Annotated in this window: 48 protein-coding genes, 1 tRNA gene, 2 rRNA genes, 2 pseudogenes and 1 riboswitch (2 of these 54 cut by a window edge); of the genes and pseudogenes, 41 read left to right on the top strand and 12 right to left on the bottom strand. The window is 57.4% G+C overall.

The window, feature by feature from the left end:
* The 12 genes from H1B31_RS01325 to H1B31_RS01270 form a co-directional block, all read left to right on the top strand.
* Positions 1-2,370 (top strand): 23S ribosomal RNA (locus H1B31_RS01325); it begins 566 nt to the left of the window's first position.
* Positions 2,371-2,448: 78 nt separating this feature from the next.
* Positions 2,449-2,565, top strand: a 5S ribosomal RNA gene (gene rrf / locus H1B31_RS01320).
* Positions 2,566-2,619: 54 nt separating this feature from the next.
* Positions 2,620-2,895: a hypothetical protein gene (locus tag H1B31_RS01315; protein ID WP_185980585.1), complete on the top strand. Its 276-nt coding sequence runs from the start codon at positions 2,620-2,622 to the stop codon at positions 2,893-2,895.
* Between the two features lie 136 nt (positions 2,896-3,031).
* Positions 3,032-4,372, top strand: a complete 1,341-nt coding sequence (locus tag H1B31_RS01310; protein WP_009440040.1) for an MFS transporter — start codon at positions 3,032-3,034, stop codon at positions 4,370-4,372.
* Positions 4,373-4,537: 165 nt separating this feature from the next.
* Positions 4,538-6,475, top strand: a complete 1,938-nt coding sequence (locus H1B31_RS01305; protein WP_226372119.1) for a SpoIVB peptidase S55 domain-containing protein — start codon at positions 4,538-4,540, stop codon at positions 6,473-6,475.
* A gap of 22 nt (positions 6,476-6,497) precedes the next feature.
* Positions 6,498-7,793, top strand: coding sequence for a UDP-N-acetylglucosamine 1-carboxyvinyltransferase (gene murA / locus H1B31_RS01300; protein WP_185980583.1), 1,296 nt, complete (start codon positions 6,498-6,500; stop codon positions 7,791-7,793).
* A gap of 54 nt (positions 7,794-7,847) precedes the next feature.
* The gene (gene scfA, locus H1B31_RS01295; RefSeq protein ID WP_006691237.1) at positions 7,848-7,985 is read left to right on the top strand and encodes a six-cysteine ranthipeptide SCIFF; all 138 of its coding nucleotides are present in this window, start codon (positions 7,848-7,850) and stop codon (positions 7,983-7,985) included.
* A gap of 210 nt (positions 7,986-8,195) precedes the next feature.
* Positions 8,196-9,593, top strand: a complete 1,398-nt coding sequence (gene scfB / locus H1B31_RS01290; protein ID WP_185980582.1) for a thioether cross-link-forming SCIFF peptide maturase — start codon at positions 8,196-8,198, stop codon at positions 9,591-9,593.
* Positions 9,594-9,672: 79 nt separating this feature from the next.
* Positions 9,673-9,748: transfer RNA gene (locus tag H1B31_RS01285), tRNA-Gln, on the top strand.
* 123 nt (positions 9,749-9,871) lie between these two features.
* The gene (locus tag H1B31_RS01280) at positions 9,872-10,288 is read left to right on the top strand and encodes a DUF4418 family protein (RefSeq protein ID WP_185980581.1); all 417 of its coding nucleotides are present in this window, start codon (positions 9,872-9,874) and stop codon (positions 10,286-10,288) included.
* Positions 10,285-11,490 (top strand): ABC transporter permease, encoded by a 1,206-nt coding sequence (locus tag H1B31_RS01275; protein ID WP_185980580.1) that lies wholly within the window; start codon positions 10,285-10,287, stop codon positions 11,488-11,490. The genes H1B31_RS01280 and H1B31_RS01275 overlap by 4 nt, the downstream gene beginning before the upstream one ends.
* Complete coding sequence (locus tag H1B31_RS01270) at positions 11,487-12,167, top strand: ABC transporter ATP-binding protein (RefSeq protein ID WP_185980579.1); 681 nt, start codon at positions 11,487-11,489, stop codon at positions 12,165-12,167. Before H1B31_RS01275 ends, H1B31_RS01270 begins: the two co-directional genes overlap by 4 nt.
* Before the next feature lie 59 nt (positions 12,168-12,226).
* Here the strand turns inward: H1B31_RS01270 and H1B31_RS01265 are convergent, their stop codons facing one another.
* The 4 genes from H1B31_RS01265 to moaC form a co-directional block, all read right to left on the bottom strand.
* Positions 12,227-13,273: a sulfate/molybdate ABC transporter ATP-binding protein gene (locus H1B31_RS01265; protein ID WP_185980578.1), complete on the bottom strand. Its 1,047-nt coding sequence runs from the start codon at positions 13,271-13,273 to the stop codon at positions 12,227-12,229.
* Positions 13,270-13,941, bottom strand: coding sequence for a molybdate ABC transporter permease subunit (gene modB / locus H1B31_RS01260; RefSeq protein WP_009440030.1), 672 nt, complete (start codon positions 13,939-13,941; stop codon positions 13,270-13,272). Before modB ends, H1B31_RS01265 begins: the two co-directional genes overlap by 4 nt.
* Positions 13,941-14,744 (bottom strand): molybdate ABC transporter substrate-binding protein, encoded by an 804-nt coding sequence (modA, locus tag H1B31_RS01255; protein WP_185980577.1) that lies wholly within the window; start codon positions 14,742-14,744, stop codon positions 13,941-13,943. The genes modB and modA overlap by 1 nt, the downstream gene beginning before the upstream one ends.
* A riboswitch (molybdenum cofactor riboswitch) is annotated at positions 14,738-14,874 on the bottom strand. (Overlaps the previous gene by 7 nt.)
* 19 nt (positions 14,875-14,893) lie before the next feature.
* Positions 14,894-15,376 (bottom strand): cyclic pyranopterin monophosphate synthase MoaC, encoded by a 483-nt coding sequence (moaC, locus tag H1B31_RS01250; protein ID WP_185980576.1) that lies wholly within the window; start codon positions 15,374-15,376, stop codon positions 14,894-14,896.
* A gap of 305 nt (positions 15,377-15,681) precedes the next feature.
* On the opposite strand from moaC, the gene H1B31_RS01245 reads away from it, so the two are divergent.
* From H1B31_RS01245 to H1B31_RS01200, 10 genes are all read left to right on the top strand, one after another.
* Positions 15,682-16,710, top strand: a complete 1,029-nt coding sequence (locus H1B31_RS01245) for a molybdopterin-binding protein (protein ID WP_185980575.1) — start codon at positions 15,682-15,684, stop codon at positions 16,708-16,710.
* 81 nt (positions 16,711-16,791) lie between these two features.
* The gene (locus H1B31_RS01240; protein ID WP_185980574.1) at positions 16,792-17,997 is read left to right on the top strand and encodes a molybdopterin molybdotransferase MoeA; all 1,206 of its coding nucleotides are present in this window, start codon (positions 16,792-16,794) and stop codon (positions 17,995-17,997) included.
* Positions 17,998-18,134: 137 nt separating this feature from the next.
* Positions 18,135-19,130 carry a GTP 3',8-cyclase MoaA gene (gene moaA / locus H1B31_RS01235; RefSeq protein WP_185980573.1) on the top strand — a complete coding sequence of 332 codons (996 nt, stop codon included), beginning with the start codon at positions 18,135-18,137 and terminating at the stop codon, positions 19,128-19,130.
* 1 nt (position 19,131) lies between these two features.
* A complete protein-coding gene (locus H1B31_RS01230) occupies positions 19,132-20,055 on the top strand; it encodes an MOSC domain-containing protein (RefSeq protein ID WP_185980572.1) in 924 nt (307 codons plus the stop codon).
* Complete coding sequence (gene mobB, locus H1B31_RS01225) at positions 20,052-21,185, top strand: molybdopterin-guanine dinucleotide biosynthesis protein B (protein WP_185980571.1); 1,134 nt, start codon at positions 20,052-20,054, stop codon at positions 21,183-21,185. Before H1B31_RS01230 ends, mobB begins: the two co-directional genes overlap by 4 nt.
* A gap of 24 nt (positions 21,186-21,209) precedes the next feature.
* Entirely contained in the window at positions 21,210-22,007 is a 798-nt protein-coding gene (gene fdhD / locus H1B31_RS01220) for a formate dehydrogenase accessory sulfurtransferase FdhD (protein ID WP_185980570.1), read from the top strand.
* 97 nt (positions 22,008-22,104) lie between these two features.
* Positions 22,105-25,125 (top strand): formate dehydrogenase-N subunit alpha, encoded by a 3,021-nt coding sequence (gene fdnG / locus H1B31_RS01215; protein WP_185980569.1) that lies wholly within the window; start codon positions 22,105-22,107, stop codon positions 25,123-25,125.
* Between the two features lie 86 nt (positions 25,126-25,211).
* Positions 25,212-26,084, top strand: coding sequence for a formate dehydrogenase accessory protein FdhE (locus H1B31_RS01210; RefSeq protein WP_185980568.1), 873 nt, complete (start codon positions 25,212-25,214; stop codon positions 26,082-26,084).
* A gap of 36 nt (positions 26,085-26,120) precedes the next feature.
* Complete coding sequence (locus H1B31_RS01205) at positions 26,121-26,945, top strand: 4Fe-4S dicluster domain-containing protein (protein WP_009440018.1); 825 nt, start codon at positions 26,121-26,123, stop codon at positions 26,943-26,945.
* A gap of 5 nt (positions 26,946-26,950) precedes the next feature.
* Positions 26,951-27,646 (top strand): formate dehydrogenase subunit gamma, encoded by a 696-nt coding sequence (locus H1B31_RS01200; protein ID WP_185981199.1) that lies wholly within the window; start codon positions 26,951-26,953, stop codon positions 27,644-27,646.
* Positions 27,647-27,742: 96 nt separating this feature from the next.
* Here the strand turns inward: H1B31_RS01200 and H1B31_RS01195 are convergent.
* Positions 27,743-29,145, bottom strand: a protein-coding gene (locus H1B31_RS01195; protein WP_404828666.1) for an IS3 family transposase whose coding sequence is annotated in 2 segments (ribosomal slippage) — positions 27,743-28,674 and positions 28,674-29,145 — 1,404 coding nt in all. Because the reading frame shifts where the segments join, the coding sequence is not laid out codon by codon here.
* A gap of 136 nt (positions 29,146-29,281) precedes the next feature.
* Between H1B31_RS01195 and H1B31_RS01190 the strand changes: the two genes are divergently transcribed.
* From H1B31_RS01190 to H1B31_RS01150, 9 genes are all read left to right on the top strand, one after another.
* Positions 29,282-31,279 carry a penicillin-binding protein gene (locus tag H1B31_RS01190; RefSeq protein WP_185980566.1) on the top strand — a complete coding sequence of 666 codons (1,998 nt, stop codon included), beginning with the start codon at positions 29,282-29,284 and terminating at the stop codon, positions 31,277-31,279.
* 169 nt (positions 31,280-31,448) lie between these two features.
* Positions 31,449-32,384, top strand: a complete 936-nt coding sequence (gene cysK / locus H1B31_RS01185) for a cysteine synthase A (RefSeq protein WP_009440015.1) — start codon at positions 31,449-31,451, stop codon at positions 32,382-32,384.
* 270 nt (positions 32,385-32,654) lie between these two features.
* Positions 32,655-34,787 carry an NAD-dependent epimerase/dehydratase family protein gene (locus H1B31_RS01180; protein WP_185980565.1) on the top strand — a complete coding sequence of 711 codons (2,133 nt, stop codon included), beginning with the start codon at positions 32,655-32,657 and terminating at the stop codon, positions 34,785-34,787.
* Positions 34,784-35,689 carry a hypothetical protein gene (locus H1B31_RS01175; protein WP_185980564.1) on the top strand — a complete coding sequence of 302 codons (906 nt, stop codon included), beginning with the start codon at positions 34,784-34,786 and terminating at the stop codon, positions 35,687-35,689. The genes H1B31_RS01180 and H1B31_RS01175 overlap by 4 nt, the downstream gene beginning before the upstream one ends.
* The gene (locus H1B31_RS01170) at positions 35,682-37,508 is read left to right on the top strand and encodes a DUF2194 domain-containing protein (RefSeq protein WP_185980563.1); all 1,827 of its coding nucleotides are present in this window, start codon (positions 35,682-35,684) and stop codon (positions 37,506-37,508) included. Before H1B31_RS01175 ends, H1B31_RS01170 begins: the two co-directional genes overlap by 8 nt.
* Positions 37,508-38,947, top strand: coding sequence for a GT4 family glycosyltransferase PelF (gene pelF / locus H1B31_RS01165; RefSeq protein WP_009440011.1), 1,440 nt, complete (start codon positions 37,508-37,510; stop codon positions 38,945-38,947). Before H1B31_RS01170 ends, pelF begins: the two co-directional genes overlap by 1 nt.
* A complete protein-coding gene (gene pelG, locus H1B31_RS01160; RefSeq protein ID WP_185980562.1) occupies positions 38,928-40,400 on the top strand; it encodes an exopolysaccharide Pel transporter PelG in 1,473 nt (490 codons plus the stop codon). Before pelF ends, pelG begins: the two co-directional genes overlap by 20 nt.
* A gap of 2 nt (positions 40,401-40,402) precedes the next feature.
* Positions 40,403-42,394, top strand: a complete 1,992-nt coding sequence (locus tag H1B31_RS01155) for a peroxidase (protein ID WP_226372118.1) — start codon at positions 40,403-40,405, stop codon at positions 42,392-42,394.
* Positions 42,395-42,410: 16 nt separating this feature from the next.
* Positions 42,411-43,430, top strand: a complete 1,020-nt coding sequence (locus H1B31_RS01150) for an endo alpha-1,4 polygalactosaminidase (RefSeq protein WP_185980560.1) — start codon at positions 42,411-42,413, stop codon at positions 43,428-43,430.
* Positions 43,431-43,485: 55 nt separating this feature from the next.
* On the opposite strand, the gene H1B31_RS01145 is transcribed toward H1B31_RS01150, so the two are convergent.
* Entirely contained in the window at positions 43,486-44,655 is a 1,170-nt protein-coding gene (locus tag H1B31_RS01145) for a MalY/PatB family protein (protein ID WP_185980559.1), read from the bottom strand.
* A gap of 5 nt (positions 44,656-44,660) precedes the next feature.
* Positions 44,661-45,815, bottom strand: a complete 1,155-nt coding sequence (locus H1B31_RS01140) for a trans-sulfuration enzyme family protein (protein WP_185981198.1) — start codon at positions 45,813-45,815, stop codon at positions 44,661-44,663.
* 222 nt (positions 45,816-46,037) lie between these two features.
* Between H1B31_RS01140 and H1B31_RS01135 the strand changes: the two genes are divergently transcribed.
* Genes H1B31_RS01135 through H1B31_RS01115 form a run of 5 tightly spaced genes read left to right on the top strand, consistent with a single transcriptional unit; the run spans position 46,038 to position 50,166 of the window.
* Positions 46,038-47,045, top strand: a complete 1,008-nt coding sequence (locus tag H1B31_RS01135; protein ID WP_185980558.1) for a uroporphyrinogen decarboxylase family protein — start codon at positions 46,038-46,040, stop codon at positions 47,043-47,045.
* 15 nt (positions 47,046-47,060) lie between these two features.
* The gene (locus H1B31_RS01130) at positions 47,061-47,921 is read left to right on the top strand and encodes a transporter substrate-binding domain-containing protein (protein WP_185981197.1); all 861 of its coding nucleotides are present in this window, start codon (positions 47,061-47,063) and stop codon (positions 47,919-47,921) included.
* An 18-nt stretch (positions 47,922-47,939) separates the two neighbouring features.
* On the top strand, positions 47,940-48,698 hold the full coding sequence (locus tag H1B31_RS01125) for an amino acid ABC transporter permease (protein ID WP_009440001.1): 759 nt from the start codon (positions 47,940-47,942) through the stop codon (positions 48,696-48,698).
* A complete protein-coding gene (locus tag H1B31_RS01120) occupies positions 48,682-49,389 on the top strand; it encodes an amino acid ABC transporter permease (protein WP_185980557.1) in 708 nt (235 codons plus the stop codon). Before H1B31_RS01125 ends, H1B31_RS01120 begins: the two co-directional genes overlap by 17 nt.
* 12 nt (positions 49,390-49,401) lie before the next feature.
* A complete protein-coding gene (locus H1B31_RS01115; protein ID WP_009439999.1) occupies positions 49,402-50,166 on the top strand; it encodes an amino acid ABC transporter ATP-binding protein in 765 nt (254 codons plus the stop codon).
* Positions 50,167-50,227: 61 nt separating this feature from the next.
* Here the strand turns inward: H1B31_RS01115 and H1B31_RS01110 are convergent, their stop codons facing one another.
* Positions 50,228-50,968, bottom strand: coding sequence for a hypothetical protein (locus H1B31_RS01110; protein ID WP_185980556.1), 741 nt, complete (start codon positions 50,966-50,968; stop codon positions 50,228-50,230).
* Between the two features lie 128 nt (positions 50,969-51,096).
* Here H1B31_RS01110 and H1B31_RS11325 point away from each other — a divergent pair.
* A pseudogene (locus H1B31_RS11325) lies at positions 51,097-51,204 on the top strand (secretion protein HlyD); the annotation flags it as partial.
* Between the two features lie 10 nt (positions 51,205-51,214).
* Here H1B31_RS11325 and H1B31_RS01105 read toward each other — a convergent pair.
* Both H1B31_RS01105 and H1B31_RS11320 read right to left on the bottom strand, forming a co-directional pair.
* Positions 51,215-51,568 (bottom strand): hypothetical protein, encoded by a 354-nt coding sequence (locus tag H1B31_RS01105; RefSeq protein ID WP_009439997.1) that lies wholly within the window; start codon positions 51,566-51,568, stop codon positions 51,215-51,217.
* Positions 51,569-51,756: 188 nt separating this feature from the next.
* Positions 51,757-51,881, bottom strand: a pseudogene (locus H1B31_RS11320) (secretion protein HlyD).
* Positions 51,882-51,986: 105 nt separating this feature from the next.
* On the opposite strand from H1B31_RS11320, the gene H1B31_RS01100 reads away from it, so the two are divergent.
* On the top strand, positions 51,987-53,297 hold the full coding sequence (locus tag H1B31_RS01100) for a class I SAM-dependent methyltransferase (RefSeq protein WP_226372117.1): 1,311 nt from the start codon (positions 51,987-51,989) through the stop codon (positions 53,295-53,297).
* A gap of 71 nt (positions 53,298-53,368) precedes the next feature.
* Here the strand turns inward: H1B31_RS01100 and H1B31_RS01095 are convergent, their stop codons facing one another.
* Positions 53,369-53,593 carry a hypothetical protein gene (locus tag H1B31_RS01095; protein ID WP_037345697.1) on the bottom strand — a complete coding sequence of 75 codons (225 nt, stop codon included), beginning with the start codon at positions 53,591-53,593 and terminating at the stop codon, positions 53,369-53,371.
* Between the two features lie 135 nt (positions 53,594-53,728).
* Here H1B31_RS01095 and H1B31_RS01090 point away from each other — a divergent pair, with 135 nt between their 5' ends.
* The 3 genes from H1B31_RS01090 to hutW all read left to right on the top strand — a co-directional run bounded on the left by H1B31_RS01090 (position 53,729) and on the right by hutW (position 57,013).
* Positions 53,729-54,508: a DUF134 domain-containing protein gene (locus H1B31_RS01090; RefSeq protein WP_185980555.1), complete on the top strand. Its 780-nt coding sequence runs from the start codon at positions 53,729-53,731 to the stop codon at positions 54,506-54,508.
* A 355-nt stretch (positions 54,509-54,863) separates the two neighbouring features.
* Complete coding sequence (locus H1B31_RS01085; RefSeq protein WP_009439972.1) at positions 54,864-55,364, top strand: flavodoxin family protein; 501 nt, start codon at positions 54,864-54,866, stop codon at positions 55,362-55,364.
* Positions 55,361-57,013, top strand: a complete 1,653-nt coding sequence (gene hutW, locus H1B31_RS01080) for a heme anaerobic degradation radical SAM methyltransferase ChuW/HutW (protein ID WP_185980554.1) — start codon at positions 55,361-55,363, stop codon at positions 57,011-57,013. The genes H1B31_RS01085 and hutW overlap by 4 nt, the downstream gene beginning before the upstream one ends.
* A 64-nt stretch (positions 57,014-57,077) precedes the next feature.
* Here hutW and H1B31_RS01075 read toward each other — a convergent pair whose 3' ends face one another.
* On the bottom strand, positions 57,078-57,671 hold the 3' portion of the coding sequence (locus H1B31_RS01075) for an A/G-specific adenine glycosylase (protein WP_185980553.1). 513 nt of this gene lie beyond the right edge of the window; 594 of the gene's 1,107 nt are visible here — the last part of the coding sequence; its start codon lies off the right edge, out of view; the stop codon is at positions 57,078-57,080.

Genomic DNA, 57,671 nt, shown 5'->3' with positions numbered 1-57,671 from the left:
ACTTTACATGTGCGACGGCGTGCCTATTGAAGAATGAACCGGCGAGTTAATTTATGCTGCGAGGTTAAGCGGGAGACGCGGAGCCGAAGCGAAAGCGAGTCTTAAGAGGGCGAAAAGTAGCATGGATTAGGCCCGAAACCGCAGTGATCTATACATGTCCAGGTTGAAGCTCAGGTAAAAATGAGTGGAGGACCGAACCCGTGCATGTTGAAAAATGTTGGGATGAGATGTGTATAGGGGTGAAATGCCAATCGAACGTGGAGATAGCTGGTTCTCCCCGAAATAGCTTTAGGGCTAGCCTCAGGCGAATAACCATAGAGACGGTAGAGCACTGATCGGGCAAGGGGGCGTAAAGCCTACCGACCCCAGTCAAACTACGAATGGCTCATATGGGCAGCCTGGGAGTCAGAATGCGAGTGATAAGACCCGTATTCAAGAGGGAAACAGCCCAGACCGCCGGCTAAGGTCCCAAATGCTGTGCTAAGTGGAGAAGGATGTAGGACTTCGAAAACAACCAGGATGTTGGCTCAGAAGCAGCCACCATTAAAAGAGTGCGTAATAGCTCACTGGTCGAGAGGCCCTGCGCCGAAAATATCCGGGGCTAAAGCACAGAACCGAAGCCGCGGCAGGGTGTACTAAGGTACACACTGGGTAGGGGAGCGTTCCTGTTTGGACGAAGGCAGACCGGAAGGACTGCTGGACGAGCAGGAAGTGAGAATGCCGGTATGAGTAGCGAAACGACAGGTGAGAATCCTGTCCACCGAAAGCCTAAGGTATCCCGGGCAACGCTCGTCGTCCCGGGGTTAGTCGGGACCTAAGCCGAGGCGAAAAGCATAGGCGATGGACAACTGGCGAAAATTCCAGTACCGGGCGTCTTCGTTTGAGGATGGAGTGACGCAGGAAGGAAGCTGAGCGTGCGAATGGAAGAGCACGTCGAAGGCGGTAGGCTCGTATGGAGGCAAATCCCCATACTGCAAGGCCGAGAACCGATAGATAGGAAAGACTACGGTCAATCTGAATTCAGCTGCACTACACTGCCAAGAAAAGCTTCTAACGAGAGGACGTCCGCCCGTACCAAAACCGACACAGGTAGGCGGGGAGAGAATCCTAAGGTGCGCGGGAAAACCCTCGTTAAGGAACTCGGCAAAATGCATCCGTAACTTCGGGAAAAGGATGGCCGTTGATGGTGAAGCTTTTTACAAGTGGAGCTGTTGGCGGCGGCAGAAAAGAGGCCCAAGCGACTGTTTACCACAAACACAGGTGCCTGCGAAAGCGCAAGCTGAAGTATAGGTGCTGACGCCTGCCCGGTGCAGGAAGGTTAAGGAGAGTTGTTAGCCCCTGAGGTGAAGCAGCGAACTGAAGCCCCTGTAAACGGCGGCCGTAACTATAACGGTCCTAAGGTAGCGAAATTCCTTGTCGGGTAAGTTCCGACCCGCACGAAAGGCGTAACGATTTGGGCACTGTCTCAACGAGGGACCCGGTGAAATTGAAATACCTGTGAAGATGCAGGTTACCCGCGACTGGACAGAAAGACCCCATGGAGCTTTACTGCAGCTTGGCATTGGTCTTTGGCATATAACGTACAGGATAGCCGGGAGACTGGGAAGTCATATCGCTAGATGTGATGGAGTCACCGTTGGGATACCGGCCTTTATATGCTAAGGATCTAACCGGAACATTAACCGTGTTCGGGACAGTACCAGGCGGGCAGTTTGACTGGGGCGGTCGCCTCCGAAAGAGCAACGGAGGCGTCCAAAGGTTCCCTCAGCGCGGACAGAAACCCCGCGAAGAGCATAACGGCAGAAGGGAGCTTGACTGCGAGACTGACGGGTCGAGCAGGTACGAAAGTAGGGCTTAGTGATCCGGTGGAAAGAGAGTGGAATTGCCATCGCTCAACGGATAAAAGCTACCCTGGGGATAACAGGCTAATCTCTCCCAAGAGTCCATATCGACGGGGAGGTTTGGCACCTCGATGTCGGCTCATCACATCCTGGGGCTGAAGCAGGTCCCAAGGGTTGGGCTGTTCGCCCATTAAAGTGGTACGTGAGCTGGGTTCAGAACGTCGTGAGACAGTTCGGTCCATATCCATCGCGGGCGCAAGATACATGAGGGAGGCTGCTCCTAGTACGAGAGGACCGGAGTGGACGGACCAACGGTGTACCGGTTGTCCTGCCAAGGGCACGGCCGGGTAGCTGCGTCCGGAAGGGATAAACGCTGAAAGCATCTAAGCGTGAAGCCCGTCCCGAGATGAAGTATCTCATTCCTATAAGGAAGTAAGACCCCTTGAAGAAGACAAGGTAGATAGGCTGGGTGTGGAAGCACAGCAATGTGTGCAGCTGACCAGCACTAATCGGTCGAGGGCTTGACTATATTCTAAGGTAGTTTTACCCAATACATTTGCAAGGAAGTTTCTTCTGTGAAGTTTTGAGTGGACAACACTCAAGAAGATGCGGTGATGATGCCTGAACGGTTCCACCTGTTCCCATTCCGAACACAGTAGTTAAGCGTTCAAAGGCCGAGGGTACTTCGTTGGAGACGACGTGGGAGAGTAGGTAGTTGCCGCAAAACAAAAGACTCGTGAGATTTCACGGGTCTTTTGTCATTATAGGAGGAGTGTATATGAAAAAGAAATGGATCGTTGTACTAACAGGCATTCTGTTCTTTGGAATCGGCTATCTTATGCTCACGATTTCTCCTGATCCGATGGAGGAAAACCTGGAACTTGCACGGCAAGCAGCTAATCCACAGGAGGCGGCAGCTGCAATTTCTGCAAATAACAAAAAAGATGTTTTTTCGAGTACAGCTGCGTATTTTCTGGTCGGACTTGGATTTGCGATGACGGGGTATGGTATTTTTATGAGTGAAAAGAAGGAGACATCGGAAGATAAGATGTGAGATTCTTCTTGCACTTTTACTATGCTCACACTATAATAGGAACAGTTTTGTATGGGTCGGCGGTACAGATGAGGAAGCACTGATTATTCAGCTTATGGGAGATTCCTCGACTGCACGCCATGAAGGAGGCTGTTTTATGATTTTGGATCGCTTGGAGAATTTGCCGCTTGGCAGATTTCAGTACAAGCTGCTTGCTGTGACAGGACTTGGGTGGCTGTTCGATGCGATGGATACGGGACTGATCGCGTTCGTCCTGCCTGTGCTTGCGCGAGAGTGGAGTCTCACACCTGCGCAGGTGGGATGGATCGGATCCATTGGACTGATTGGCATGGCGCTTGGTGCGGTGCTTGCAGGTACGATTGCAGATCGCATTGGACGCAAGCAGGTGTTTACGATCACGGTTCTTCTTTATAGCATATCAACAGGGCTGTGCGCGGTGGCGTGGAGCTATGAGTCGCTGCTTGTGTTCCGCTTCCTTGTAGGCTTTGGTCTTGGCGGAGAACTGCCCGTTGCGGCGACCTTGATGAGCGAGTACGCACCTGCGAAGCTGCGCGGACGATTCATTGTTCTGCTCGAGAGCTTTTGGGGACTGGGGTGGCTCGCAGCGGCGTGCATTGCCTATCTCCTGATTCCTGCGCTTGGCTGGCAGGCGGCATTTCTCATTGGTACGCTGCCCGCCCTCTATGTTTTCCTTCTGCGCCTGCACATGCCGGAGTCGATTCGCTATCTGCTCTCGAAGGGGCGTGTGGATGAGGCAAAGGCGATTATCCGCGACATTGAGCGACAGCTGAAGCTGCCGGAGCGTCCGTTCCTCGATCAGCTCGCACCGGGCAGAGTCGAGGCGGAGCGCGTGGAAACGCCGGGCTTTATGACGCTCTGGGCGAAGGGGATGCGCCGCCGTACGACGATGCTCTGGCTCGCGTGGTTCGGCATTGTGTTCAGCTACTATGGTATCTTTATGTGGCTGCCGTCGATTGTGTATGCGCAAGGCTTCGAGATTGTCAAGACGTTCGAGTATGTGCTCATCATGACGCTCGCCCAGCTGCCGGGCTACTATGCGGCGGCGTATCTGGTGGATGTGATCGGGCGCCGCTATACACTTGGCTTATTCCTCCTGCTGAGCGGTGTGTGCAGCTATTTCTTCGGAAATGCGGGCGATGTCACGGCGCTCCTCGTCTGGGGTGCGGCGATGAGTTTCTTCAACCTCGGTGCATGGGGCGTTATCTACACCTATACGCCGGAGCAGTATCCGACGTCGATGCGAGCGCTCGGCAGCGGCTGGGCGGCGGGGTTTGGCCGCATTGGCGGCATGATTGCCCCCATGCTCGTCGGTGTGATGCTTGCGAATGCCTTTCCGATGAGCGGTATCTTCATGATGTTCGCAGCGGTTTTTGCATTGATTTCAGGGGCAGTTATCATTCTCGGGCGAGAGAGCAAGCAGCAGACACTTGAAGAGCTGGAGCATTCACTGGGCTAACGGAAAAAACTAGCGAAAATTTCTTGACTGTGCTACAATAGAGCAGATAGACTCTATTGTAGCACATTTTTTTGAGGTGACATTTTGCGACATTCTTTGAAACGCCTTGTAGCGGCGTCTCTTTTTGCGTTGACAATAAATTTTTATACACCGGAAACCCATGCAATGCCTCCAATTCTCCCATACAGTGAGGTGACGGCGGGCATGCAGGGAACGGCATATACGGTGCTTGATACGTCCGGTGAGATCCGTACGTTCCCTATTGAGATCCTCGGCGTGATGGAGGGTGGAAAAGGCTCTCAGCGTATGATTATGGCGCGGACGAGCGGTGAATTTATCGAGCATGTCGGCGGTGTGCTCCAAGGGATGAGCGGAAGTCCGATCTATGTGGGCGATCGCCTGGTTGGTGCGCTCGCAGCGGGACTGAAGGATCTGAGCCCCTATACATTTTTCATCACGCCGATCGAGGATATGACACCGCTCTGGTCGATGCCGGATGTGAAGAATCAGACGAATATTGCGACCGTCGATCTTGTGAAGGAGATCGAGGAGCGCAAGAAGGCGGAGGAAAAACGCCGTCTGCGCGAGCGTGAAAAGGCATTTGAGAAGATGTCACGCGAAGAGCGCGAAGCAGAGTGGCGCGATATGATCGCGGTGCTGAAGGGGGAGAAGACGGAGGACACTGCGACGAACTCCGACAGGTCTGCGGCAGCGGAGGAGTCTTCTGCTGCCGCACATACGGACAGCGCCTCCGAGGATACGGAAGCCAAGTCTGGAAATGCGGCGGAGGAGAAGGCATATTTCTTTACGCAGGGATTTAACGCTGCGGGGCTGCGCTATTTGCAGAACAACCTTCCAATGAATGGAGCCTCCTTCCTGCCGCTCGGCGGTTTTGGCGCAAGTTCCAAGCTGCACACACGCTATGATGCGACGCTCACGGGAGGTCAGCCCGTCGGTGTGGCGCTCGTCTACGGCGATTTCAGCATCGGTGCGACGGGCACGGTGACGGCAGTCGACGGCAAGAAGATCTTGGCGTTCGGACACTCCTTTATGCACAAGGGGAATGTCAACTACTTCATGACGGATGCGGATGTCATCGGCACGATTGCAGGGCAGAGCAACGGTGTAAAGATTGCGAACATCGGCAGTGTGATCGGGCGTGTGAATCAGGATCGCGAGACGGGGATCGCAGGGGTTCTCGGGACATTCCCGACCTCGGTGCCCATGCAGATTCACGTAAAGGACAATGCGCTTGGGACGGAGGAGACGTTCGGTGCACAGATCGCCTACGACGAGGATTTCCTGCCGATTCTTTCGGGCAGTGTTGCCTACGCAGCGATGAGCCGTGTGTCGGATGCACTCGGCAGCAGCACCGCGCGCATCCGCTTTGCAATTCGTACGAACGCCTACGAGGGCGGTCTGTTCGAGCGCCGCAATATGTACTATAGTCCGGCCGATGTCGGGCAGGTTGCCGTGACGGAACTCCTGCAGGCGATGAATCTGATTGTGACGAATGCGGAGCAGGAGTCCGACCTCATCGATGTCAATGTGGATGTGGAACTGAACGGCGAGCGGCAGACGGCGCTGCTGGTCTCGGCGACGCCGGACAAGATGACGGTGAAGCCGGGGGATACGGTGACGTTCCAAACGAAGATCCGTCCCTATCGGAGGGAGGAAGAGACGCTCTCCATTCCCTACAAGGTGCCCAAGACGCAGCCGGCGGGAACGCTGAATCTGGATATTCGCGGCGGCGGTTTTGTGCCCGTGAATCCGCTGATGCTGCTCGCGCAGGCGGGGCTTGCGGTTCCCGATGACGAAGAAAAATTCAAATCGACGGGTGATCGCCTGCGTGAACTGGCGGAACAGGGACAGAACAACGAGATCATCATTGCGCCCGGCGCGGCTCCCGCACCGACCTCCGAGAAGGAGATGAAGAAGCGCATGAAGGCGGCGGCAAAGGCGTCGGCGCGCGCGGCGAAGGAAGAGCCTGAGAAGCGCGTGACGCTGCTGGCCGATCCGAAGAAGAGGGAAGAGAAGGAAAAATTCTTTGCGCCGTATGTGATTGAGAACGTGATACACGCGACGCTCAAGGTAGAGGAATAAGCCGCAAGGAGGGGAACGGCGAATGGAACAACTGGTCATTCATGGGGGCAATCCCCTGCGCGGCCGCGTGAAGATCGGCGGGGCGAAGAATGCGGTGTTGCCGATCATTGCGGCGGCACTCCTCGGCAGCCGTGGTGTGAGCGTGCTCGACGATGTGCCGGCGCTTGAGGATGTCTATACGATCTCCTCAGTGCTGCGCTCGCTTGGGGTAAAGGCGGATTACTCTGCCGCAGAGCATCGGCTGACGATCGATGCAACGCGGATTGAAACGCTCTCCGCACCCTATGAGCTCGTGCGCAAGATGCGTGCATCGTTTCTCATCATGGGACCGCTGCTCGCCCGTGAGGGGCGGGCGGAGATCTCGCTGCCCGGCGGCTGCGCGATCGGAACGCGTCCCATTGACCTGCATCTCAAGGGATTTGAGGCGCTGGGCGCGCAGATCGAGATCACGCAAGGGGCGATTCACGCCTCTGCACCGAACGGGCTCAAGGGAGCGCGCATCTATTTTGATTTCCCGAGCGTGGGTGCGACGGAGAACGTGATGATGGCGGCATCGTGTGCCGAGGGGCAGACGATCCTCGAGAATCCGGCGCTCGAGCCGGAGATTGTCGACCTCGCGAACTATCTGAACGTCATGGGTGCACACATCCGCGGCGCGGGAACGAATCAGATCAAGATCGACGGTGTGCCTGGGCTGATGGCGGCGGACTACACGATCATCCCCGACCGCATCGAGGCGGGGACGTACATGGTCGCGGCGGCAATGACGGGCGGCGATGTCTTCATCGAGAATGCGATCAGCGAGCATCTCAAGCCCGTTGTGGCAAAGCTCAAGGAGGCGGGCGCGCAGATCGAGGAGGATATTGCGGGCATCCGCGTACGCGCGGACGGGAAAATGAAGGCGATCGACCTCAAGACGCTGCCCTATCCCGGATTCCCAACGGATATGCAGGCGCAGTTCATGGCGATGCTCACTGTCGCTGAGGGGACGAGTGTCGTGACGGAGACGGTCTTCGAGAACCGCTTTATGCACGTTGAGGAGCTGCAGCGCATGGGTGCTGCGATCCGCGTGGACGGGCGGACGGCGACCGTCGAGGGCGGACGCACTCTGACGGGGGCTGCTGTGCGTGCGACGGATCTGCGCGCGGGCGCTGCGATGGTGCTTGCGGGACTCGTTGCAGACGGTGAGACGCGCGTGGGCTACATCCACCATATCGACCGCGGCTATGATGATCTCGTGGCAAAACTGGTTGCACTCGGCGCGGATATCCGCCGTACGGAGGGCATCTGGGACGAGTGTGAAAAATCACTTGCATAAATGGAATTTATGCGATAAAATCAGTGAAGAAGACCGATTGAGGAGGAATGAGTCATGAAGCACATCAAGACGGTCAACAAGCCGACGATGCAGTCCACGCTCTACACGGGTGGCTGCGGTGAGTGTCAGGCATCCTGCCAGTCCGCCTGCAAGACTTCCTGCACGGTGGGCAACCAGCCCTGCGCGAAGTAAGGCGGGGGAATCGGCTGCGGGGCTGTTGCATGAAGTCTTGTTGATTCGTGCAGCAGCCCCTTTATGCTTTTGTTCGTGATGCGCGTTCAAAGCGCCCCTTCCACCGCTTCGCGGTCTACACGTCCCGCGCACAGGCCCCTCCCCCGTCTCGCACGGGGGAGGCTTTGCGTTGCGGAATATCTGTGTATTTTATGAAATAAAGGAGTAGGAATGAAAGTCCGAACGCATAAGTTCAAGCAGAACGATATGCACATCCTCGTCGATGTGAACAGCGGCGCTGTCCATGTGATTGACGAGATGATCTACGATATGATGGATGATTTCGATGGGACAAATGACGAGGCGGTCATTGCGCGCCTTGCGGGGCGTTATCCCGAGAGTGAGCTGCGCGAGGCGTGTGGGGAACTGCACGAGCTGATGGCGGCGGGCGCACTCTTTGCGCCCGACATCAACGTGCCGCCGACGTTCAAGTCGCGCGGGCTCGTGAAGTCGCTTTGCCTGATGGTGGCGCAGGACTGCAATCTGCGCTGCAAGTACTGCTTCGGCGACGGCGGCAGCTACGGCGGGCATCGGGCGATCATGAGCCCTGAGGTCGGATGCGCGTCGGTGGACTTCATCATCAACGGATGCGGCCCGCGCAAGCACTGCGAGATCGACTTCTTCGGCGGGGAGCCGCTCATGAATCTACGCACGGTGAAGGAGGTCACGGAGTACGTCAGAAAGCGCGAGCAGGAGACGGGCAAGGAGTTCAAGCTGACGCTCACGACGAACGGGATGCTGCTTTCCGATAAGAATATTGCGTGGCTGAATGACAATAACATCTCCGTTGTCCTCTCCTCGGACGGGCGGCGCGAGGTACACGATGCGATGCGCCCCGATGTGCGCGGCAACGGCTCCTATGATGTTGTCATGAAGAACTTCAAGAAGCTCGTGGACGCGCGCAACGGCAACGACTACTATCTGCGTGGGACGTACACGCGCGAGAATCTGGACTTTACGAAGGATGTGCTCGCGATGAACGAGGCGGGCTTCGACATCCTCTCGATGGAGCCGGTTGTGCTGAAGGACAGCCCTCTCGGCTTTACGGAGGCAGATCTGCCGCGTATCTTTGCCGAATACGATCATCTGACCGAGACGTATCTGAACCGCGTGCGCGCGGGGAAGGGGTTCTTCTTCTTCCACTTCAATATGGATCTCAACCACGGCCCGTGTGTGGCGAAGCGCCTTGCGGGCTGCGGCGCGGGACATGAATACTACGCCGTGGCGGAGAACGGTGACCTCTACCCCTGTCATCAGTTTGTGGGGCGCGAGGAGTACCGCCTCGGCTCGGTCTTCACGGGCGTGGAGAACACGGAGCTGCCGACGTATTTCCGCAACTCACACGTGCTGAACAAGCCTCTCTGCCGTGACTGTTGGGCACGGTTCTATTGTAGCGGCGGCTGTCATGCGAACGCCGATCTCTTTCACGGAGACATTCGCCAGCCGTATGAGTTGGGCTGCGAGATTCAGAAGAAGCGCCTCGAGTGTGCAATCCTCGTGCAGGCGGTGCTTGCGCTCGAACAGGAGGCGGAGGAGGAGACACCGGAGGAAATGCGCAAGCGGGCGTGATTTATTTGTAAACGTTAAAAATTTCCTTGACAAGGCGGGGCATATCCGCTATAATTGCCCATGTTGCTGAGAGTGACACAGGGGTATCGCCAAGTTGGTAAGGCACGGGATTCTGAATCCCGCATGCGTTGGTTCGAGTCCAGCTACCCCTGCCATTCGTAAATTCGGAGCCGCAATTATTTGCGGCTCTTTTTGTATTTGTTGAAAAAATCATTGAAAACTATTCTTAATTTTGTTACGATGTGAAGACGATTGATCTCATCGAAGGAGTTGTTACCATGAATGAAAAGAAACGCAGGTGCGGCATTACGGACATCCTGCTGGTCGTGCTGAATCTTATCTTTTTTATCGGCATACAGACGGTATTTGCGCCCTGTGAGGCGCGTCCCGACGGCTCGTGGATGACGTGCCACTGGGCGGGGCAGGCACTGATGGGGATTGCGGCGGCACTGCTCGCAATCGCTGTCATGCACCTTGTCATTCCGCGCGCACAGGTCAAGATTGGTCTCTCACTTGCCGTGATTCCGGTGTCCGTATTGGCATTTGCTGTGCCGGAGCATCTCATTGACCTCTGCATGATGGAGACGATGCACTGCCATACGGTGATGGAGCCGGCGGTGACGGTGCTCTCTCTGCTAAACATCATGACCGCAGGGGCGGATATCTATGTGTATCGAAAGGGGGCAGAGGCGTGACGTTTTCGCGTTTTCTCGCTGTCCGCAACTGCCGGCACAGCTCTGCGCGCGCGTGCGCGCTCGGTGCGGTGGCGGCAATTCTCGCGCTCGTCCTCTTTGGCGGCTCGCTCATCTTGCTCAGTCTCCAAAACGGTCTCGTGCGTTTTCAGGAGCGGCTTGGTGCGGATGTTATTGTCCTGCCGCGTGAAGCAGAGGCGGCAGGCATGCTTGAGGGCGTACTTGTGCAGGGTGTACCCGCACATTTCTACATGGAGGAGCACTACCTTGATGAGCTGCGGGGGCTCTCGGGGGTCGCACAGGCAACGCCGCAGTTCTTCCTCGCCTCCGCGCATGCGGGCTGCTGCTCGGTGGCGGTGCAGCTGATCGGCTTTGACCCCGCGACGGATTTTACGATCCAGCCGTGGATGCGCGAGAGCTATGACGGTGTGATCGGCTTCGGAGATATCCTCGTTGGCAGCGGCATCTCCGTGCCGGCAGACCATATGCTGATGTTCTACAACACGCCCTGTCGTGTCGTCGGACGGCTCAGTCCGACGGGGACGGGGATGGACACGGCGGTCTATACGAATATGGAGACGATGCGTGCGATGATGGCGAACGCCGCTGCGGCGGGGTTCGATTATTTCCACGGGATTCCAACGGAAAACGCTATATCGGCGGTGCTTATTCGGGCGGCGGACGGCTTCGCACCCGAAGGGATTGCGGCGGCGGTCAACCAGATGTATCCGCAGCTTTCGGCACACGCGGCGCATGGGATGGTGCGCGATGTGGAGCAGGGGCTCGGCGGCATAACGGGAACGATTTCGATGCTGCTCGGAATCATCTGGCTGCTCTCCGTGCTCATCCTCGGCATTGCGTTTCGCATGGTCGTGCATGAGCGGCGACGTGAATTTGCGATGCTGCGCATCGCGGGCGCACCTCGTACACTGCTCGTGCGGACGATGCTGACGGAGGCGGGGCTGATTGCAGCGGCGGGCGCAGCCCTTGGCATCCTCGTCGGTGCTGCCGTCGTCCTGCCGTTTGCGGGGCTGATGAAGGAGAGCCTGACACGTCCCTATCTCCTGCCGGATGGCGGGGTGATTCTCGCACTTGCGTTCGGCACGTTTGCGGCGACGGTGCTCTCGGGAATGCTGTCGGCGGCGTGGACGGTGCGGTGCGTTGGCTCCGTCGAGCTCAGTGCAGTACTGCGGGAGGATGGATGATGGAACTTCGTGCGGAGAAGATCAGCCGCGATTTCCTGCGCTACAGTGCAAAGGACGGCTATTTTACGGCGGTCGCGGAGACGGATTTCACGCTTGCGGCGGGGACGCTCACGGCGGTGATGGGACACTCGGGCAGCGGCAAGAGCACGCTGCTCCATATCCTCGGTGGACTGATGAAGCCCGTGACGGGACGCGTCCTGCTCGATGAAACGGATATCTACGCACTGGGCGAGGCGGAGCGCGACGCGCTGCGCCGCTGTCACATCGGCATCGCTCCGCAGCGTCTGATGTCGCTCGCCGCGCTCACGGTGCGCGAGAACATCCTGCTGCCCGCATTGCTGACGGGGCAGCAGGAGACTGCTGCCGTGCGTGCCGATGTGCTGATGGAACGTCTCGGCATCCGTAAGCTCGCGTCGGTCGCGCCGTCGGAACTCTCGGGCGGGGAGCTCAGGCGCGTGACGATTGCGCGGGCACTCGTGACGCAATCGGGCATCCTCCTCGCGGACGAGCCGACGGGCGACCTCGATGAGGAGAATACGAGGAGCGTCCTCTCTCTTCTGCGTGAGACTGCCGACGCGGGCACTGCCGTCCTCCTCGTCACGCACGAGCGTGAGGCGGCGGCGTATGCCGACGCTGCCTATACCATGACGGCGGGGAAGTTGGACAAAATCGCATAGAAAATCCCGAACGGTGGCAAGTTTGTCATCGTTCGGGATTTTTACGTTTTAGAGTGTTCCTAGTCTCTTAGAAGCATAAGCTCCTCAACGGGGAAGTTGAAATGCAATGTATCGCCGATGCCGGCTTCGTGTGGGTGCCACGTTGCTTTGTCGATTTCCCAGCGGATGGGCATCGCTCCATCTGCAAAGCGCAGCATGACGATGTAGGTAAAGGTGCTCTCGATGACCTCGGCGATGCGTGCAGGGAGTGCATCCGCATCGCTTTCCGATGCCAGTACGAGATAGTGTGCGCGGACGGCGATGTGGCGTACGTTCGTCGTCGCGTCAGCGACGCGGAGCGTGATGCCCCAGTCGGTCGCCGTGACGTGCGTTTCGTCCACTCGGCGGGCGGCAGAGATGTTCTTGCAGCCCGTGAGTGTGGTCGCGGCACGCGTGCCGGGACTCCGGAAGAGTTCGTGCTTGTCCATCGGCGTCGTAAGCTGTCCGCGATCGACAGTTGCAATTTCCTGCGCGATGCGGAACGCCTCATCGCGGTCATGCGTGACGAGAATTGCCGAGATGTCCTGCATGGCGAGGATCTCGCGCAGGGCGATCTCGATCTGCCACTTTAGGTGCGTATCGAGCGCGGAGAGCGGCTCGTCGAGGAGTAGCACGTCCGCGCCGCGCGCGAGGATGCGCGCAAAGGCGACGCGCTGCTGCTGTCCGCCCGAGAGATTTGCGGGATAGGCATTTTCGAGCCCTTCCAGCGAGAAACGTGCGACGTTCTCTTTGAAGATACTCTCCTTTTCCTCACGCGTGCCGTCAAGCGCAAAGATGATGTTCTCGCGTACGGTCATGTTCGGAAAGAGGGCGTAGTTCTGAAAGAGGTAACCGACATTCCGCGCCTGCGGCGGGAGGTTGATTCCCATCGCGCTGTCGTAGAGTGTGCGCCCGTTCAGCACGATCTGTCCGCAGTCGGGACGCTCGAGCCCCGCAATGCACTTGAGCGTCATGCTCTTGCCGCTGCCCGATGCGCCGAGAAGTGCGAGCGTTGTGTCCGTGAGGGTAAAGTTTGCCGCAAGTGTGAAGTCGCGCAGGCGCTTTTCGATGTTGACGATGAGCTTCATTCACGCACCTCCCGTTTGAGGTACAGGTTCATCGCTCCGATAAAGAAGAGCGAGAACAGGGAGATGATGATCGCCCAGCGAAAGGCGAGGTCGTAGTCGTTCGCCTGTACCGCCGCATAGATAGCGGTGGACATGGTCTGCGTACGCCCCGGAATATTGCCCGCGAACATGATGGTCGCGCCGAACTCGCCGAGCGCACGGGCAAATGAGAGGACGAGCCCCGCGAGGATGCCGTGACGTGCATTCGGCAGAATGATACGCCAGAAGATGCGCCAGTTGCTGACGCTGAGGGTCTGTGCCGCATGGACCATATTGCGGTCGATCGCCTCGAATGTGCCGCGTGCCGTGCGGTACATGAGCGGGAGGCTCACGATGACCGCTGCGATGACCGCCGCACGCCAGGTAAAGACGAGCGGCAGGTCGATGGAGAGCAGGGCACTCCCGATGGCACTGCGCTTCCCGAGAAAGTAGAGGAGGAAGAATCCGACGACGGTCGGCGGCAGGACGAGCGGCAGGGTAATCACGGCGTCGGCGATCGTTCCCGCGAGGCGGCTGCGGATCTGCAGGACACCATAGGCAAGAGCGATGCCGACGAAGAAGGTGATGACCGTCGCAAGACCCGCAACCTCCAGTGAGATGATGAGCGGGGATAGTGTTTCGTCTGCCATTATTTCACTTTGAAGCCGTATTTCTCAAAGACTTTCTTTGCGGCATCGGTCTGAAGGAACGCGAGGAAGTCCTTTGCCTCCTTCATGTTCTTCGCATCCTTGAGGACGGCAGCGGGATAGACGATGGGCTTGTGCGTATCGGCAGGGGCAACGGCGGTGACCTTCACCTTGTCCGAGACAGCTGCGTCCGTCGCGTAGACAACGCCACAGTCCGCATCGCCCGTCTCGACCCACGCGAGCACCTGACGGACATCGGAGCCGTAGACGGCGCGTGCCTTCACATCGTCGAGGATGCCGAGCTTCGTAAAGACTTCCTCGCTGTACTGTCCGACGGGCACGCCCTTCGGCTCACCGAGTGCGATGTGTGCGACCTGCGGGTCAAGCACCGCCTTGAAGTCGGGCAGGTTCAGCTTGCTGTCCTTCGCCGTGATGAGAACCACGTCGTTGATGAGGAGATCGACGCGCGTGCCGTCCGCGAGGAGCTTCTTCTCGTCGAGCGCATTCATCTGCTTCTGTGCGGCAGAGACGAAGACATCGGCAGCTCCGCCGTTCTCAATCGCCTGCTGAAGCGCACCGCTGCTGCCGAAGTTGAAGACGAGCTTCGTATTTCCGTGCTCCTTCTCATACATGCCGCTGAGTTCCTTCATCGCGTCCGTGAGGCTCGCCGCCGCAGAGACCTGCAGTTCGACGGGACCCTCCTTCGGCGTGTTCATCTTGTTCGCACTGTCGCCGCCGCCAACGCAGCCGGCGGTAAAGAGTGCCATGGCGGTGAGACCCGCCGTAAGTAAGTTCCTGAGTTTCATGATTGTATTCTCCTTTACGAAATAGAGTAGGCACGACCGTTTCCAAGTCGTACCCCGTGACGGAATCCGTCAGGCAAGGCATCGTAGCAAATTTGCCTTAGATAATCCTTGCTCGGAGTGTGTGTTGGAAAAGCTGACCTTTCCCCGAATCAGCGGACAAATGTGCCGCTCTTGCCGCCGGACTTGCGCTCGAGATGAATGTCTCCGATCTCCATGCGCTTGTCGATTGCCTTGCACATATCGTAGATTGTGAGGAGTGCAACGCTCACAGCGTGCAGTGCCTCCATCTCGACCCCCGTCTCGCCTGTGACCTTTACAGTCGCAGTCGCACGTACGGCGCGGCGCGGAATCTCCTCAAGCGCGAAGTCGAGCGTGCATTTGGCGAGCGGCAGCGGGTGGCAGAGCGGGATGGTGTCCGACGTGCGCTTTGCCGCCATGATCCCTGCGATGCGTGCAACGCCGAGTACATCACCCTTCGCCGCAGTGCCTCCCTCGATGGCGGCATAGACCGCATCGCTCACATAGATGCGTCCGCTTGCAATCGCCTCGCGGTGCGACTTCTCCTTGCTGCTGACATCCACCATGATCGCGGCGCCGCCCTCATCGAAGTGCGTCAGTCCTGCGTTCGGCATGTGTATTCCTCCTTTCTGACCGAATGTTTTAATCATAGCGTAACTCGCATTGAAAATCAATCGTTTGCGCGCAATCTTCTGTTACAGAAAAGAGGGACAAAGGGCGCAAAAAACCTTTCTCATTTACGAAAAATCATAGAGAAAATTTATTTTATGTGTTATAATCAATAAGAAGAATATATAAATGAGAATGGTTTTTAAGTAGAGATTAGTTTGTCGCGAAGACCGTTCGAGTTTGATCACAAATGTGTATTGTATACAGTATGTTTTCGTAAATACATACCGATGGAGCGGGGAGAAAAGCGATGAGGGAGGTTCGTGTTCAGGATGCCGTGGGGATGATCCTCTGCCACGACATCACGGAGATTGTGCGCGGAGAGCGCAAGGGCGCGCGGTTTCGCAAGGGCGATGTGATTCGCGCCGAGGATGTCGAGGTGCTGCTGCGGCTCGGTAAGGAGCATATTTACGTCTGGGAAGATGACGAAAATATGCTGCACGAGAACGATGCGGCGGCGATTCTGCGAGATCTTTGCCAAAGTGAATACATGACGGCGAGCGAGCCGAAGGAAGGTAAGATTGAGCTGACATCGACGGTGGACGGCGTGTTCGAGGTGCGCGAGGATGCACTCAATGCGGTGAACGACATCACGGATGTGATGATCGCGACGATCGCGCAGCACTATCCCGTAAAGGCGGGGACGAAGCTCGCAGGGATGCGCGTGATTCCGCTCGTCATTGACAAGAGCACTATGGAAAAGGTGAGTGAGACGGCAGGTTCCGAGCCGCTGCTGCGCATTCTTCCCTATCGAAAGATGAAGGTCGGCGTTGTGACGACGGGCTCTGAGGTCTTTCACGGACGCATCAAGGACACCTTTACGCCCGTCATTGACAGCAAACTGCGCGCGTTCGGGCTGCGGGTGGATGAACACCGCCTTTCGGACGACGGGACGGAGCACACGCGCGCGGCGATTGAGGAGCTGCTTGACTGCGGCATGGATATGGTGCTCTGCACGGGCGGCATGAGCGTCGATCCTGATGATCGTACGCCCGCCGCGATTCGTGCGACGGGGGCACGCGTGGTGACGTACGGCGCACCGGTGCTGCCGGGTGCAATGTTTCTGCTTGCCTACTATGAGAAGGATGGACGGCAGGTGCCGATCATGGGGCTGCCGGGCTGCGTCATGTACTCGCCCGCAACGATCTTTGATATCATTATGCCGCGCGTGATTGCGGGCAGTGAGTGGACGAGGCGCGAAATCACGCGCCTCGGCATCGGTGGACTCTGCATGGAGTGCAAGGTGTGCCACTATCCCGTGTGTCCGTTCGGAAAGTGAAATGTAATATTTCGCACAGACATAGAGACGAATATTTTATATAAAGATATGTGTATGAACATCAGGGAGGGGACGGCTACGATGCAGGACATCGAACTCGAACAGGCAGTAGAGGTGCTGCTTGCACATGCGACACCGGTTGCGGAAACGGAACGCGTTCCCCTGCTGGATGCTGTGGGACGTGTCGCGGCGGAGGAGCTGCGTGCGGGTTTCGACAATCCGCCGTTCGACCGTTCGCCGCTCGACGGCTATACCTTTGCAGCATCGAGTACGCGCACGGCGACGGCAGAGCGTCCGGTCGCGCTGCGCGTGATCGCGGAGGAGTGCGCGGGAGATTTCTTCGCCGGCACGGTCGACGCGGGTGAATGCGTCCGCATCATGACAGGGGGTGCGATTCCGAAGGGCTGCGACTGTGTGGTGCGGCAGGAGGATGTACGTGAGGACGGGGAGCAAATTCACGTTCCGTTCACGTCTGAGCCGTACGAGAACTACTGTTATGCGGGCGAGGACATCAAGAAGGGAACTGTCCTCATTCGTCAGGGGCAGTGCATCCGCGCGGCGCATCTCGCCGTACTTGCGAGCGAGGGCTATGGCGACGTTCTTGTCCGTCGGCGCGTGCGCGTCGCTGTCGCCAGTACGGGCAATGAACTGCTCCAACCGGGCGAGTCTCTTCGTCCCGGCAAGATCTACAACAGCAACCTTTACCTGCTCGCAGGGCGCCTGAAGGAGCTCGGCGCAGAGGTGACGGTTGTCGGCTCTGTGCCGGATGATATTGACAAAGCGGCAGAGGTCATCGCTTCTTATGCGGATGTGGTGGACGTGTTCCTTACGTCGGGCGGCGTGTCCGTCGGCAAGAAGGACATCATGCACGGTGTTGTGCCTGCGCTCGGTGCGGAGCGTCTCTTCTGGCGCGTCTGCATGAAGCCGGGGGCGCCCGCGATTGCCTATACGCGCGGGAAGATGCTCGGCATCGCACTCTCGGGGAATCCGTTCGCGGCGTTTGCGACGTTCGAGCTGATGGCAAAGCCCGCGCTGCTGTACCTTGCGGGACAGACGGATGTGCTGCCCGCGCGGCAGCGCGGTGTGCTCGCGGATGCCTTCCCCAAGGCATGCCTCGGACGTCGCTTCCTGCGTGCGCGGATGGAGACAGACGGGCGCGTCTCGCTGCCCGATCAGCATGAGTCCGGGTCACTCTTTTCGGCGGCGGGCTGCGATGCGTTCGTGGATGTGCCGGCGGGGACGAAGCCGCTGGCGGCAGGGACAGAGGTAGAGGTTGTGATTCTCTGATGACTTCCCGCGCGAACGCTTAGTTACGCAAACGGTCGCACGCTTTCCTCCGTTTGCTCCACTAGGGTTCGCTTAGGGAAATTATCACACCCTCGTCACATAGTTGGATAGAGGATTATAGATAGAAGAAGGCTATTATGCAGGATCAGTTTCAGCGGAAAATTGAATATCTGCGCATTTCGGTGACGGACTGCTGCAATCTGCGGTGCCGCTACTGTATGCCCGCGCACGGCGTGAAAAAGCTGCGCCATGGGGATATCCTTTCCTATGAGGAGATTCTGCGCGATGTGCGTGCGCTCGCACAGATGGGCATTCGCAAGGTGCGCCTGACGGGCGGTGAGCCGCTTGTGCGCCGCGACATCGTACATCTCGTGCGTGGGCTGAAGGAGACACCGGGCATTGAGACGGTTGCTATTACGACGAATGGTGTGCTGCTCGGCGAGATGATGGATGAATTGCTCGATGCGGGGCTTGACGCAGTGAACCTCAGCCTCGACACGCTCGACGGCGGCAAGTTCTTCTCCATCACGCGGCGGCCAATGTTCGGTGCGGTGATGGAGGCTCTGGAGCGTCTGACGCGGGAGGCACGCATCGAGGTCAAGATGAACTGCGTGCCGATTGCGGGCATAAACGACGATGAGATCACGACACTCGCGGCGATTGCACGCGACTATCCGATTAAAATGCGCTTCATCGAGCTCATGCCGATTGGCTGTGCCCGCACGGAGGGCTATCGCGGCGTACCCATGGACGAGGTGCGGGCGCGGCTGCGGGATGCGTTCGGCGCACTGCTCCCTGTTGGGGAGGCGGCGCATGAGGGGGCTGTTCCAACAGGACCCGCCGCTTATGTAAAACCTGCGGGATTTGCGGGTGCACTCGGTTTTATCGACGCGATGGAGCACAAATTCTGTGCGTCGTGCAACCGCGTGCGTCTGACGGCAGAGGGGTTCTTGAAGCTCTGCCTTTACAGCAATGCGGGACTGGATACGCGTGCACTCCTGCGCGGTGGAGCGACGGATGCACAGCTGACGGATGCAATCGCACATGCGGTCTGGAAAAAGCCAGAGGAACACTATTTCGAGATGGACACAGAGACGCGTGATCAACGCGCCATGTATCAGGTGGGGGGTTAATATGGGAGAGATCCGAGCACTCTGCATCAGTGAGAAGCGTGGGACACAGAAGCACGCGTTGGATCGCGTTTTCTTCATGACGGAGTTCGGCATCGACGGCGATGCCCATGCGGGCGACTGGCATCGTCAGGTAAGCCTTCTCGGTCTTGGCGAGATCGACGATTTCCGTGCACGCGGCGCGGATGTGGACTTTGGTGCATTTGGAGAGAATGTCGTTGCCGAGGGATTCCGATTCAAGGAGCTGCCCGTCGGGACGCGCCTACGCGTCGGGGATGTTTTTCTCGAGATCACGCAGATCGGTAAGGAGTGTCACAGCCACTGCCAGATCTACCATCAGGTCGGCGACTGCATCATGCCGCGCGAGGGCGTTTTTGCACGCGTGCTCCACGGCGGATGGGTGACGGTCGGGGACAAAATGGAGATCACGACGGAGAAGATCCCTCTTGATGCCGCCGTCATTACGGCGAGTGATAAGGGTGCACGTGGCGAACGCGAGGATGCGAGCGGTGCGGCGATTCGGGAGATGCTGACGGAGGCGGGGTATCATGTCGCGGGCTTCAACATCGTCCCCGATGAGAAGGAGGAGCTGAAGCGCGAGATGGAGCTCTGGGCACAGCGCGGCGTGGGGCTGATCCTCACGACGGGCGGCACAGGCTTCTCCGTGCGCGATGTGACACCTGAGGCAACGCGCGAGGTCATCGAGCGCGAGACCCCGGGCATCCCCGAGGCAATGCGAGCTCTCTCCATGCAGGTGACGCCGCGCGCCATGCTCACGCGTGCAGCGGCGGGCATCAAAAAGCGCACGCTGATTGTCAACCTGCCGGGCAGTGAGAAGGCGGTGCGCGAGTGCCTGGGCTTCATCCTGCCGCAGCTGCAGCACGGCATTGAGATCCTGCGCGGCGACACGGGCGAGTGCGCACGATGAATCTTAAGGACGTTACACTCATTGTAGCGGCAGGCGGAAAGAGTACACGCATGGGGCGGGACAAGCGCTTCCTGCCGCTGGATGGTGAATCGCTGCTTGCACGCACGCTCCGCAAGGGACGCGCGGCGGGCTTCCGCTCCATCGTGCTTGCGGCCGAGGGCGAGCGCAGTGATCTCACGGCACTCGCGAAGGAATACGGGGTGCAGCTCGTCACGGATGAAATCCCCGCGCAGGGACCTGCGGCGGCGATTGCAGCAGGTCTTGGGGCTGCGAAGACGGAGTGGGCGCTCGTCCTCTCGGCAGATATGCCCTTCTACGATTTCGAACTCGTGCGGGCACTCCTGCCGCAGGCAGAGGGAGAGACGCAGGTCGTACTGCCGACCCTCCTCGGCTACTGGCAGCCGCTTGCGGCACTCTACCGACGGGATGCGGGCGCGGTATTTGCGGCAGCGATTGCACGCGGTGACCGCAAGCTCGGCATCATCCTGCGGGAACTCGTCGTGCGGGAACTTCCGCTCACGGTAGACGCAGGGCTGTTCTTCAATGTGAATACGCCCGCCGCCTATCGCCTTGCATGCGGTCGTCTCGCGAACGAGCAGCGCGCGTGTCCCATTCTCTCTATTGCCGCACCTGCTTCGGGTACGGGCAAGACTACCTTTATCGAGCGGCTGATCCCTCTCCTGCACGAGCGCGGTGTGCGCACGGCGGTTATCAAGAGCGACAGTCACGGATTTCAGCTTGACACGGCGGGTAAGGATACAGCGCGGTTCACGGCAGCGGGAGCGGAGGCGGTTGCCGTAAGTTCTCCTGACGGATATTTTATTCAGCAAAAAACGAAAACTCGGCAGGATTTTCAGAATCTTATCGCGAACATAATTCCTAATAGTGTGGATTTATATATCACGGAGAGCCGTTCACGCGGCGTGCTTCCTACGTTTATGCTCGATCGTGGATTGGGAATACCGGAGATCGATGAACGCGTTGCTGCTTGTTTTGCAAAGGGGCGCAGCATTGATACGGATGTCCTGACGTTTGACCTCGACGATATGGATACCGCCGTGCGCCTTGCGCTCTTTCTGATGGGACGGCCACTCTACGGCGCAGACGGTACAATGTTTTTGACAATGTAATGATTGGAATGGAAAGACTGGGAAATGGAAATTCAGCGCAGTGACTTTATCGATGTACCCGTAACCCGCTATGTATCGGAGAAGAATGCGTTCGTCCCCGATCATAAATATACTTCCGAGGAGGTCTACTTCGATATTGACCTCAACGGGGAGAACTTCACCACGGCGTTCTGCTCGCCCGTTGACTTCGAGGATCTTGTCATCGGGATGCTCGCCCAGATGGGGCGCATCCGCACGTATGACGACATCATAGAGCTGACGGTGGATGCAGAGCACCTCAGCGCTTCGGTCAAAACAACGGAGGACGCGCAGCGTTGGGCAGAAGAAGCCGTCAAGAATCCCCGCTACTTCTCAGCACGCAAAATTTTGAAACTGCGCCCCGAGGAGATCTTTGAGCGTCCACGTGACGTACGTTTTCATGCGTCGGATATTCTCGCGACGGCGGATGAGCTGCTCGCGCACCTCTCCAAGACGCACGACACGACGAACGGCGTACACAGCGGGGTCATTTACGATCAGGAGAACAAGAAAATCCTCGTCTTCCGTGAGGATGTCGGCCGTCACAACGTCTTTGACAAACTCTATGGCTGGGCACTCAAAAATCACGTGGAGATTACCGATAAAATCATCGTCTTCAGCGGACGCTGCTCCTCGGAGATGATGCTGAAACTCGGGCGCATGGGCATCGGGGCGGTTGCGGCGAAGTCAGTACCGACCACCCTCTCGCTCGATGTCGCACGCAAGCTCGGCATTACGCTGTGTGCGCGTATGGCACCCGGTTCGTTCTGTGTATACGCGAACCCCGAGCGCATTGTACTTTAGGTGAAAACAGGGGATTTCCCCGTTTTTCATAGATATGTTAATTAAGGTTTAGGAGAGCCTGTCGGCGGATTTCCGCCGATATGAAAGGAGAATCACGATGAACCTTAGCAGACGTGACTTTTTGAAAGCCACCGGGCTAAGCGGCGTCGGGCTGGCACTCGCGAGTCTCGGTCTGGACGTCGGCAAAGTCGAGGCGGCGGCGAAAGAGTACAAGCTGACGGGCGGTCGCGAATTTACCTCCGTCTGCCACTTCTGCGGCTGCGGCTGCGGCACGATCGGCTATGTCAAGGACGGAAAGCTGATCAACCTCGAAGGTGCGGCGGATGCCCCTGTGAATCGCGGAGGCCTCTGCCCGAAGGGAATCGGCTACGGGCACATTCCAAATGCGGAGCTCCGCCCGAAATGTCCGATGTACCGTGCGCCCGGCAGTGATCACTGGGAGGAGATCAGCTGGGAGGAGGCGATCGATCGCGCAGCACGTGCCATGAAGAAGGCGCGCGATGAGAACTGGGTCGGTCAGGATGAGGCGAACGGCTACAAGTTCATGAGCAACCGTACGGATGCCATCGGATTTGTCGGCGGCTCGCAGGTCAACAACGAGGAGTGCTACCAGCTGATCAAGATGGCGCGCGCACTCGGTGTTGTCTTCATTGACAACCAGACGCGCGTCTGCCATGCGACGACACCGCCGGCACTCAATGCGGCGTTCGGGCGCGGCGCAATGACAGGCTCGTGGTACAACCTCAAGCACGCGAAGATGATCTGGATCGAAGGCTCGAACATGGCGGAGTGTCATCCGATGGCGATGAAGAACGTCATGGAGGCAAAGGACAACGGTGCTATCATCGTTCATGTCGACGTGCGCTATACCCGCACCTCGCGTGTGGCAGATCATTTCTTCCAGCTTCGTCCAGGCACAGACATCGCATTCCTCGGAGCACTTATCAATTATATTATTCAGAACAAGAAATACGATGCCGACTATCTGCGCCGCAACACGAACGCATTCTGCCTCCTGCGCGACGACTTTGACTTCGATGCGGGCATCTTCTCCGGCTATAACGAGAAGACGCGCACCTACAACAAGGAGACGTGGGGCTACAAGCTCGACGCGAACGGCAAGCCGGTGAAAGCCCCTACGATGGCGACAAAGGGGACGGTCATGGATCACCTTGCGCGTCATTTCTCACGCTACACGTTCGAGAAGGCATCGGCGATTACGGGGATGCCTGTGGCGGATATCAAGAAGGCAGCGGAGCTCTTCTCGACGATCACGCCGACCGTCATGATGTATGCACTCGGTATGACGCAGCACACGATCGGCGTGGAGAATATCCGCTGCTTTACGATCATCCAGCTGCTGATGGGCAACATCGGTGTCTCGGGCGGCGGCATTGACGCAATGCGCGGACAGCCGAACGTGCAGTCCTCGACGGACTACGGCATTATGTTCCAGTATTATCCCGCATACCTCTCCTATCCGACGCATGTGGATGATACGCTTGCGAAGTGGACGCATCACAACGGTACGTTCCGCGCGAAGTTCCTCAAGAACCTGCTCAAGGCATGGTTCGGTGATGCCGCAAATGCCTCGAACGATTACATGTTTAATGCGCTGCCGATCCGCAACGGTACGCACAACGATTCCATGTATATTATGTTTGAAAAGGCGATGGCGGGCATCGTCAAGTGCATCTACGTCTGCGGACAGAACCCGCAGATGACGAACGCGAACCTCACAATCGTCAACAAGGGGCTCAAGAACCTCGACACACTCATCGTGCAGGATGTCTTCGTCAACGAGACGGCGGCGTTCTGGGAGCGTCCGGGCGACAATCCGGCGGACATCAAGACCGAGGTCATCTTCCTGCCGGCGGGTTCCTACCTCGAACGCTGCGGCTCGATGACGAACTCTATGCGCATGCTTCAGTGGCGCATGAAGGGGCCTGATCCGACGAACGACTCGCGTCCCGACTACTGGATCTGCGACAAGCTCTGGAAGCGCATCGTCTCGCTCTACAAGGACTCCACGGATCCGAAGGACAACACGATCAAGCTTCTCACATGGAACTACGGCGATCCCGAGGCAAATGGAGAGGCATACGTCGAGAACATCATGAAAGAGTGCAACGGCTACGATCTGAAGGACGGGCATCTCTTGCGCGGCATCCGCGAGATCCGCGACGACGGCACGACGATGGCTGGCATGTGGATCTTTACGGGCGTGTTCGGTGACGGTGTCAATATGACCAAGCGACGCGGCCAGGAGGATCGCGGCGGCATGGGCATCTATCCGAACTACGCGTGGGTCTGGCCCGACAACATTCATATGCTTTACAACCGTGCCTCCTGCGACGAGAACGGCAAGCCCGTACGTCCCGGACAGAAGATCGTCTGGTGGGACGAGGAGAAGGGCATGTGGGACGGCTACGACGTTCCCGACGTTGCCGACCGCACGCAGGGCCCGAATACGCCCGGCGGACAGAAGCCGTTCCGCATGAACGCCGAGGGCTTTGCGCGTCTCTTTGCCGCCGAGCACAGCGATGTGGAGAACGGCGAGACACGCGATCATTCCTATGTACCCGTGGACGGTCCTATGCCTGAGTTCTATGAGCCGGTCGAAAGCCCGACGAAGAATATGATGAACGAGGGACAGAAGACCGAGTTCAACCCCTGCGTCATCTATCCGCGTATTCCGGAACTGCAGAAGATCGGAACGCCGGACGAATATCCGTACGTCCTCTGCTCCTCGAGTCTGACGGAGCACTGGTGCTCGGGAACGATCACGCGCAACATCCCGTACCTCAACGAGCTGGTCAAGGAGCCATTCGTCGAGATCTCTGAGCAGCTTGCAGCCAAGCTTGGCATTCGCGGCGGCGACCGTGTCCGCGTCAGCACGACGCGCTCGGCAATCGAGGTCAAGGCAATGGTCACGAAGCGCGCACAGCCCCTGATGGTCAACGGGAAAGAGACACATATGATCTGGATGCCCTACAACTGGGGCTTCAAGGGACTCTCGAAGGGACCCTCGACAAACTACCTCACCATCGACGCGCTCGATCCGAACGTGCAGGAGCAAGAGTTCAAGGCCTGCCTTGCCAACGTCGAACGGTTGTAACTCCCCTTGCGGCATGAACCGCATGGGACATGACCGCGCAGAAAATCAATAGGAATAACGTCTGAACAGGCGGGGAGACCCCTTTTATGAAAGCTAAGAAAATTGATCCGATGAAGAGCTTCCTTAAGAAGTATCCGTTTCTGAAGGAAAGCGAGCGGATCTATCATTTCGTTGATGAGGCGATCGGCACGCCGGAGACCATCCAGCTGCCCGAACGCGCCGTCCATAAGACGATGACGGAGAAGCTGCCCATCCTGCAGCAGGAGACCTATCGCCGCCGCATGGTGCGTGCGGTCTACCTTATGCAGGAGAAAGTGTTCACCAACATCGCGGAGGCGGATGTTCCGCCGCTCATGCAGGAATCGGCACGCGCATATCTCGCCGTGTTGAAATCCATGCGCAAGGGAGAGAAGGAACAGCTCATCACGGAAGTTCTCACGCAGGACAACGCGGCGTTTGCCGCAACCTGCGAAGCACATGCGCTGAACGAGGGCTTTATCCGCAGTACGATCTGGCGTATCATCGCACATCTCACGCCGCCCGCGCTCAAAGAGCCGGAGACGTGGGCCCCTGACGCAGACCGACCGGAGTTCCGCGAGAACTTTTGTCCCGTCTGTGGACGGCGGCCGGTGATCGCAGATCTTCGCAAACACCGTGAGGGACGAATCCGTCATCTTGTGTGCGGCGGCTGCGGTACGCGTTGGATCTATGCGCGTGTTGGCTGTGTCTACTGCGGCAATACAAATCTGGAGAAGATGCACACCCTTGAGCCGGAACATGACAGCGCGATGCGGCTGGATATCTGCGATGTCTGCGACAGCTATATCAAGACCTATCGCGGCCCCGTAGACGGCAGTCCGGAGGATGCTATCTACCGGCAGGACTGGGCGAGCGTTCATCTCGATCTCCTTGCCGAGGAGAAGGGCCTTCATAAAAAGGGAAACCCAATATTAGAATAGAACATTTCAATGTACATAAGGAGAGGAGTAAGCGTCATGACACAGGAAATTGCGATGCTGCATGATATGTCGCGCTGCACTGCGTGCCGCGGCTGCATGGTGGCGTGCAAACAGTGGCACGACCTGCCGCCCGATATGGACACACCGTTTGAAGGGCAGTATCAGTCGCACAAGGATCTCAGCTCACGCGTCTATACGCTCATCCAGATGAAGGAGCGCGTTGACGACAAGGGGAAGTTCCACTGGGACTTCTACAAGAAGAACTGTTTCCACTGCGGCGATCCCGCCTGCGCGAAGGGCTGTCCCGAGAACGCCATCGACCGCAATCCGAACGGCACGGTCGTCATCAATGAGGAAAAGTGCGTCGGCTGTCATTACTGCGAGCACAACTGCCCGTGGCACATTCCCAAGATTGACGAGATTCGTCATAAGTCCACGAAATGTGATCTCTGCTACGACCGCATCGCGCACGGCTACGAGACGACGGGAGAGATTCTGAAGCCCTCGTGCGCCAAGACCTGTACGGCACACGCACTCGAGTTCGGCACCATCGAGGAGATGAAGCAGCTCGCAGCGGAGCGCCTCGCGATGATCCAGCCGAACCATCCGAACGCGAACATCTACTGTCCCGAGGGGGTCGGCGGCACGCACATGATCTACGTCCTGCCCGACAAACCGGAGGTGTTCGGTCTGCCGGCAAATCCCGTTACGCCGCTCTCGATCGACCTCTGGAAGGCAGGCCGCACCTTTACGAAACTTGCCATCGGCGGCGCTGCTGCCGGTATCGTCGGCGCTATGGTGCTCAGCAAGATGGTTAAATCGAGCGCCAAGAGTGCGGCGAAGGAACAGGAGAAGGGGTGAGCACCATGCTGATCAACAAGAAATATGTGCCGCGCCATGAGAAGGCATTCGCCGTCTGTCACTGGCTCAACGCATTTGCATTCTTCATGCTCTTCCTCACGGCTCTGCCGCTGTATACGGATACCTTCCGATTCATGTACAACATCTTTGGTGATAAGACCCTTATGTATGCGCACCGCGTCTTTGGCGTCATGTTCATCATGACCCCGATCATCGGCTTCATTATCGCACGCAAGGGCTACATCATCATGATTAAGGAGATCTTCAGCTTCGGCAAGAGAGATATGGAGTTCATGCAGAAGTTCCCCATCGAGCTGATGGGAAAGGATCCCCACATGCCTCCGCAGGGCTTCTACAACGGCGGTGAGAAGATGAACATCGCCCTGCAGCTTGCGCTGTCGGTCGTCATCGTCGTCTCAGGTCTCATCCTCTGGATGGGTGACAGCATCCTGCCGGCAACGATCACATCGCTTGCCATCCCCGTGCACAGCATTGGGGCGGCGGTCTGCTTTGCCGCTGCACTCGGTCATATCTATCTTGCTGCGGGTGTCAATCCCGACTCCCTGCACGGCATGAAGGACGGTACGATCAAGGCGTCCTACGCGGCGCATCACCATGGCGCGTGGGTCAGCGAGCTGATCTCGCAGGGCGTTGTCACGCGCGAGGAGATCGAGCAGGCAGAAAAAGAGGATCATCACTGATTCCGTCACATTGACGAAAGTCGCTGCGGCGCAGAGTGTAGTGACCCCGAAAAGTTAGACCTGAAAGCGTGGGAAAGCGATTTCCTGCGCTTTTTTCTATGCGGCGAGATGTTTGCGACGGAACTGAACAGGACTGAGCCAGCCGAGAGACTCCTTGATGCGACACTCATTGTAGTAGATGATATACTCTTCGATCGCCGTCTTGAGTTCCTCGTAGCTATGGTAGACGCGCCCATAGTAAATCTCTTGCTTTAAGAGTCCAAAGAAGTTCTCCATCACACTGTTGTCCAGACAGTTCCCCTTGCGTGACATGCTCTGAAAGATTCTCTCCTCCTTGAGCCGCTTCGTGTACGACTTCATCTGATATGCCCACCCCTGATCGGAGTGGAAGGTGCGCCGATAAGGACAATCTGCTGTCACACGAATTGCTTCCTCAAGTGCGGACTGAATCCCCATCGCAGACGGTGTCTTTCCAATGTGGAAGCTGACAATTTCGTTGTTAAACAGATCCATATACGGATCAAAATACAGCTTATGTACGACGGACTTTCCATCCTCGCCCTGCAGCCAGTACTTGAACTCACTCGTGTCCGTTGTAATCTTTTGATGCGGTATGGAAGTTTTGAATCTGCGGTTCAGGAGATTGTCTGCTACCGTTCCGACAGACCCCCTGTAGGAGCTGTACTTGCGTGTTCTGTGCGTAAAGGAATGCACTTGAAGTCTGAGCTTTTGTACAATCCGCTGCACTGCCTCACGTTCGATCTCGTGCCCAAGATTGTGCATCTGTGCCCATAGGCGGCGATAGCCATAATCTTTGTGCTCCTCACGAATGGCAAGGATGATCTGCTCCCGCTCGTCCGGCACTTCCGGTTGCGTAAATTTCTTCTGCCAGTACATATAGGTCGCTTTCGGAAAACCTGTGACGGCAAGGATGTCTTTCAACTGAAACTCTCCTCGGAGGCTGCGGACGATCCTTGCCTTTTGCTCTGCATCTTTTCCTGCAGACGCAGCCTCCTGAGTTCTTTTAAATAGGCGACCTCGATGCGCAGTTTCAGATTCTCATCCTGCAGGGCTTTGAGTTGCTGCGCGGTCTCGTCTTGTGGGAGGTCTTTTGTTTGCTCTTTTTTCTTTCTTGGCATAGCGGGGGCTCTTCCTTTCGGTTTTGGTCTTAGGGCATCTACGCCGCCGTTGCGATATTCCTTTGTCCAACGCGCAAGGAGGGACGGATTGTTCAGACCAAACGCGATAGCTACCTCTTGATAGGATGCCTCTGTTGACAGATAACATTCTACCGCAGAACACTTAAATTCGAAAGTGTATGTTTGCTGTGCACGGGAGCGTCGGAGTCCATCGTCACCGAATGCCTGATAAGCCTTTACCCATTCCTCAATGGATTTGCGCGAAACATGATAGAGCTTCGATAGTGTTTCATAGCCTCCGTGTCCTGCAAGATATTCCTGCACAACCTTCAGCTTACACTCTGTACTGTATTTTGCCATTACAATACCCCCAAAAGTTAGATTCTCTAAGTCTAACTTTTGGGGGTCAGGTCAGAGCGCTGCGGCGGCTTTTTTTTCGTGCGCGTTTATGGTATGATGACACGGGAATGATTTGATGAGCGGGGGCACAGACACGATGAAAAATGTTCGAGCGACGGTACAGGGGCGCATTGCGCGGGTTGCCCTTTTGATGTTCGCATTTCTCGTCATGCTGACCTTTCGCTATGGATATCTGCAGGTTGTTCAGGGGGACGATCTTGCGCAGCGCATGCGCGACCAGAGCGGCTACGAGTTCCGCATCCAATCCCTGCGCGGAGCGATTCTCGACCGCAACGGCAAGGAGCTCGCCGTCAGCAATATGACGAAATCGCTCTTTATCGATCCGAACCACGTCTATGAGTCGCATGATCCTGCAGAGATTGCTGCCGATATTGCGCCGCTCCTCGGGCTCTCGAGGCAGGAGATCCTCGATGACATCGCCGTCGGCGGCGGCTTCGTCTGGGTCAAGCGGAGACTTGAGCACAGCGAATACGAAGCGGTGCGCGCCGTCATCCGTGAGAAGGGCTACAGCGACTGCCTCGGCTTTCAGAACGAGGCGAAGCGCTACTATCCGAACGATGCCCTCGCGGCGAACGTGCTCGGCTTCGTCGGCACGGATGACGAGGGCCTCGACGGCGTGGAGCAGGCACTCGATCCGCTGCTCAAGGGGGAGGTGCGCGAGGAGCGCCTGACCGTAGACGGACAGCGGCGTCCGATCCTCGATTCCATCTTCTTCGGGCGGCGCACCTATCGCGGCGACTACTGCAAGACAGCGGTGCTGACGATCGACAGCACGATTCAGTTCATGGTGGAGCAGGAGCTCGATCGCGCGATGGCGGAGAACAACCCCGCCTCGATCACGGCGATCGTCATGGATCCGAAGACGGGTGAGATCCTCGCGATGGCATCGCGCCCCTCGTATAACCCAAATCGCTTCTGGGATTACCCGCAGGAGAATTGGAAGAACCGCGCCGTCTCCTTTATCTATGAGCCGGGCTCCACGTTCAAGGCGATTGTTGCAGGCGCGGCGCTGCAGGAGGGCATCGTCACACCGAATCAGGTCTTTTTCGACCCCGGCTACGTCATGGTATCGGGGAGGCGCATCCAGAACTGGAGCAATGAGAGCTACGGCGCCGTCACCTTCACCGACATCGTGAAGAACTCACTCAATACGGGTTTTGCGCAGGTCGGGCTCTCACTCGGAGCGGAGAAGCTCATGCACTATACGCGGCTCTTCGGTTTTGGGGCACAGACGGGGATCGATCTGCCGGGCGAGGAGGAGGGCATTCTTTTTAAGCCCGAGGATATGCGCGATTCGGATATTGCGACCACTGCCATCGGGCAGAGTATTGCCGTAACACCGCTCCAGCTTGTGACGGCAATGTCCGCGATCGCCAACGGCGGCACACTCATGCGCCCGCATATCGTGCGCGCGATCAAGAATCCTGACGGCTCCGTCTATGAGGAGCGCACACCGCAGCCCATCCACGAGACGCTGCAGCGCACGGTGAACCGCACGCTCATCGGCCTCCTCGAGCAGGTCGTAGCAACGGGCGGCGGCTCGAAGGCGGGGGTCAAGGGGTATCGCATTGCGGGCAAGACCGGCACGGCGCAGAAGATCCGCCTTGACACCTCCGGCTATATGGAGGGGCGCTATATCGCCTCGTTCTGTGGATTCGCCCCCGTAGAGGATCCGATCTTCACCGTGCTCGTCATGATCGACGATCCGCGCGGCGGCAACTTCTACGGTGGACAGATTGCCGCGCCCGTTGCCTCACGTATCTTCGCACAGCTCCTGCGCTACGCGCATGTCGAGCCGTCGAGCAATCCCTTTACACAGGCAGAGGAGAGCGAGGAACCTGCACGCACGACGGGAGAGGAGAAGCGCATGGAGGCCGTTGCGACACCGCCCGAGGGCAAGGCTCTCGTGCCGGACTTCACGGGGCTCTCCATGCGTGAGGCGGCGCGTCTCGCCGAGCAGCGCGGTCTCTTCTTCGAGAGCGAGGGCACGGGCGCTGCTGTTTCTCAGAGCCTCAGCACCAACGATATTGTCGATCAGGGAACACATATCAAGGTCTATTTCGCGCCGACATGAGGATGGTATTTGGAGCGAAAATAGATCAATGGAATCGCCACATAAAGAATGCTTTGTGTGGTGATTTTATTTTTCACGGAGCACTTGACATGCCATGCAAAATGGAGTAATATATAAACATACTTTTTCGATATGTTTACTTTTGATAAATAATAAAGGAGAATGGGGCATGGCAAATATCTACCAATCGGTGACAGAGCTGATCGGACGTACGCCGCTGCTTGCGGCAAAGGCGTTTGCAAAGGAGTATAATCTTCCGGCGAACATCGTGGTGAAGCTCGAGTATTTCAATCCGGCGGGTTCGGTGAAGGATCGCATTGCAATTGCGATGATCGAGCAGGCGGAGCGTGATGGTAAGATCGCGCCAGGGGCAACACTGATCGAGCCGACGAGCGGCAATACGGGTATTGGCATCGCTGCCATTGCAGCTGCGCGTGGTTATCATGCGATCCTCACGATGCCGGAGACGATGAGCGTGGAGCGCCGCAACCTCCTCAAGGCATATGGAGCAGAGATTGTGCTGACGGATGGCTCGCAGGGCATGAAGGGGGCGATTGCACGCGCCGAACAGCTGCAGAAAGAGATCCCGAACTCCTTCATCCCGTCGCAGTTCGAGAATCCCGCGAACCCTGCGGTGCACGAGCGCACGACGGGGCCTGAGATCTGGACGGACACGGATGGCAATATCGATGCGTTTATTGCAGGTGTCGGCACGGGCGGCACGGTCTCGGGTGTCGGCCGTTATCTCAAGAGCAAGAAGCCGTCCATTCATGTTGTCGCCGTGGAGCCGGTCGACTCGCCCGTCCTTTCGGGCGGCAAGCCGGGCCCGCATAAGATCCAGGGCATTGGTGCAGGATTCATCCCCGCGACTCTCGATACGAAAGTATACGACGAGGTCATTCAGGTGAAGAACGAGGATGCCTTTGCCTACGGAAGGGAGTTCGCACGCCGCGAGGGCGCACTGGTCGGGATCTCTTCGGGCGCTGCCCTTGCGGCAGCGGTGGAGCTTGCGCGCCGTCCGGACTTCGCGGCTAAGACGATTGTTGTGCTCCTGCCCGATGGTGGTGACCGTTATCTCTCCACGGATCTTTTTGCTGATCGATAATTCATAGACATTCTGCCACCCGATACAAAATACTGTTTCGGATGGCAGACTTTAGTAGAATAGACGCAGATGAATAAAGATTAATTTACCACAAAAACTAAATAAAAACCTTGCGACATTGTGCCTAACAATATATACTAGATGCATTACCTGTAATTGATACAGGAAAAGTCGGCTTTATTTTATGAATCTTAGAAAGCCATCTAATTTCTGTGAATAATTGGGGCGTTGCTGTTCTGAACGCACTGACTGAAACTATGGGACTAGTGTATGAGCACATGGACAAAAAAAGTAATGTTTGTGGGGCTTCCACGTTATTTTGAACAGATTCTTGCAGCGTGTTTTCGCAAGGAGGCGTGGGAGGTTTCGCGCATCGCGGCAGGGGAGGGGAATTTGCCGCAGGGGATTCGGACGTACGACTGTACCATCGAGAGTGAGGAGGCAAAGACCGTTTTTGCCGTGCAGAATCTGGATCTCCTCATCTATCGCCTGGAGCGCGATCCCGCCCATGCCGCTGCACGGCTCGATGCGCTCCTCCGCCTTGCAGTGGGCGCTCGCGTGCGGCGTATCTTCTTGCTGTCGAATGATGAGGTGTTTGCGCCGGGAACCCAGCCCGTGGAGACGGATGCACCCGCGCCGCAGACGGAGACGGGGCGTCTCCTCGTGCGCTTGGAGAGCATTGGGCTTACCTATCGCGCACAGGGTGCACCCGTTACCATCCTGCGCCTCGCTGAACTCTATGCACCTGGACAGACGTCCGACGATGGATTCATCGGGCGTCTTTTTGGTGCGCCTTTGATGCGCCGTCCGATTCCGCGTTATTTGGCGACTGAGGAAGTCTCCTACGGACTTCTCGATGCGCGGGATGCGGTCTTTGCCGTCTATCAGGCGGCGGATCGCGGCTTCGACAGTTCGCATTTGCACATTCCTGCGCCGCAGGGGACGACGATCGCAGAGCTGTATCAGATCTGTTCCGATTTTTTTCCGCGCATGAATGCGCAGGAGGAGCCGCGCGAGCCGAATGGGCGTGCTGTCATGAAGAGCTCTCTCATCGAGGAGCAGCTTGGCTGGCGCTCGCGTCGTCCGCTTGCCCCGGGGCTGAAGGAGACATGGGAGGCAATGGAGGCAGCGCGCGATGCCTATGTGGAGGATATCCGTGAATTCTCACGGCTTGCATGGCTTGGACGGATTCGTCTGAAGATGATACCTTATGCGGAAAATCTGGCGGGTGCACTTGCGACGTTCGGCGTCTCCTATTTGCAGGGCGGCTCATCCGTGAACAGCATGACCGCATTTGATTTTGCCTTTCTCTATATCGGCTGCATGGGGCTTCTCTACGGAAAGCGGCAGGCGCTCATTGCTGCGGTGCTCTCACTCATTCTGCTCATCGTCAACCTGCTCGGGCAGGGCGGGGATCTCGTGGCGATGCTCTACAATCCGCGTGAGTTCCTGCATTTCGTCTCGTATTTCTTCGTTGCTGTTCTGACGGGCTACTTTGCTGACCGCGAAAGCTATCGCCAGGAGTCGGACGGCCGTGTGAAGCGCCGTCTGCAGTATCGCTGCTCATTCCTGGAGAAGATTTTCAAGGAAAATCTCGCGGTAAAGGATCGTCTGTATCGTCAGATTGTCAACTCCGACGACAGCATCGGACGTCTCTACCGCATCATCTCGCGGCTGGATTCGGTCGAGACGGAGAATCTGTTCACCCAGACCGCCTCGATCACAGCAGATATTCTGGATGTCAACGATGTTGTGGTCTATGTCGTCGGCGAGGGCGGCTACTATCTGCGCCAAAAGGTGCGCCTTGGGAAAGGAACGGCGGATATGCCGCGTTCCTTGCGCGTCGAGGACTACCCCTATCTGGGTGAGATGCTGCGTGAAAAGAAGATCTTCGTGAACCGCGACCTCGTGCAGGGGCTGCCCGATCTGGCGGCGCCGATTTCCTACGAGGGGCGGGTTATTGCGGTGCTCCAAATCTACCATTTGGACTTTGAACAGTGGAGCCTCTATCAGCAGAACCTGCTCTCCATCACAGCGCGGCTTGTCTCGAGCTCGCTCGGGCGCGCCTATGAGTGGGAGAAGGAGACGGCGGGGCGCAAGTATCTCGATGAGACGCGCATTCTGCGTGCGGAGGAGTTCCGCAAGGTGGTCGAGGAGTTCCGCGAGCGTCGCCGCATGCAGCAGGATTATCCCGTGACGCTGCTCCCGATCAAGGTGAATGGGATGACGTACAGCAAGCTCGATCATCAGATTGCGAACAGCATCCGCGCTGAGGACTTCATCGGAGCAACACCGGAGGGCGTCTCCCTCCTCCTGCCCGATGTTGCAGGCAAGACGCTGGACATGGTGCGTGAACGCCTGGCGAAGGCCGGTGTAGAGACAGAGGAGTGCCAGGCGTTATGATGGGCGGCGGATTTGCAGGAATAGAGGCGGGGGTCGCCGTATATGCGGCCACCGTACTTGTCTATACAGCAGCTGAGGCGCGCCGCCGGGGGGAAATCTCCGCCGTTGCCAAGGGGGCTTTTTCGCTTGCTATTCCGGTCGCGGGGCTGGCGATCCTCGTGTTGTACGATTTTTTTGGCAAGACACTGGGGCTCATGGATCGGACGGAGCCGAAGGACGGAGACGAGAACCTGAGCCTATCTTTCGACGAGCATGCGTATAGCGGGGATATTGTGCCGCTGCATGACATATTTCTGATGGACGATGCGAAGCTGAAGCGCAAGTTCTTCACCGATGCAATCAAGCAGAATGTGGTGGAGCGGCAGTCGATTCTGAATGAGGCCGTGCATGACAGCGACCGCGAGATCGCCTACTATGCCGTGTCGCTGATGACGGCGCATATGGAGCAGCTGAGCGAGGAGATCTATGCGCTCGAGGAGGAGATCAAGCGCGGGAACGACGATGACGTACTCCTGAACGAATACGTTGCAAAGGTGCGCGAATTCCTCCTGCGCCAGTACGGCGACAGCGTCATCCGCGCGCAGCAGCGGACGCGCTACATGGAGATGCTGCGCGTCCTCGCCGAGCGCCATCCGGAGCATCCCACCTATCAGGCAGAGAGCATCCGCGAAATGATCCGCGCGGGGCAGCTCGAGGAGGCGGAGCACGCATGTGCTGTGTTTCGTGCGCAGCATCCGAAGGCGGAGCTGCCGCTCCTTCTTCTGCTCCACCTTGCGCAGGCTGCGCATGATACGGATCGTCTGCGGGAAACCATCGACGCATTGAAGAGGCTCCCGGTGCGTCTCAGCAATGAGGCGATGCAGGCGATCCGCTACTGGGACGGAGGTGCGGCGCATGAATAACCGCAGTCTCTGCCTCCTCCTGCTCATTGCCTTCCTCCTCGGGTGCTTCTTCCAGTACAGCCGTCTGGACGGATTCCTGCATCTGGGGGGAGTGGACAACGCGCTGTCGATCGATGGTTCTCTGCGTCCTGCGCCGCCCGAGGAGGAGCTGCCGCGCGAGAAATTCCTCATTATCTACGATCCGGAGGATGTGCCGAGTATGTACGCGCGGCACAATATGGAAAAAATCCTGACGGAGAAGCGGAAGGCGTTCGAGAGTGTTCCTCTCACGGCTTCTTTTGTCATAGATCAGTCCAATCGGGGGGTTATCCTCGCGACCGGGCGTCTTGGCGCGGTAAAGATGCTGCCCGCAGTTCTGGACTATGGAAGCGCAGGCGGCAGCATTCTCCTTCTGCAAAAGATTGAGCAGGAGGAGGTCTTTCCAATCTCGGCGGATGTGCTACGGACGTTTGGCGTTGAGCAGCTGGGTGCGACGACGGATGTGCTGGGGATTCACCTCCTGACGAATTTCCTCGTCGGCGGCAAGGATTTCAGCTTTGGCGAGGGATCGGTCTACACGACCCATGCGAATGTACTCAGCCTCGCTCCGACTGTGACCTCGCACATACAAAGTCTCGATGGGACGCCGATCCTATGGGAGCAGCCGATCGGCGCGGGGCGCATTTACGCCTACAACGGGGTGGAGCGCGACGATAAGACGAATGTCGGCATTCTGACCGCAATGATTGCACATTGTGGGGAGGATACGATCTACCCTGTGGTCGGTGTGAAGATCTTTTTTATTGACGACTTTCCGGCTCCCATTCCGGAAGGATATTTTTACAAGATTCACGATGAGCTGGGCGTTGATACGGAGACGTTCTACCGCAAGATCTGGTGGCCGTTCATGCAGCAGCTCGCAAAGGATGAGGACATTTGCTACACGGGTGTCATCATCGAGACATACGGGGATCAGGTCAAAGGTCCGTTCCGTCCGCTTGGGGGACGTGCGGCGCGCGATGGGCTCATCATCTACGGACGCGAACTCCTCAATATGGGCGGTGAGCTTGGTCTGCACGGCTACAACCATCAGTCCCTGGCACCGGATGGCTACGGGCAGGGTGAACTGGACTATGTGCCGTGGGAGAGCCAGGCGGATATGGAGGAGTCGCTGCGGGAGCTGCGCATCTATATCAAATCCGTCTATCCGAACTATGTGTTCCGTTCCTATGTGCCGCCTTCGGACATCCTGAGCCCCGAGGGGAAGCAGGCGGTGGAGAACGTCTTCCCCGAGGTCAAGGTGTTCGCTTCACTTTTTGACGGCCCTGCGGACAAGAAGGCGTACTATCAGGAGTTTGAGCGTCGGCCCAACGGCGTCTATGAGATCCCGCGCATCAGCTCGGGGCATGCCGCAAGCGGGCTCATGTACTGGCAGGAGATCGGCGTACTGAACTACAACGGCACGTTTGCGCACTTTGTCCACCCCGATGAGATTTTCTACGAGGAGAGCAAGGACAGCAGCTGGCGTGATATGGAGATCGGGCTGAAAAATTTCATGCACGATGTGAATAGGCGGTTTCCATGGCTGACGACGACGACGATCTCTGAGAGTTTGCCGTACTACTCGGATTACTTCGATATGGACTACCGCGTACGGCGGACGGATGAGGGGATGGAGCTCTATACCTGGAACTGCAGAGGCGAGCTGCGCTTCCTCCTGCGTACAGCGCATGAAATCGAACGTACGGAAGACTGCACAGCGGAGATCGTGGACGAAGGCGTCTATCTCATTCGCACGAGCGCACCCGAGGCACGCATCTATTGGAAGGAGGTGGACTGATGCGGATATGTCTCCTGGCAGAAGGCTCCTACCCCTACGTTGTGGGCGGCGTGTCCTCCTGGATTCAGATGCTTATGTCGGGGCTCCCGGAGCATGAGTTTGTCATATATTCGATCGGTGCGGAGGCAAAGGATCGCGGAAAATTTAAATATGAGCTGCCGAAAAACTGCATCGGTGTTGAGGAGATGTTCCTCGACGAGATCCTCTCACAGCGTGCGGCGGAGATGCAGGAGGGCATCCTCACGGGGGAGGAGCAGCAGACGCTCTATGAGCTGGTGTGCGGCGAGTGGGATGTCCCGCTTGCGCGGCTTGCAGAGATTTTCTCCTATGGCCGCTGGAAATCGCCGCTCGCGGTCTTCATGTCGAGCGATTTCTTCGATGTGATCGTCCGCGTCTACCGTAGGGAGCACAATAATCTCCCGTTCACCGATTTCTTTTGGACGATGCGCTCGATGCTCCTGCCGCTCTTTTATCTCATGCAGCAGAAGCTGCCCGCGGCCGATGTCTATCACAGTGTTGCGACGGGATACTGCGGCGTGATCGGCGGACTCGCGGCACAGCTGCATCAAAAGCCGTTCATCATCACAGAGCACGGCGTCTATGCGCGCGAGCGCGAGGCGGAGATCATCAAGAGCGACTGGGCAAAGACGGACTTCAAGGGCATCTGGATCCGCTATTTTTACTATCTCGCGCGCCTTTCCTACCATGCTGCGGATCATCTCTATACGCTGTTCGGACATAACGGCAGGATTGCCGCAGATCTCGGCTGCGCGCCGGAAAAGATCAGCATTGTCCCAAACGGGGTGCATATGGAGCGCTTTGCCGGTGTTCCGGAGCTCACGGATCACGGCGAGCCGATCACAATCGGGGCGGTGGTGCGCGTTGTGCCGATCAAGGATATCCTGACCCTCCTGCGCGCCTTTGCGGTCGTCAAGCGCGAGCTGCCGGATGCGCGGCTCATCATCATGGGCGGCATGGACGAGGATCCGGACTATGCTGCGGTCTGTCATCGGACGATCCGCATGCTGGGACTCGAGGATGTGACGTTCACCGGCTCGGTTCCAGTGGCGGACTATCTGCCGCAGATCGACATCATGGTGCTCTCGAGCATCAGCGAGGGTCAGCCGCTCGCCGTGCTCGAAGGATTCTCGGCGCACCGCCCCTACGTGGCAACAGATGTAGGGTGCTGCCGTGAGCTGATCTATGGCGACGGCGATGCATTTGGTTCTGCGGGCGCGGTGGTCGCACCGATGGACTACGAGGCAATGGCATATGAGATTGTGCGTCTGGCTCGCAGCTATGAGCTGCGGCGCACGATGGCGGCAGCCGGCTTTGCGCGGGCGCAGGCGCGCTACACCTATGAACAGTTCGTTGCCTCTTACCGGCAGGCGTATGAACACGCAGCGAAGGAGGGACCGCATGGCGGGCGTCGGATTTGAACTCAAGCGTCTGTTTCGGGCGCGTACGGCAGCGGGACATATCAAGGCGTATTCCTACTCCGCGCTGGTCACATCGGGGCCGTTTGCGCTCCTCGCCGGCATGGTGCTCGCGGTTCAGATGCTCTTTCAGGTCTTCAATGCGGGTGCAGATGAGTCGGCGGTCTTTTTGGGGGCGGTCGTTTACTCCTTTGTATTCTCGCAGCTGCTTTCGTGCGGCTTTACGATCGTCCTGACGCGCTATCTTGCGGACTGTATCACGGTGCAGCACTACCGCGACGTGACACCCTCCATGTTTGGCATGAGCGCGATCCTGCTCACGCTCGGGACGATTGCCTCCGTGCTGTTCTTCTGGGGCAAGCCGCTCGCGTTTGAGCTGAAGCTGCTGTCTCACATCTTCTTCTCGCTGCTGCTGCTCGTCTGGGTCGGCAGCGTCTACCTCACGGCGGTGAAGAAGTTCAAGTATCTGATCCTCGGCTATCTCGGCGGCGTTCTGATCAGTCTCGCACTGGCGGCATTCCTCCTGCACGGTGCCTATCTTCCGCCCGCGGCGGCAGCACTGCTCGGAATGGATGTGGGGATGGGCGCACTCGTGCTTTTCTTTTTCCTGTATGTGACGAGCCGGTTCGGGCTTCCGCACGATGGGATGCTCTTTGCCTTCCTGCCCTACCTTGGGCGGCATGGGCGGCTCTTCATCGGGGCATTTGGCTATACACTCGGACTCTTCCTGCCGAACATCATCATTTGGCAGGGGCCGTGGGGCGTGCTGATTGAGGATACGTTCCTTTATGCGCCGCGCTATGATGTCGTCGTGTTCTATGCGCTGCTGTCGATTCTGCCGCTCACGGCCATGTTTGTCGTGAAGGTGGAGACGCATTTTTACGAGCGCTATGTGCATTACTTCAATGCGATTACGCGCGGCGGCAACCTCCACCTGATTGAGGATACGCGCAAGGATCTGCTCTACGTCATGTGGTTTGAGCTGCGGCAGGCGTTTGAGTTCCAGTTCGTATTCACCCTCGTATTCCTGGCGTTCGGCAACTATGTGCTCTCGTTTGCGGCGCTGGACTATAACTCCGTGAATATGTTCAGTGTCATGCTCTTTGCGGCATTCTTTACGGGTGCACTGCAGGTGCTCATGATCATGCTGGAGTACTTCGATTTTCAGAGCAGCGTCTGGCGGATCGGCGCGCTCGCGGCCGGGGGCAATTTCGTCTTCGGTATGATGAGTCTCTGGCTGGGAGAGAAAAGCTACGGATTCGGCTTCTTCCTCGCCACTGCCCTTGCGCTTGCGTACGCCGTATGGGCGCTCATCCGTTTCGGGCACGGGATCAACTACTATGTGTTCTGTGCGCAGCCTGTGTTCTACCAGGCGAATGCGGGGATTTTCTACACGATTGCAAATTGGCTGTACGGGGAGGAGCTTCCCGATCTCGAAAGGATGGAGAAGGCATGAGGATGATGCGAAAGGCGCTGCAGCGCCGCAATGCCCTCCTGCGTTCTGCGGCGGTGTGCGCGCTCTGCCTCGGGGCGATGGCGGACGATGCACTGGCAGCGAGTCACGACACGCTGCATGATGTGCCGGGCTACTTTTCCTATATGTCGAATGTGGAGGCGGAGATCCGCTCCTATCATGCAGCGGTGAACGCTCTCGCACAGGTGAAGACCGATCTCGAGAATGCGCGTGCAAATCTCGCGGAGGCGCGCGCGGCAACGGAAGATGCGGCGAAAAACATCGTCCTCGTCGGGCAGAATCTCAGAGCTGCCGAGGACCATCTTGCTGCTGTCCGTACTGCCCTCTCAGTTGCCGAGGAGGCGAGCGCAGCACGCACGGCAGAGGCGATCGCCGCACAGCAGGCGGAGGCGGACTATGCGCCGCAGGTCTATGCACAGCGCGCTCAGGTCAACGCGCTGAGTGCGCAGGAGAGTCGTCTCACGGATACGGGCACAGGCAGTGCCGCCGGCTCTCGCCGCGCGGAGGTCGTCGCACGCGTTCTCAGCGAAGTCGGCTATGAGCAGAACCGCATCATGGATGCGCAGATCATGGTTGAGGCGGCACTGGCGGGCGGTTCTGTTGGCGTGGGGGTGGAAGGCGGTACGACGCAGATCGATGCCATCTCGGCGCAGTTGACGGCGGCGCAGGCGGCACTCGATGCTGTGGAGGTACATTTTGACGCGCTGACGGCGGCACGTGAGATGGCGGAGGATGCCGAGCGCGACGCGCGCGAATTGGTTGCGGAATATCAGCAGGAACTGACCGCGAGCACGGCAGATCTCACACAGCTGCAGAGCGACCGCGTCGAGGCGGAGAACTACGACCGCGAGGCACGGGCGTGGGCATCCGAGGCTGCGCGTGACGAGGTGACGGCACAGAAGCAGCTCGCACAGAGCGAGCACGCGCTGAAGTACCTCGGCGAGGGCAAGGGCTATCAGACGGGGCTCGAATACTATGCCTGGCATGGCGACCATGCGGGGCATCAGCTCTATCTGCCATTCTCCTACTTCGCACGCACCCATGCGGGCAGGACGAAGCTGGACTATGGGCTTTCGACAGGCTACGTGAAGTCGGATACGGGCTATGAGAACGGCAGCGTTTCCGGATGGACAGATACGCAGCTGAGTGTTACACTGCGGAACGAGAAAAAGGTCAATCGTGTCAACTATGGCTTTGCGCTGAATGTACCGACGGGGCAGAGTCGTTTTGCACGCTATGCTGTTGTGCCGGAGGGGCTTGCGCGTTTTACGGACTTTGGTGCAGGATGGCAGTACATTCCGAGCATTGAGGTTGTCCATCTCATCACCGAGCGTGACCACCTGACGGGGCGGCTGAGCTACGCCATGCGCAGTGGCTATGACTACGCGAAGGAAGTGCCGAGCGCACATGTCTCGCCGGGCAATATTTTCTCACAGGAAGTGGAATATCTCCATGCGGGAGAGAAGAGGCAGTACATGGTGCAGCTCTACCATAGCTCCACTGAGCACTCCGAGCAGGATGCGGCAGATACGGACAACGGCACGATTACGGGAAAGAACCACTATCGTGACGGTGATGAGTGGGAGCTGCGCTTCTTTCACAATCAGCAGATCTCGAAGAAGAACGAGCTGCAATTCTATACCATCTACGCCCTGACCGAGGCGGCGAGCGGCATCACCTCGCAGTCGGTTGCGCGCCAGTACTATGGGCTCGGGGTGCGTCACCGTATCTCGGATAAACTCACGTGGCAGCTCATGGCGCACTATGCGCACGTCAACAACACCTCTGATCCGCTGCGCACGGCACTCAATACGGGCGGTGGATTCAGCCGCCGTTCCCTCGTCGCGGGCGTGGAGTGGAAGATCACGGAGCGCAGGAATTTCACCTTTCAGGCGGAGCGCTATGTCCGCCGTGATGAGGGTGGCTTTGGCTACAACGGCTGGGGCTTTATCCTCTGGTATCAGGAGAGCTTGTAAAAACACAGGAGGGCTTATGGGAAAGATCAAAAAGGGCGTTGCGGCGCTTCTCGTGGGAGCTGCGGGGATATTTGGGCTGCAGCAGCTGCCGCATGCGGCATGCGATGCGGTGCAGGGCGCTCCAACGGAGAAGGCATTCACGCCGGAGACGGCGATGGTCGATCTCACGGAGCAGCTCGGCGTCTATGCACGGGGGCGCATCCCCACATTCCTCCTTGTCGGCAACGGTCCCACAGGGCTCCTCGAGGTGACAGAATACAATTCGGAGGAGAATGTCGCACGCCTCATTCGTGCGCTTGACGGATTTTTTATGGAGTCTCGCTTCTATGACGGCTACGAAGAGGACGGGGAGAAGGCGGAGCGCCATGACAGCGAGACAGATGAATTTCTCGCGGCAATGCTCCGCAAGCCGCTGCTCGCGGGCAAGCAGGTCTTTGTCCTCGACTATGTCAAGGGCAAGAAGCTCCGACATGTGCAGGAGCTGGGCGCTGCGGAGGGCTATGTCGCCGACGGCGGCGACCGCCTCCTCAATGTAATTCCCGACCGTCGTCCAATGCACGAGAATGCGGACGATGTCACGCAGTTAAAACAGGTGAAGAATTTCCTCGTGCTGCTGAATCCCGAGCATTTCAAGACACGTGAATCCTACATCAACGCGCTTGCGGCGACGAACTACGATCTCCTCATCGTCGACCTCTACTATGATGACCGTCCGCTCACGCGCGAGGAGACCGCGCGGCTGAAACGCAAGGCGCACGGCGGGCAGCGCCTCCTCCTCTCATATATGAGCGTCGGCGAGGCGGCGGACTATCGCCCCTACTGGCAGAGCGCGTGGACGAATGAGCGTCCGCACTGGCTCGCGGGGGCAAACCCGGAGTGGCCGGGCAGCTACAAGGCACGCTATTGGTCGCAGGAGTGGCACGATCTCCTCTACGGCAGCCCAAACGCCTACCTCGATATGATTATGGCGGCGGGTTTCGACGGCGCGTTTCTTGATGTTATGGACGCGTGGCAGTATTTTAGAGAAAATGAATGAACATAAAAATGGGAGACACCGTGAAGATGCGGTGTCTCCCATTTTTTGTGCGATATTAGGCAAATGCCTCGGCGAGATTTTTGAGTCCCTGTTCGAGGGTTGCCCATGGACAGGCGATATTGATGCGCTGAAAGCCGCTGCCGCCCGCACCGAAGATGGGGCCGTCGTCGAGCCAGAGATACGCGTCGCGGATGATCTTTGCGTTGAGTTCCTCATCCGAAAGCCCATAGGCGGAGAAGTCGAGCCAGAGGAGATACGTCCCCTCGGGCTCGATGAGCGTCACCTTCGGGAGGTGCTGCGCGAGGAATGCCCTTGTGCGTGCATTGTTCTCTTCCAGATAGGCGAGGAGCTCCGTGAGCCACGCTGCGCCATACTCGTACGCTGCCTTTGCGCCCGCAAGCCCGAGCGTGTTCGGCTCGTCGTAGCCCGTGCGGCTCAGTTCCTCCTTGAAGCGGTGGCGCAGCTCCTTGTCCCGAATGAAGATGTTCGAGATCTGAAGGCCCGCGAGGTTGAAGGTCTTGCTTGGCGAGGTGCAGGTGACGGTGATCGCCGCCGCCTCATCGGAGATCGCGGCGAACGGGATGTGACGGAAGCCGGGGCGGACGAACTCCTCGTGAATCTCGTCCGCAACGACGATGACGTTGTGGCGCAGGCAGATCGCGGCGAGCTGCTCGAGCTCCGCACGCGTCCAGACACGTCCGACGGGGTTGTGCGGACTGCACAGGATGAAGAGTTTGACGCTGTGCTCGATGACCTTTTGCTCGAAGTCCTCAAAGTCGATCTCGTAGTGCCCCTCGATGAGGCGGAGGGGGCTATCGACAAGGATGCGCTCGTTCTGGCGAATCATGTTCGCGAACGGGTAGTAGACGGGCTGCTGAATGAGTACAGCATCGCTCTTTTTCGTAAATGCACGGATGGCGTTTGCGATGGCAAAGACGACACCGGGCGTGATGATGAGGTCGCTGCGCTCGATGGCCCAGTCATGGCGCGTGCGGAACCAGTTCTGAAGGACGATGACATAGTCGTCCTTCACCTGCGTATAGCCGAAGATGCCGTGCTCTGCGCGTGCTTTCAGCGCATCAATCACAGGGGTGGGCGTGCGAAAGTCCATATCCGCGACCCAGAATGGCAGAATGTCTGCAGGGTAGCCGCGCTCAGCGGCGAAGTCGTATTTCAGACAGGAGGTGTTCCTGCGGTCGATGATTTCGTCAAAGTTGATGGGCATATTTATTATCCTTCCTGAGTAGCCTTCTTGAGTGCCTGTTCGAGATCCTCCTTCAGATCCTCCACGTCCTCAAGCCCCACGGAGAGGCGCAGGAGACGGTCGTCCAGTCCCGTGCGCTCAATGAGATCCTTCGGCATCTCCGCGTGTGTCTGCACGATGGGATAGGTGAGGAGGCTCTCGACGCCGCCGAGACTCTCGGCAAATGCGATGAGCCTCAGATGCGCGAGAACATTTTGTGCGATGGCGGGCGTTTTCACTTTGAATGAGATCATACCGCCGCAGCCCGTGCTCTGGGACTGATGGAGCGCGTGCTGCGGGTGATCGGGGAGACCCACATAGTAGACATCCGTGACCATGGGCAGTGTGCGCAGCCACTGGGCGATGGTGAGCGCACTCTCCGCTTGACGCTCGACGCGCACGCCGAGCGTCTTCAGGCTGCGCAGCATGAGCCACGAGTCCATCGGAGAGAGGTTTGGCCCCTCGGATTTTACGAGGAGCTCGATTTCCCTTGCAAGATCGGAGTCCGCATCCTTTACAGCGAGGAAGCCGCAGATCACATCGTTGTGGCCGCATAGGTACTTTGTGCCGCTCTCGAGAACGATGTCCGCGCCGAGGTGCAACGGCTTTTGGAAATGCGGTGAGAGGAATGTATTGTCCGCGACGAGCAGTGCGCCATATGCGTGTGCGACCTCTGCTGCTGCGCGAATGTCGGTGACGAACATCATCGGATTCGACGGTGTTTCAACGAAGACAATCTTCGTTTCTCTCCGCATCTTTGCGCGGATGTGTGCGGTGTCGCGCATATCTATATATTCGAAGTCGATGCCGTAGCGGCGGTAGATGTCATTTGCAAGACGTACCGTGCCGCCGTAGAGATCCTCGGGCAGGAGCACGTGATCGCCCGCTTTGCATAGGGCAAAGACGAGGTTGATCGCCGCCATGCCCGAAGAGAGTGCCCACGCGCGCCCTCCGCCCTCAAGGAGTGCAATCGCCTCTTCGAGCGCGCTGCGCGTCGGGTTCGCCATGCGTCCGTAGTCGTAGCCCGTGCTCCGGCGAAATGCGGGATGGCGGAACGTCGCGGACAGATAGACGGGCGTTGTGAGTGCGCCCGTTGCGTCATAGTGGTGACAGCCATGCACCTCGGCAGAAAAATCTTTCATCATATGTCCTCCTTCAGACCCTTTCTTGTTGCAGGTGCGTTCATCGCGAGGTGTGCCTCGTGTATGCGCTACGTTTTCATCAATTATAAGCGCCCCTCTATTTCGTGTCAACAAGAAAATATATAAAACATACTTGACAACTAAGATATTTACCTGTATGATATGTGCAAGAAAAACATATATGCAAGATATGCTATAGGTGTAAAAAAAGAAGGGGATAATATGGCAATCTCAAAGAAAGAATTGGTATTGAACGCGATGGATTGTAAACCCGTGGAGCGCGTGCCTGCGGGCTTCTGGTTCCACTTCCTCGACGATGAGATTCACGCGGACGCATACGCGCATCCCGAACTCGAGAAGAAGGTGCTCGACGGAGAGCTTCGCTTCATCGAGGAGGCACAGCCGGATTTCGTCAAGATTATGACGGACGGTTTCTTCTCCTATCCGAATCCCGTCGTGCAGAAGGCGAAGACGGCGGCGGAGCTGGCGAAGGTTCAGCCGCTGCCCGACGATCATCCCTTCTTTACACGGCAGGTCGCCTATGCAAAGGAGATTACACGGCGTTACGGCAGTGACATCGCGACATTCTACAATCTCTTCTGCGCGGGCACGACGATCAAGTTCATGCAGCCGGGCACACTCGCCGAGGATGAGGCATTCCTCGCCCGCCTCGTGCGCGAAGACAAGGCGGCGGTGAAGGCTGCGTTCGACGTCATCTCCGCCGATCTCGCGAAGCTCGCCGACCGCATCATCCGCGAGGCGGGCGTGACGGGAATCTACTTCAGCCTGCAGAACCTCGTCGGCGAGGGCGCAGACCGCGCCGTCTATGAGGAGGTGTTCGCGCCGGGCGAGAAGGAGATCCTGCGCGTCGCGAATGCGGCAAGCCCCTACAATATCCTCCACATCTGCGGCTATGCGGGGCATCGCAACGAGCTCGAGTGGTATCGTGACTACGATGCAAAGACAATCAACTGGGCGGCGGTGGTCGAGGGTGTACCGCTCGAAGAGGGACGCAAGATCTTCCCCGCGCACGCTCTCCTCGGAGGGTTCGGCAACCTTGCAACGGATATCCTCTACAGCGGCACACGCGCAGAGGTTGAGGCGGAGACGGCGCGCATTCTTGCGGCGGCAGGGCGCACAGGCGTCCTCCTCGGTGCGGACTGCACCGTTCCGCGTGATATTGACTGGAATCGTTTTGACTGGGTACGCAGCGCAGCAGGCGCTGTCTGACAGGGAGGAAGTATGATGGACTTCAAGAAAATCGGCAAGGCGGCACTCACGGGCCTCCTCGCAGCGGCACTTGCCGCAGGGCTCGCGGGCTGCGGCAAGGACAGCGCAGACGGCGCAAAGTCCGCAGATGGCAAGAAGACGATCACGGTCGCGCATACGAATTACTATGTCCCCTATGACTATGTGAATGAGCAAGGTGAGTCGGACGGCTTCGAGGTCGCTGTGATGAAGGAAGTAGCGAAGAAGCTGCCACAGTACGAGTTCAAATTCGTGCCGACCTCGGATGACGATCTCCTGATCGGCGTAGAGTCGGGCAAGTACACGGTCGGCACGAAGGGCATCTGGATTACGGACGCGCGCAAGAAGAAGTATGTCTTCCCGCAGAACAATATCGGTGCAAGCGTGATCGGTCTTGCGATCCGCAAGGACACGGCGAATGAGATTGTGGATCTCCCGTCCTTTGCGAAGTTCAGCGGCAAGCTCGTGCCGATCGCGCCGCAGGACGCACGCTATATGGTCATTGACACATACAACAAGGAGAACCCCGGCAATGAGATCAAGCTGACCTCGTCCGAGTCCTTCCAGAATGCGGACGCATACAGCTGGGTCATGGAGGGGCGTTATGACGGCTACCTCGAGGTCGAACTGAGCTATAAGAACAACATCGAGAAGGAGGATGCCCCCTACCACGCATTCAGCGACAAACTGACCTACATCCGCTACAAGGGGATTCCGACCTATCCGATCTTCAACAAGAAGGAACAGGCCTTTGCGGACGAGTATGACAAGGCGATCGAGGAGCTGCGCGCCGAGGGAAAGATTGCAGAGCTCGAGCAGAAATATTTCGGGGAGAGTCTGTCTGCATATCTAAACTAATGAGAGGGGGCACACGGGATGGAAACACGGGCATTTGACATAGGGATGATTGGGCAGGTTTTGCCGCAGCTCCTCACATATCTCGATGTAACCCTTCTCGTGGGCTTCATCAGCATCGCACTTGGCTCGCTGCTCGGCGGCGCGCTCGCATGGGCGAATCTCAGCGGCACCGCACCCCTGCGATGGGCGGCAGTCAGCTATGTCTACGTCATGCGCTGCACGCCGTCCATCGTCCTGCTCTTCATCGTGTTCTACGGTCTGCCGAAACTCGCATTTGCCGTATTTGACTACGATATGAACGGGCTGCACCGTGCCGTCTTTGCGATCATCACGTTCACCCTGCTCTTTGGCGCGTACATCTCGGAGGTGTTCCGTGCGGCATATAAGGCAGTGCCGCGCGGACAGTACGAGGCGGCGGTGAGCGCGGGACTGACGCCGTTCCAGGCGTTCCGTCACGTCATGCTGCCTCAGGCGGCGATTGTCGCCCTGCCAAACTTCGGCAATGCGACCATCAACCTGCTGAAGGAGGGCTCGCTCGCCTATACCATCGGGCTGATCGACCTCATCGGCAAGGGCAATCTCATCATCGCACAGAACTTCGGGGCGTACGGCATTGAGGTCTATCTCGCCGCCATGCTGATCTACTGGGTGCTCGTCCTCGTGCTCGAGCAGATCTTTGGCTGGATCGAGAAGCGGCTGGATGTAGGGACGAGCCTCTCCGCCGTAGCGAAGGGGCAGGAAATGGGAGGAGGGGACGCAGTTGGAGCTGGATCTTGACTTCATGCAGGAAACCTTCCTGCTCGTCTGGCAGGGCGCGGGTGTGACTCTCTCTCTGACGGCGCTCTCGCTTCTCCTCGCGGCACCCGTCGCCTTCTACTTCGCTGTCCTGCGCGTGCGCGGGGCGCGCGTGGGCGGACGACTCGTGCGCGGCTATGTCTCCTTTGTGCGCGGAACGCCGCTCATTTTGCAGATACTCCTGCTTTACAGTCTCCTGCCGAGCATTGTGAACGAGATCGTTCGCGATCTGGGGCTGGACATCAATATATTCGAGGCGGTCGATCCATTCTACTACGCCGTCTTTATCTTTACCATCAACACGATTGCCCTCCTCACGGAGGCGTTCCGCGCGGCACTGCTCGCAATTCCGAAGGGACAGCTTGAGGCGGGACTCGCGGGCGGGCTGACGGCGTTTCAGACCTATCTGCACGTCATCCTCCCGCAGGCGCTCGTCGTGGCGCTGCCGAGCATTGCGAACATCACGGTCAACCTCATCAAGGGTACGTCGCTCGCGTTCCTCATGACGGTCAAGGACATCATGGCGGTCGGCAAGATCGCCGCGTCCTATGGCTACAACTACATCGAGGCATATCTCGATGTCTTCATCGTCTATCTCGTGCTCTGCACCATTGTTCAGCTGCTGTTCGCGGCGGCGGAACGGCGCGTTGGGGCATTCCGTGGTCAGAATTAAGGAGGGGTGCATATGCTGCTGCACGTTCAGAATGTGCGTAAGAATTTCGGAGAAACCGAGGTGCTAAAGGACGTCAGCCTCAGCGTCGAGAAGGGGGATGTCGTCGTCATTCTCGGTCCCAGCGGCTCGGGCAAAACCACCTTCCTGCGCTGCCTCAATTTCCTCGAGCGCGCCGACGGCGGGACGATGGACTTTCACGGGATGCAGGTATCGCTCGCGGAGGCGTCGGATCGCGAGATTGCAGATGTGCGGAAGAAGACGGCATTTGTCTTTCAGAACTACAACCTCTTTGCGAATAAGACCGCACTCGAAAATATCACCCTCGGGCTGACCGTCGGGCGCGGGATTCCGAAGAGCGAGGCGCATGAGATCGCGATGGAAGCACTGCGCAAGGTCGGCATGGAGAGCCGCGCGGACTACTACCCGTCGCAGCTCTCGGGCGGTCAGCAGCAGCGCGTCGGCATCGCGCGCGCGATTGCCGCAAAGCCTGATGTCATCCTCTTTGATGAGCCGACATCCGCGCTCGATCCCGAGCTTGTGGGCGAGGTCTTACAGGTCATGAAGACACTCGCCGAGGAGGGGACGACGATGATCGTTGTAACCCATGAGATGAAGTTCGCGCAGGAGGTCGGGACGCACGTCATATTCATGTCGGACGGCGTCATCGTCGAGGAGGGAAGCGCGCACGAGATCTTTACCGCGCCGCGCGAGGAGCGTACGCGCCGCTTCCTCCGCCGCGTCCTCCCCGAGGAGTATGAGCCAGCAGCACTGATCTGAATACATATGAAAACGAGGTTGTCGCTTTTGTGCAACAACCTCGTTTTCATGTCAAAAATTCCTATGCATCCGCCGCATTCTTATTCGTTGGAACGACGACCATACTCCGATCCGCATTCTTCTTTCCAGCGGCGGTCTTTTGGTATTCCCTCAGCGCGGCGAGTGCGGACAGAGAACCTGGCTGCAATGCCTCGAGTTCTGCTCGCTCCTTCTCCTGCGCCTTTGTGATCTCTGCATCACGATCAGCCCGTTCCTGGATCGCCTGACCGCGCAGCTTCATATTGTGGTGCTCTTTCGCCTTCATCTCGGATTCCAGACGACCAATCTGCGACTGGTACAGACTGCGCTGTCCTTCGATTTCTCGGATGTCTTCGCCAGTGACAACATCATCTGTCACAAGCTTGTCGAGTTTCTCCACCTTGCCGTGCAGCTCGCTCAGCTTGTCCTCGTCCGTCATGCCCGCGCGCTTCAACTCATCTGCGCACTTTTGCAGCTTTGCCTTGTCCTCGTCCGTGAGGCTTGTATCTGTCTGAATGCGCTGCTCGATTTCCGCCGCCTGTGCTTTCTTTGCCTTTTTGTCGGCGAGCTCCTTATCATTCGCCGCAAGCGCCGCCTCGGCAGGCGTCAGATCCTCCTCCATCTCGGCGCTCTCGCTCAGGGACTTCCCCTTTGCGCTGATATAGACCTCGACCGCATGGTTCAGCACCTGCGCCACTGTACTTGGCTTTCCGTTCTGTGCTTTGCTCGCCGCATTCTCGCCGTGCAGGAACGGCGGCTTGCTCGAAATCTGCATTGTGCCCATTTCACCAGCTCCAATCCGTGGAATACAAGTCTATCCAATAGTATTATCGAGGTTTATGCTATCATATTAAGGAATCGCTGATAAAATGAAGTCCGTCAGATTGGCGTAGATTTTTTCGTCCGAATTAGGAGGTAAACCGGACGCATAGCAAAGGCTATGTGGAGGATTTGCCGACGAAGTGCGGGCAAAAAAGATGCGCTAAGATGGCGACGCTGAATTTATCAGTGCTTCCTTAAATAAGCCGATTCATCTGAAATGATCGTCATCATAGCCCTCATTCCAATCATCCCAATCGTCATAGAGCGGGTCGTCTACAGGCTCATCTTTCTCATAGATGTATTCGTCCTCATATCTGTCTTCAGCAGGATAGTCCCACGTATCATCCGAATACTCATCTGTGGTATTGTTTGAGGGGAATGCCTGATTGTCCTTGTCCGCATGAGAGGACAGCCCCGCGGCGCTGACATTGGGCAGGAGGATGCCGAAGAACTTTGCCGCGAGATAACTGCCGAACAGGGCGAGCAGCAGCTTTTTCCACCCTGCAAGCGGCTTCGTTGGCGGTACTTCTTTTTGTTTGAGAACTGTCTTTTGTGCAGGCATCGCATTCTCTCTTTCATTTTTGATTGTGGAAAGATTGTAGGATACACTAATTATTCAACATCGATTGTACGTATCCTGCCTTGTTTATGAGGTGGAGGCAGGGGCTTCGTACAGTGTCTTGTCAAATCCAGTTTTTCGCGGTACAATTTTTGGCAGTATCCTTCATACAAAAAATGACAAATACGATATTAAGGAAGCACTGATAAATTCAGCACCGCCATCTTAGCGCATCTTTTTTGCCCGATTTTTGTCGGCAAATCCTCCACAGAGCATCACTCTGCGTCCGGTTTGCCTCCTCAATCGGACGAAAAATCTACGCCAATCTGACGGACTTCATTTTATCAGCGATTCCTTAATTTTAAGAAATGATATGCTGGATGCAAGCAAGGAAAAGTAGAATACATGAAGACCTATAGGGATGAAGTTCATTGGATTGCTGTTTCCGAAAAATGTTTGTATGAAAAAATTAAGGGAGCGGATGGATATGTTATTGATGGGAGAGGCATTTGTCGAATATTTATGGAAACACGATGTGTTTCAAGAGAAAGACATTATCGGGAAGAATTGCCTTGTTGTCGGTGGCTCGTACATTTCGGGGGGGAACTATGCCCCTCTGCTAAATAAGCGATTGCTCCACTTAGGCGCGGCACGATGTGATAATGTCATGCTGTTTGACCCCTATTTTCAGGACTCTTTTTGCGATCTTACCGATACGGAGGAGGCAATCGGTGCGCTTCGCTATGACTTAATTATCGTTCTTAGTGGAATGGAGAAGACTCGAAATATTCGTGAAGGTGTTCGACAGCTGCAAGAGGTATGTCATGTGGGTGGAAAGATTTTTGTGACAGCAAGGACGCCACATGATATTTCGGCGCGGAGAGAATTACACACCTATGAGGATATATGGCGTTATGATCTAGAGTCACTGGAGGACTTGTTTCATAATTGCATCCCAGAGAAGACTGCTGTTGATGAAGGCAATGGCCTCGTTGCTGTGATGTTTGTACGAGGTGAGTCGATAGATACCGTTTCGTCAGTCACCTTGTTTAATACGAAGCGTGGAGAGCACGTCACCATTGACGATGAATTGCCGCGAGGATATTTTGATGGCCTTTCAATGCTTGATGCCATTGGTCTGAAATATCGCACGGACAAGTGCAGTATGGAGCATAACTATCTTAATAAATATGCTTTTTTTCTGGAAAAATTTCGATTGCAGCCGACACGACTTCTTGAACTCGGCATATTCAATGGTGCGAGCTTGCGTATGTGGCAGGAATATTTTCCATATGCAGAGATTTATGGTGTTGACATTGCGGATCGTTGCAGTCAGTATGCAGATGAGCGTATTCATATTATCCAAGCGGATCTTTCCGATCCGGAACGGGTTGCAAAACTCAAGGAAATTCGACCGCAGATCATCATTGATGACGCGTCCCACATTGTGAGCCACCAGCTTCTGGCGTTGTTTACGCTCTTTGACGTGCTGCCAAGCGGCGGTGTCTACATTCTCGAGGACTTGGAGACCTCTCTGAACCCAGAGCAATTTGGAGAATCTTATCGTGACTGTCCCTTGGATGCCTACGAGGTCTGTGCACGCATTGCACGGATTACGGCGCGCAAGGTGCCCGACGACGACAGTCTGTACGCCGAGCACATCAACCGCATCGGCATGGCGGCGGAACTGATCTCCGTCACCAAGGGCACTGTCATTTTTGTAAAACGGTAATATCTGCGTAAAAAACGGGACTGATCGGAGGTTTTTTCTCCGTCAGACCCGTCTTTTCTCTCTTCGCTCGCTCAGCGTCCGCGCGCGCAGCCGCAGCCGCCGCGTGCATATGTGCGCTCACTGCGCTCCGATTGTGTGCGGTCGCCGTAGCAGTATGCGCCGCCGTTATCGTAGCAGTACGCAGTGTTCTGACGCTGCGGCAGCTCGCATGCGCCGTCCTCGCAGCCATAGGCGATTGCCTGTGCACCTGTGGCGAGGATGAGCCCCGCAAATAGTCCTGCAATCATCTTTTTCATAACCATTTCCTCCCAAAATATAATGGATTCTTACCTCTATACTATCATACTTGTCAAGCTGAGAAAAGAGATAATTGACATATGCCGAAAACTTTGTTAATATAATAACTGTCATATGACAGAAATGGAGGGGCTATGCCGCGACCAAAGAGATGCAGACGCATATGCAGCTATCCGGACTTTTGGAGCTTTGCGCCGGAGGATGCGGAGGAGGAGCAGGATGAGACCGTCATTCTCGGGCTGGACGAGTTCGAGACGATCCGACAGATCGACTACTGCCGTCGGACACAGGAGGAATGCGCCGCAACGATGGGCGTGTCCCGCGCGACGGTGACGGGCATCTACGAGTCCGCACGATACAAGCTCGCGGACGCAATCGTCTGCGGGAAGCGCATCCGCATTGCGGGCGGCGTGTATGAGATCGAGGAGGCGGCAATGCCCCGTATGAAAGAAAAAGGAGAGCATACAATGAGAATTGCAGTACCATATACAGACGGTCAGATCGAGCAGCATTTCGGCAGGGCGAAGCAGTTTAAGTTCTACGATGTTACAACCGATGTGGCTGAGGAGATTGTGGACACGGTCGGCGAGGGGCATGGCGCGCTTGCGGCGTTCCTTCACACAGCGCAGGCGAATCTCGTCATCTGCGGCGGCATCGGTGCGGGTGCACAGACGGCGCTTGCCGAGGCGGGCATCCAGCTCGTCTCGGGCGTGAAGGGGGATGCGGATGAGGCTGTGAAGCAGCATCTCGCGGGGACGCTCGTGCCGAATGCGGATGGCGGCAAATGCAAGCACCGTCACCAGCACGGCAAGCATGGTGAACATGGCTGCGGTCATGGCGACCACCATGCACATGGAGAGCACGGCGGACACTGCGGACATCACCACGCGCATGGCGAGCACGGCGCGCACTGAGATCATCATAGGAAAGCACCGCTTCGGCGGTGTTTTTTGTTGCTTTTTCATAATGAAAAATTATATGTAAAGAGAAATTGTGAATACATATAAGATAAACTATAAAAATTTGAAGATCGTGAACTCTGAAGAAAATATGAATGTGATTTTCTCAATAAGAATGCTATAGTTGAGAATATAATTGAGAAAGAATATAGATATTTATAGTGACGGTGGATAAATCCACAAACATGAATTTGATTCATAATTATTATTTATGATTTTTGCAAAAGCACTTGATTTTTTAGATGTGCTGTTATATTATATGAATCAAGCAAAGATGATATTCACATTGATATATTTAGGAGAATGAATTATGGCGAATGAAGTTACTGTCATCTACTCCTCGCGCACGGGGAATACAGAGAAGGTTGCAAAGCAGTTGGCGGAGGCGCTCGGCGCGACCTGCCACAGCGTGAAGGATACGTCGGCGGTGCCCGAGGGCGCAGATCTCTGCGTCGGCACGTGGATCGACCGCGGAACGGCGGACGCAGGTGCGAAGAAGTACATCGAGAGCCTGCGCGGACGGCGCGTCTTCCTCTATGGCACGCTCGGCGCGGAGCCGGACTCGGAGCACGCGGAGAAGTGCATTGCGAACATCCGCGCACTCTTCGATCCATCGAATGAGATTCTCGGGGCAATTCTCGTGCAGGGCGCGATCGACCCGATGCTGATCGAGATGTTCAAGAGCATGCCGAAGGACAATGTGCATGCGTTTACCGAGGAGAATGCGGCGCGCTATGCGGCGGCGGCAAGCCACCCCGATGAAAATGACTTCGCACAGGTGATTGCGGCGGCAAAGGAGGCACTGGCATGAATACGTTTGAAACGAAGCTCGCGGGTCTCCCCGAGGAAGCACGCGGCTGGCTGCTCGGCACGAAGTCGGCGAATCCGCTCGGCTGTGCCTTTACGAAGAAGCGTGTTGTGCACCCAGGTGCGGGCGGCAAGCGCATGATTATGGACAAGGCGGAGCACGCGAGTGTCTGGCAGGAACTGATGAACACGACGCCCGATCCCGCCGATGAGCGCGCCGTCTACATTCACATTCCGTTCTGCGACAAGAAATGCAGCTACTGCGGTTTCTTCCAGAACTTCACGCGCGAAGAGGCGGCGCATCACTACGTCGATGTGCTTCTCGACGAGCTGGATGCGGCGGCGGATACACCGTATGTGCAGGGCGCGCCTTTTCAGGCGGTGTTCTTCGGCGGCGGTACGCCGACGGCGCTCTCTGACGCCGATCTCTCGCGCCTCGTGCGCGCTGTGCGCGAGCGTCTGCCGCTCACGAGCGACTGTGAGATCACGCTCGAGGGACGCATTCATGACCTCTCGGAGAGCAAGGTCGAGGCGGCGCTGAACGCGGGCATCAACCGTTTCTCCCTCGGCGTGCAGTCCTTTGACACGCGCGTCCGTCAGTCCATCGGGCGCATCGACGACCGCGATACGGTTATCGCAACGCTCCGCCGCATGGTGGAGAAGCAGGGCGCTGTCGTCATCGCCGATCTCATCTATGGGCTGCCCTATCAGTCGATGGAGGTCTGGGAGAACGACGTGCGCACGCAGTTCGAGATCGGGATTGCGGGCGGCGACCTCTACCAGCTCAACGTCTTCCCGTCGAGCGAACTGGCACGCCGCATCGAGTCGGGTGATCTGCCCATGCTCCCGACGACGGAGGAGCAGTCCGAATACTTTCGTCGTGGGCTTGAGATTGTCGCGGAGTACCCGATGGCACGCCGCATCGACACGACGCATTGGACGACGGATCACCGCGAGCGCAGCCTTTACAACACACTGGCAAAGCGCGGCAACGATGTGCTCGCCTTTGGCTCGGGTGCGGGCGGCTTTATTGGCTCGTTCATGTGGCGCAACCACGGTGCGCTTGCACCGTATGAGAAGATGGTCGAGGAGGGCTCGAAGCCATTCCAGTTCATGGGCGAGCAGGCGGATGAACACCGCATGCACAGCGAGATCGGCGATCAGATCGAGCACGGGTACCTCTACGCGCCGTTCTTCGAGAAGAAATACGGCGTCGACCTCCTCACGGAGCTTGCACCGCTTCTCTCCGCATGGGAGGAGAACGGTCTCGTCACGCGCACGGCGACAGGCTTCCGCCTGACGCTCGCGGGCGAGTTCTGGCATGACAACCTCATCCAGGGCTTCCTCGAGGCGTATGCACTCACGCAGGAGGACGATGTAAAGCTCCGCAAGGAAAACGTCGCCCTGCAGGATATGATTCCGAAATCTGTGCGCTCCATGCTCGAGGCAATGTTCCCGGACGGGATGCCTCCGCAGATGGCGGCGGCGCTCGCGGGCAAACCCACGCCCGAGATGGAGAACCATCCACATATGCAGATGCTCAAGAACCTCATCGAAAAAGAGCGGGAGAAGGAGCGCTCCGCAGGCGACTCCGCCCCCGACCTCAATACCGTCATGCGCACCTCCGCGCGTGAACTTGGAAAAGCTGTGTAATATATTATAGATAAACGGCCCGTCAGGATGCATTGGCATCTTGACGGGCTGTTCCTGTATGCTGCTATTGCGGTGTAAAATAACCGAATGCGGCGGGGATGCTGTACTTGTCCGCAAGTTCCTCACGGCGCACCCAGAGAAGTGGGGCGGGCGCGCCGTCTATCTCCTCTGCCGCCATCAGCGGCGGTTCGTTCCATTCTGCGACGCTGACCGCCCAGCCCGTCAGACTCCATTCAATATGTGAAAAGATGTGGCGCGCGGGCGGGAGCGGTGCGATGTCGAGGACATGATAGCCCTCCGACTCGAGATGCGTGCGCACGGCACTCTTCGAGAGTTTGCCGTCCAGATTCGGGTATTCCCAGAGACCCGCGAGGAGACCCTTCGCGGGTCTTTTTCGTATGGCGATCTGCTCGCCGCAGGAGAGGAGGAGGACGGTGCGCTGTTCCTTGCGGCGCGCCTTGAGTGCAGTTTTGACGGGATAGTCCTGCTCTGCAACGCGGTCATGCGCAAGGCAGAGGCGTGCAGTGGGGCAGGCGTGGCAGAGCGGCGTGCCGTTCGGGAGACAGATCGTCGCGCCGAGATCCATAAATGCCTCGTTGAGGAGACCTGCGTCCTTGCCGCTCGGATAGGACGGCATGAGTGCGGCTTCGAGCGCGCG

It is taken from the genome of Selenomonas timonae, assembly GCF_014250475.1.
In the GTDB taxonomy this organism is placed as follows: domain Bacteria; phylum Bacillota; class Negativicutes; order Selenomonadales; family Selenomonadaceae; genus Centipeda; species Centipeda timonae.
The sequence above is the reverse complement of the archived record's forward strand: the minus strand, read 5'-3'. Positions and strand labels throughout refer to the sequence as shown.

Coding starts and splice junctions, on each gene's coding strand:
- H1B31_RS01315 (WP_185980585.1), top strand. CDS start 2,620: ATGAAAAAGAAATGGATCGTTGTACTAACAGGCATTCTGTTCTTTGGA.
- H1B31_RS01310 (WP_009440040.1), top strand. CDS start 3,032: ATGATTTTGGATCGCTTGGAGAATTTGCCGCTTGGCAGATTTCAGTAC.
- H1B31_RS01305 (WP_226372119.1), top strand. CDS start 4,538: ATGCCTCCAATTCTCCCATACAGTGAGGTGACGGCGGGCATGCAGGGA.
- murA (WP_185980583.1), top strand. CDS start 6,498: ATGGAACAACTGGTCATTCATGGGGGCAATCCCCTGCGCGGCCGCGTG.
- scfA (WP_006691237.1), top strand. CDS start 7,848: ATGAAGCACATCAAGACGGTCAACAAGCCGACGATGCAGTCCACGCTC.
- scfB (WP_185980582.1), top strand. CDS start 8,196: ATGAAAGTCCGAACGCATAAGTTCAAGCAGAACGATATGCACATCCTC.
- H1B31_RS01280 (WP_185980581.1), top strand. CDS start 9,872: ATGAATGAAAAGAAACGCAGGTGCGGCATTACGGACATCCTGCTGGTC.
- H1B31_RS01270 (WP_185980579.1), top strand. CDS start 11,487: ATGATGGAACTTCGTGCGGAGAAGATCAGCCGCGATTTCCTGCGCTAC.
- H1B31_RS01265 (WP_185980578.1), bottom strand. CDS start 13,273: ATGAAGCTCATCGTCAACATCGAAAAGCGCCTGCGCGACTTCACACTT.
- modB (WP_009440030.1), bottom strand. CDS start 13,941: ATGGCAGACGAAACACTATCCCCGCTCATCATCTCACTGGAGGTTGCG.
- modA (WP_185980577.1), bottom strand. CDS start 14,744: ATGAAACTCAGGAACTTACTTACGGCGGGTCTCACCGCCATGGCACTC.
- moaC (WP_185980576.1), bottom strand. CDS start 15,376: ATGCCGAACGCAGGACTGACGCACTTCGATGAGGGCGGCGCCGCGATC.
- H1B31_RS01245 (WP_185980575.1), top strand. CDS start 15,682: ATGAGGGAGGTTCGTGTTCAGGATGCCGTGGGGATGATCCTCTGCCAC.
- H1B31_RS01240 (WP_185980574.1), top strand. CDS start 16,792: ATGCAGGACATCGAACTCGAACAGGCAGTAGAGGTGCTGCTTGCACAT.
- moaA (WP_185980573.1), top strand. CDS start 18,135: ATGCAGGATCAGTTTCAGCGGAAAATTGAATATCTGCGCATTTCGGTG.
- H1B31_RS01230 (WP_185980572.1), top strand. CDS start 19,132: ATGGGAGAGATCCGAGCACTCTGCATCAGTGAGAAGCGTGGGACACAG.
- mobB (WP_185980571.1), top strand. CDS start 20,052: ATGAATCTTAAGGACGTTACACTCATTGTAGCGGCAGGCGGAAAGAGT.
- fdhD (WP_185980570.1), top strand. CDS start 21,210: ATGGAAATTCAGCGCAGTGACTTTATCGATGTACCCGTAACCCGCTAT.
- fdnG (WP_185980569.1), top strand. CDS start 22,105: ATGAACCTTAGCAGACGTGACTTTTTGAAAGCCACCGGGCTAAGCGGC.
- H1B31_RS01210 (WP_185980568.1), top strand. CDS start 25,212: ATGAAAGCTAAGAAAATTGATCCGATGAAGAGCTTCCTTAAGAAGTAT.
- H1B31_RS01205 (WP_009440018.1), top strand. CDS start 26,121: ATGACACAGGAAATTGCGATGCTGCATGATATGTCGCGCTGCACTGCG.
- H1B31_RS01200 (WP_185981199.1), top strand. CDS start 26,951: ATGCTGATCAACAAGAAATATGTGCCGCGCCATGAGAAGGCATTCGCC.
- H1B31_RS01190 (WP_185980566.1), top strand. CDS start 29,282: ATGAAAAATGTTCGAGCGACGGTACAGGGGCGCATTGCGCGGGTTGCC.
- cysK (WP_009440015.1), top strand. CDS start 31,449: ATGGCAAATATCTACCAATCGGTGACAGAGCTGATCGGACGTACGCCG.
- H1B31_RS01180 (WP_185980565.1), top strand. CDS start 32,655: ATGAGCACATGGACAAAAAAAGTAATGTTTGTGGGGCTTCCACGTTAT.
- H1B31_RS01175 (WP_185980564.1), top strand. CDS start 34,784: ATGATGGGCGGCGGATTTGCAGGAATAGAGGCGGGGGTCGCCGTATAT.
- H1B31_RS01170 (WP_185980563.1), top strand. CDS start 35,682: ATGAATAACCGCAGTCTCTGCCTCCTCCTGCTCATTGCCTTCCTCCTC.
- pelF (WP_009440011.1), top strand. CDS start 37,508: ATGCGGATATGTCTCCTGGCAGAAGGCTCCTACCCCTACGTTGTGGGC.
- pelG (WP_185980562.1), top strand. CDS start 38,928: ATGGCGGGCGTCGGATTTGAACTCAAGCGTCTGTTTCGGGCGCGTACG.
- H1B31_RS01155 (WP_226372118.1), top strand. CDS start 40,403: ATGATGCGAAAGGCGCTGCAGCGCCGCAATGCCCTCCTGCGTTCTGCG.
- H1B31_RS01150 (WP_185980560.1), top strand. CDS start 42,411: ATGGGAAAGATCAAAAAGGGCGTTGCGGCGCTTCTCGTGGGAGCTGCG.
- H1B31_RS01145 (WP_185980559.1), bottom strand. CDS start 44,655: ATGCCCATCAACTTTGACGAAATCATCGACCGCAGGAACACCTCCTGT.
- H1B31_RS01140 (WP_185981198.1), bottom strand. CDS start 45,815: ATGAAAGATTTTTCTGCCGAGGTGCATGGCTGTCACCACTATGACGCA.
- H1B31_RS01135 (WP_185980558.1), top strand. CDS start 46,038: ATGGCAATCTCAAAGAAAGAATTGGTATTGAACGCGATGGATTGTAAA.
- H1B31_RS01130 (WP_185981197.1), top strand. CDS start 47,061: ATGGACTTCAAGAAAATCGGCAAGGCGGCACTCACGGGCCTCCTCGCA.
- H1B31_RS01125 (WP_009440001.1), top strand. CDS start 47,940: ATGGAAACACGGGCATTTGACATAGGGATGATTGGGCAGGTTTTGCCG.
- H1B31_RS01115 (WP_009439999.1), top strand. CDS start 49,402: ATGCTGCTGCACGTTCAGAATGTGCGTAAGAATTTCGGAGAAACCGAG.
- H1B31_RS01110 (WP_185980556.1), bottom strand. CDS start 50,968: ATGGGCACAATGCAGATTTCGAGCAAGCCGCCGTTCCTGCACGGCGAG.
- H1B31_RS01105 (WP_009439997.1), bottom strand. CDS start 51,568: ATGCCTGCACAAAAGACAGTTCTCAAACAAAAAGAAGTACCGCCAACG.
- H1B31_RS01100 (WP_226372117.1), top strand. CDS start 51,987: ATGAAGTTCATTGGATTGCTGTTTCCGAAAAATGTTTGTATGAAAAAA.
- H1B31_RS01095 (WP_037345697.1), bottom strand. CDS start 53,593: ATGAAAAAGATGATTGCAGGACTATTTGCGGGGCTCATCCTCGCCACA.
- H1B31_RS01090 (WP_185980555.1), top strand. CDS start 53,729: ATGCCGCGACCAAAGAGATGCAGACGCATATGCAGCTATCCGGACTTT.
- H1B31_RS01085 (WP_009439972.1), top strand. CDS start 54,864: ATGGCGAATGAAGTTACTGTCATCTACTCCTCGCGCACGGGGAATACA.
- hutW (WP_185980554.1), top strand. CDS start 55,361: ATGAATACGTTTGAAACGAAGCTCGCGGGTCTCCCCGAGGAAGCACGC.